Source organism: Acrocarpospora phusangensis (genome assembly GCF_016862995.1).
Lineage (GTDB): Bacteria > Actinomycetota > Actinomycetes > Streptosporangiales > Streptosporangiaceae > Acrocarpospora > Acrocarpospora phusangensis.
In genome coordinates this window covers 1-56,010 of sequence record NZ_BOOA01000038.1, presented here as the reverse complement: position 1 = coordinate 56,010, position 56,010 = coordinate 1, and the positions used below count along the sequence as shown (strand labels likewise).

General features: G+C 71.3%; 50 protein-coding genes and 4 pseudogenes (1 of these 54 only partly in view). 19 read left to right on the top strand and 35 right to left on the bottom strand.

Annotated elements, in window-relative coordinates; genetic code table 11:
* The 3 genes from Aph01nite_RS22790 to Aph01nite_RS22780 form a co-directional block, all read right to left on the bottom strand.
* Window positions 1-857 carry the 5' portion of a sensor histidine kinase gene (locus tag Aph01nite_RS22790; protein WP_204042991.1) on the bottom strand. The gene continues 520 nt to the left of window position 1, outside the view, so the window shows 857 of its 1,377 coding nt (coding positions 1-857); the start codon lies at window positions 855-857; its stop codon lies beyond the left edge, outside the window.
* A gap of 174 nt (window positions 858-1,031) precedes the next feature.
* Window positions 1,032-2,006 (bottom strand): alpha/beta hydrolase, encoded by a 975-nt coding sequence (locus Aph01nite_RS22785; protein WP_204042990.1) that lies wholly within the window; start codon window positions 2,004-2,006, stop codon window positions 1,032-1,034.
* A gap of 32 nt (window positions 2,007-2,038) precedes the next feature.
* Window positions 2,039-2,353, bottom strand: a complete 315-nt coding sequence (locus Aph01nite_RS22780; protein ID WP_204042989.1) for a putative quinol monooxygenase — start codon at window positions 2,351-2,353, stop codon at window positions 2,039-2,041.
* 158 nt (window positions 2,354-2,511) lie between these two features.
* Between Aph01nite_RS22780 and Aph01nite_RS22775 the strand changes: the two genes are divergently transcribed.
* On the top strand, window positions 2,512-3,417 hold the full coding sequence (locus Aph01nite_RS22775) for an AraC family transcriptional regulator (protein WP_204042988.1): 906 nt from the start codon (window positions 2,512-2,514) through the stop codon (window positions 3,415-3,417).
* A 2-nt stretch (window positions 3,418-3,419) separates the two neighbouring features.
* On the opposite strand, the gene Aph01nite_RS22770 is transcribed toward Aph01nite_RS22775, so the two are convergent.
* The gene (locus tag Aph01nite_RS22770) at window positions 3,420-4,490 is read right to left on the bottom strand and encodes a threonine aldolase family protein (protein ID WP_204042987.1); all 1,071 of its coding nucleotides are present in this window, start codon (window positions 4,488-4,490) and stop codon (window positions 3,420-3,422) included.
* 161 nt (window positions 4,491-4,651) lie between these two features.
* Here Aph01nite_RS22770 and Aph01nite_RS22765 point away from each other — a divergent pair, with 161 nt between their 5' ends.
* Window positions 4,652-5,200 carry an LGFP repeat-containing protein gene (locus Aph01nite_RS22765; RefSeq protein WP_204042986.1) on the top strand — a complete coding sequence of 183 codons (549 nt, stop codon included), beginning with the start codon at window positions 4,652-4,654 and terminating at the stop codon, window positions 5,198-5,200.
* A 3-nt stretch (window positions 5,201-5,203) separates the two neighbouring features.
* Here the strand turns inward: Aph01nite_RS22765 and Aph01nite_RS22760 are convergent, their stop codons facing one another.
* The 5 genes from Aph01nite_RS22760 to Aph01nite_RS22740 form a co-directional block, all read right to left on the bottom strand.
* Window positions 5,204-5,416, bottom strand: a complete 213-nt coding sequence (locus tag Aph01nite_RS22760; protein WP_204042985.1) for a ferredoxin — start codon at window positions 5,414-5,416, stop codon at window positions 5,204-5,206.
* Window positions 5,416-6,546: a cytochrome P450 family protein gene (locus tag Aph01nite_RS22755; RefSeq protein ID WP_204042984.1), complete on the bottom strand. Its 1,131-nt coding sequence runs from the start codon at window positions 6,544-6,546 to the stop codon at window positions 5,416-5,418. The genes Aph01nite_RS22760 and Aph01nite_RS22755 overlap by 1 nt, the downstream gene beginning before the upstream one ends.
* A 200-nt stretch (window positions 6,547-6,746) precedes the next feature.
* The gene (locus Aph01nite_RS22750; protein ID WP_204042983.1) at window positions 6,747-7,331 is read right to left on the bottom strand and encodes a dihydrofolate reductase family protein; all 585 of its coding nucleotides are present in this window, start codon (window positions 7,329-7,331) and stop codon (window positions 6,747-6,749) included.
* Window positions 7,332-7,397: 66 nt separating this feature from the next.
* Window positions 7,398-8,237, bottom strand: coding sequence for a helix-turn-helix domain-containing protein (locus tag Aph01nite_RS22745; RefSeq protein ID WP_204042982.1), 840 nt, complete (start codon window positions 8,235-8,237; stop codon window positions 7,398-7,400).
* Between the two features lie 82 nt (window positions 8,238-8,319).
* Window positions 8,320-9,510, bottom strand: coding sequence for a serine/threonine-protein kinase (locus Aph01nite_RS22740; RefSeq protein ID WP_204042981.1), 1,191 nt, complete (start codon window positions 9,508-9,510; stop codon window positions 8,320-8,322).
* 196 nt (window positions 9,511-9,706) lie between these two features.
* Here Aph01nite_RS22740 and Aph01nite_RS22735 point away from each other — a divergent pair, with 196 nt between their 5' ends.
* Window positions 9,707-10,360, top strand: coding sequence for a TetR/AcrR family transcriptional regulator (locus Aph01nite_RS22735; RefSeq protein ID WP_204042980.1), 654 nt, complete (start codon window positions 9,707-9,709; stop codon window positions 10,358-10,360).
* Here Aph01nite_RS22735 and Aph01nite_RS22730 read toward each other — a convergent pair.
* The gene (locus Aph01nite_RS22730; protein ID WP_204042979.1) at window positions 10,355-11,323 is read right to left on the bottom strand and encodes an acetylxylan esterase; all 969 of its coding nucleotides are present in this window, start codon (window positions 11,321-11,323) and stop codon (window positions 10,355-10,357) included. The two genes, Aph01nite_RS22735 and Aph01nite_RS22730, sit on opposite strands and share 6 nt — an antisense overlap.
* Before the next feature lie 27 nt (window positions 11,324-11,350).
* Window positions 11,351-12,640 carry a protoporphyrinogen/coproporphyrinogen oxidase gene (locus tag Aph01nite_RS22725; protein WP_204042978.1) on the bottom strand — a complete coding sequence of 430 codons (1,290 nt, stop codon included), beginning with the start codon at window positions 12,638-12,640 and terminating at the stop codon, window positions 11,351-11,353.
* Between the two features lie 941 nt (window positions 12,641-13,581).
* Here Aph01nite_RS22725 and Aph01nite_RS22720 point away from each other — a divergent pair.
* Together Aph01nite_RS22720 and Aph01nite_RS22715 are read left to right on the top strand one after the other, a co-directional pair.
* Entirely contained in the window at window positions 13,582-15,426 is a 1,845-nt protein-coding gene (locus Aph01nite_RS22720) for a hypothetical protein (protein WP_204042977.1), read from the top strand.
* On the top strand, window positions 15,416-20,401 hold the full coding sequence (locus tag Aph01nite_RS22715; RefSeq protein WP_204042976.1) for a non-ribosomal peptide synthetase: 4,986 nt from the start codon (window positions 15,416-15,418) through the stop codon (window positions 20,399-20,401). Before Aph01nite_RS22720 ends, Aph01nite_RS22715 begins: the two co-directional genes overlap by 11 nt.
* Here Aph01nite_RS22715 and Aph01nite_RS22710 read toward each other — a convergent pair.
* From Aph01nite_RS22710 to Aph01nite_RS22700, 3 genes are read right to left on the bottom strand one after another with little or no spacing between them, the layout of a single operon-like run.
* Window positions 20,361-20,735: a CU044_2847 family protein gene (locus tag Aph01nite_RS22710; protein ID WP_204042975.1), complete on the bottom strand. Its 375-nt coding sequence runs from the start codon at window positions 20,733-20,735 to the stop codon at window positions 20,361-20,363. The genes Aph01nite_RS22715 and Aph01nite_RS22710 overlap by 41 nt on opposite strands.
* A 30-nt stretch (window positions 20,736-20,765) precedes the next feature.
* Window positions 20,766-21,545 carry a hypothetical protein gene (locus Aph01nite_RS22705; RefSeq protein WP_204042974.1) on the bottom strand — a complete coding sequence of 260 codons (780 nt, stop codon included), beginning with the start codon at window positions 21,543-21,545 and terminating at the stop codon, window positions 20,766-20,768.
* A 52-nt stretch (window positions 21,546-21,597) separates the two neighbouring features.
* Window positions 21,598-22,275 (bottom strand): PIG-L family deacetylase, encoded by a 678-nt coding sequence (locus tag Aph01nite_RS22700; RefSeq protein ID WP_204042973.1) that lies wholly within the window; start codon window positions 22,273-22,275, stop codon window positions 21,598-21,600.
* Window positions 22,276-22,363: 88 nt separating this feature from the next.
* Between Aph01nite_RS22700 and Aph01nite_RS22695 the strand changes: the two genes are divergently transcribed.
* Window positions 22,364-23,050: a hypothetical protein gene (locus Aph01nite_RS22695; protein ID WP_204042972.1), complete on the top strand. Its 687-nt coding sequence runs from the start codon at window positions 22,364-22,366 to the stop codon at window positions 23,048-23,050.
* Between the two features lie 15 nt (window positions 23,051-23,065).
* Window positions 23,066-27,130: an nSTAND1 domain-containing NTPase gene (locus tag Aph01nite_RS22690; protein WP_204042971.1), complete on the top strand. Its 4,065-nt coding sequence runs from the start codon at window positions 23,066-23,068 to the stop codon at window positions 27,128-27,130.
* A 3-nt stretch (window positions 27,131-27,133) separates the two neighbouring features.
* Here Aph01nite_RS22690 and Aph01nite_RS22685 read toward each other — a convergent pair whose 3' ends face one another.
* From Aph01nite_RS22685 to Aph01nite_RS42215, 6 genes are all read right to left on the bottom strand, one after another.
* The gene (locus tag Aph01nite_RS22685; protein ID WP_204042970.1) at window positions 27,134-28,078 is read right to left on the bottom strand and encodes a radical SAM protein; all 945 of its coding nucleotides are present in this window, start codon (window positions 28,076-28,078) and stop codon (window positions 27,134-27,136) included.
* Between the two features lie 7 nt (window positions 28,079-28,085).
* The gene (locus Aph01nite_RS22680) at window positions 28,086-30,302 is read right to left on the bottom strand and encodes a Gfo/Idh/MocA family oxidoreductase (protein WP_204042969.1); all 2,217 of its coding nucleotides are present in this window, start codon (window positions 30,300-30,302) and stop codon (window positions 28,086-28,088) included.
* A 186-nt stretch (window positions 30,303-30,488) separates the two neighbouring features.
* On the bottom strand, window positions 30,489-31,367 hold the full coding sequence (locus Aph01nite_RS22675; protein ID WP_239161888.1) for a DMT family transporter: 879 nt from the start codon (window positions 31,365-31,367) through the stop codon (window positions 30,489-30,491).
* Window positions 31,368-31,750: 383 nt separating this feature from the next.
* Window positions 31,751-32,755, bottom strand: a complete 1,005-nt coding sequence (locus Aph01nite_RS22670) for a LacI family DNA-binding transcriptional regulator (RefSeq protein ID WP_204042968.1) — start codon at window positions 32,753-32,755, stop codon at window positions 31,751-31,753.
* Window positions 32,756-32,929: 174 nt separating this feature from the next.
* Window positions 32,930-34,345, bottom strand: a complete 1,416-nt coding sequence (locus Aph01nite_RS22665; RefSeq protein ID WP_204042967.1) for a xylulokinase — start codon at window positions 34,343-34,345, stop codon at window positions 32,930-32,932.
* 86 nt (window positions 34,346-34,431) lie between these two features.
* Complete coding sequence (locus tag Aph01nite_RS42215; RefSeq protein WP_275419272.1) at window positions 34,432-34,554, bottom strand: hypothetical protein; 123 nt, start codon at window positions 34,552-34,554, stop codon at window positions 34,432-34,434.
* Window positions 34,555-34,739: 185 nt separating this feature from the next.
* On the opposite strand from Aph01nite_RS42215, the gene Aph01nite_RS22660 reads away from it, so the two are divergent.
* Entirely contained in the window at window positions 34,740-35,009 is a 270-nt protein-coding gene (locus Aph01nite_RS22660) for a hypothetical protein (protein ID WP_204042966.1), read from the top strand.
* 4 nt (window positions 35,010-35,013) lie between these two features.
* Here Aph01nite_RS22660 and Aph01nite_RS22655 read toward each other — a convergent pair whose 3' ends face one another.
* Complete coding sequence (locus tag Aph01nite_RS22655) at window positions 35,014-35,934, bottom strand: sulfite exporter TauE/SafE family protein (protein WP_204042965.1); 921 nt, start codon at window positions 35,932-35,934, stop codon at window positions 35,014-35,016.
* A gap of 158 nt (window positions 35,935-36,092) precedes the next feature.
* Between Aph01nite_RS22655 and Aph01nite_RS22650 the strand changes: the two genes are divergently transcribed.
* Window positions 36,093-36,497, top strand: coding sequence for a VOC family protein (locus Aph01nite_RS22650; RefSeq protein WP_204042964.1), 405 nt, complete (start codon window positions 36,093-36,095; stop codon window positions 36,495-36,497).
* Here the strand turns inward: Aph01nite_RS22650 and Aph01nite_RS22645 are convergent.
* Both Aph01nite_RS22645 and Aph01nite_RS42670 read right to left on the bottom strand, forming a co-directional pair.
* Window positions 36,490-36,711: a zinc-binding dehydrogenase gene (locus Aph01nite_RS22645; RefSeq protein ID WP_204042963.1), complete on the bottom strand. Its 222-nt coding sequence runs from the start codon at window positions 36,709-36,711 to the stop codon at window positions 36,490-36,492. The genes Aph01nite_RS22650 and Aph01nite_RS22645 overlap by 8 nt on opposite strands.
* Window positions 36,712-36,775: 64 nt before the next feature.
* Window positions 36,776-37,006, bottom strand: a pseudogene (locus Aph01nite_RS42670) (alcohol dehydrogenase catalytic domain-containing protein); the annotation flags it as partial.
* Between the two features lie 304 nt (window positions 37,007-37,310).
* Between Aph01nite_RS42670 and Aph01nite_RS22640 the strand changes: the two are divergent.
* Window positions 37,311-38,069: a class I SAM-dependent methyltransferase gene (locus Aph01nite_RS22640; RefSeq protein ID WP_204042962.1), complete on the top strand. Its 759-nt coding sequence runs from the start codon at window positions 37,311-37,313 to the stop codon at window positions 38,067-38,069.
* Between the two features lie 30 nt (window positions 38,070-38,099).
* Here the strand turns inward: Aph01nite_RS22640 and Aph01nite_RS22635 are convergent, their stop codons facing one another.
* The 4 genes and pseudogenes from Aph01nite_RS22635 to Aph01nite_RS22625 form a co-directional block, all read right to left on the bottom strand.
* Window positions 38,100-38,546 (bottom strand): Clp protease N-terminal domain-containing protein, encoded by a 447-nt coding sequence (locus Aph01nite_RS22635; RefSeq protein ID WP_204042961.1) that lies wholly within the window; start codon window positions 38,544-38,546, stop codon window positions 38,100-38,102.
* A gap of 85 nt (window positions 38,547-38,631) precedes the next feature.
* Window positions 38,632-38,907 (bottom strand): annotated as a pseudogene (locus tag Aph01nite_RS41610) (tyrosine-type recombinase/integrase); the annotation flags it as partial.
* Window positions 38,908-39,179: 272 nt separating this feature from the next.
* Window positions 39,180-39,440 (bottom strand): annotated as a pseudogene (locus Aph01nite_RS41605) (site-specific integrase); the annotation flags it as partial.
* A 272-nt stretch (window positions 39,441-39,712) separates the two neighbouring features.
* Entirely contained in the window at window positions 39,713-40,309 is a 597-nt protein-coding gene (locus Aph01nite_RS22625) for a TetR/AcrR family transcriptional regulator (RefSeq protein WP_239161887.1), read from the bottom strand.
* A 73-nt stretch (window positions 40,310-40,382) separates the two neighbouring features.
* On the opposite strand from Aph01nite_RS22625, the gene Aph01nite_RS22620 reads away from it, so the two are divergent.
* Complete coding sequence (locus Aph01nite_RS22620; protein ID WP_204042960.1) at window positions 40,383-41,216, top strand: NAD(P)H-binding protein; 834 nt, start codon at window positions 40,383-40,385, stop codon at window positions 41,214-41,216.
* A 716-nt stretch (window positions 41,217-41,932) separates the two neighbouring features.
* On the opposite strand, the gene Aph01nite_RS22615 is transcribed toward Aph01nite_RS22620, so the two are convergent.
* From Aph01nite_RS22615 to Aph01nite_RS22605, 3 genes are all read right to left on the bottom strand, one after another.
* On the bottom strand, window positions 41,933-43,129 hold the full coding sequence (locus Aph01nite_RS22615) for a carboxymuconolactone decarboxylase family protein (RefSeq protein ID WP_204042959.1): 1,197 nt from the start codon (window positions 43,127-43,129) through the stop codon (window positions 41,933-41,935).
* A 229-nt stretch (window positions 43,130-43,358) separates the two neighbouring features.
* A complete protein-coding gene (locus tag Aph01nite_RS22610; protein ID WP_204042958.1) occupies window positions 43,359-44,087 on the bottom strand; it encodes an SDR family NAD(P)-dependent oxidoreductase in 729 nt (242 codons plus the stop codon).
* Window positions 44,088-44,277: 190 nt separating this feature from the next.
* Window positions 44,278-44,577, bottom strand: coding sequence for a hypothetical protein (locus Aph01nite_RS22605; protein WP_204042957.1), 300 nt, complete (start codon window positions 44,575-44,577; stop codon window positions 44,278-44,280).
* Between the two features lie 321 nt (window positions 44,578-44,898).
* Between Aph01nite_RS22605 and Aph01nite_RS22600 the strand changes: the two genes are divergently transcribed.
* Window positions 44,899-45,396 (top strand): MarR family winged helix-turn-helix transcriptional regulator, encoded by a 498-nt coding sequence (locus tag Aph01nite_RS22600; RefSeq protein WP_204042956.1) that lies wholly within the window; start codon window positions 44,899-44,901, stop codon window positions 45,394-45,396.
* Window positions 45,397-45,700: 304 nt separating this feature from the next.
* Here Aph01nite_RS22600 and Aph01nite_RS22595 read toward each other — a convergent pair whose 3' ends face one another.
* Together Aph01nite_RS22595 and Aph01nite_RS22590 are read right to left on the bottom strand one after the other, a co-directional pair.
* A complete protein-coding gene (locus tag Aph01nite_RS22595) occupies window positions 45,701-46,711 on the bottom strand; it encodes an alpha/beta fold hydrolase (RefSeq protein ID WP_204042955.1) in 1,011 nt (336 codons plus the stop codon).
* A 98-nt stretch (window positions 46,712-46,809) separates the two neighbouring features.
* Complete coding sequence (locus Aph01nite_RS22590) at window positions 46,810-48,645, bottom strand: helix-turn-helix domain-containing protein (protein ID WP_239161886.1); 1,836 nt, start codon at window positions 48,643-48,645, stop codon at window positions 46,810-46,812.
* A 139-nt stretch (window positions 48,646-48,784) separates the two neighbouring features.
* Between Aph01nite_RS22590 and ribB the strand changes: the two genes are divergently transcribed.
* The 3 genes from ribB (at window position 48,785) to Aph01nite_RS22575 (ending at window position 50,867) form a co-directional block, all read left to right on the top strand.
* A complete protein-coding gene (gene ribB / locus Aph01nite_RS22585) occupies window positions 48,785-49,459 on the top strand; it encodes a 3,4-dihydroxy-2-butanone-4-phosphate synthase (protein WP_204042954.1) in 675 nt (224 codons plus the stop codon).
* A gap of 5 nt (window positions 49,460-49,464) precedes the next feature.
* A complete protein-coding gene (locus Aph01nite_RS22580) occupies window positions 49,465-50,118 on the top strand; it encodes an HAD family hydrolase (protein ID WP_204042953.1) in 654 nt (217 codons plus the stop codon).
* Window positions 50,119-50,183: 65 nt separating this feature from the next.
* Window positions 50,184-50,867 (top strand): response regulator transcription factor, encoded by a 684-nt coding sequence (locus Aph01nite_RS22575; protein ID WP_204042952.1) that lies wholly within the window; start codon window positions 50,184-50,186, stop codon window positions 50,865-50,867.
* Here the strand turns inward: Aph01nite_RS22575 and Aph01nite_RS22570 are convergent, their stop codons facing one another.
* Both Aph01nite_RS22570 and Aph01nite_RS22565 read right to left on the bottom strand, forming a co-directional pair.
* A complete protein-coding gene (locus Aph01nite_RS22570) occupies window positions 50,868-51,290 on the bottom strand; it encodes a hypothetical protein (protein WP_204042951.1) in 423 nt (140 codons plus the stop codon).
* 126 nt (window positions 51,291-51,416) lie between these two features.
* Window positions 51,417-51,785: a VOC family protein gene (locus Aph01nite_RS22565; RefSeq protein WP_204042950.1), complete on the bottom strand. Its 369-nt coding sequence runs from the start codon at window positions 51,783-51,785 to the stop codon at window positions 51,417-51,419.
* A gap of 277 nt (window positions 51,786-52,062) precedes the next feature.
* On the opposite strand from Aph01nite_RS22565, the gene Aph01nite_RS22560 reads away from it, so the two are divergent.
* A complete protein-coding gene (locus tag Aph01nite_RS22560; RefSeq protein WP_204042949.1) occupies window positions 52,063-52,869 on the top strand; it encodes an inositol monophosphatase family protein in 807 nt (268 codons plus the stop codon).
* A gap of 108 nt (window positions 52,870-52,977) precedes the next feature.
* Here the strand turns inward: Aph01nite_RS22560 and Aph01nite_RS22555 are convergent, their stop codons facing one another.
* Window positions 52,978-53,742: a TetR/AcrR family transcriptional regulator gene (locus Aph01nite_RS22555; RefSeq protein ID WP_204042948.1), complete on the bottom strand. Its 765-nt coding sequence runs from the start codon at window positions 53,740-53,742 to the stop codon at window positions 52,978-52,980.
* Between the two features lie 56 nt (window positions 53,743-53,798).
* Here Aph01nite_RS22555 and Aph01nite_RS22550 point away from each other — a divergent pair, with 56 nt between their 5' ends.
* The 3 genes and pseudogenes from Aph01nite_RS22550 to Aph01nite_RS22540 form a co-directional block, all read left to right on the top strand.
* The gene (locus Aph01nite_RS22550; protein WP_204043018.1) at window positions 53,799-54,716 is read left to right on the top strand and encodes an ATP-binding cassette domain-containing protein; all 918 of its coding nucleotides are present in this window, start codon (window positions 53,799-53,801) and stop codon (window positions 54,714-54,716) included.
* Entirely contained in the window at window positions 54,713-55,495 is a 783-nt protein-coding gene (locus Aph01nite_RS22545; RefSeq protein ID WP_204042947.1) for an ABC transporter permease, read from the top strand. Before Aph01nite_RS22550 ends, Aph01nite_RS22545 begins: the two co-directional genes overlap by 4 nt.
* Window positions 55,496-55,542: 47 nt before the next feature.
* A pseudogene (locus tag Aph01nite_RS22540) lies at window positions 55,543-56,010 on the top strand (hypothetical protein); the annotation flags it as partial.

The window sequence follows — 56,010 nt, the reverse complement described above, 5'->3', positions numbered from 1 at the left end:
CGGTCGGTGACCGCCAGCGCCTCGCTGACGGTCTCGCGGGGGTCGACGTCGTCGGGGTAGAGGACGGCCTCCTCCAGGCGGGCGCGCAGCCCGGCGAGCGGGGTCCTGATCTCGTGGGAGGTGGTGGAGGCGAACCGGCGTTGCAGTTCCACCGACTGCTCCAGGCGGGCCAGGGTCCGGTTGACGGTGCAGGCGAGGACCGCGTGCTCGTCGCGTCCCGGCGGCTGCGGCACCCGCAGGCTCAGGTCGCTCACCGTGATCTCCGACATCCGCGTGCTGATCGCCTCCACGCGGCTCATCATCCGGCTCGCGAACCGGAAGTTCCCCCACGCCACGAGGCCGGTGAGCAGCAGGACACCGGCGACGGTGGCGATCGGCAGGGCCGGGGTGGACAGGATGTTCGGCTCGCGCATGGCGGCGTAGACGAAGTGCGTCTCGTTGTGCCAGAACATGCGGTTGGTCTGGGGGAGGAGCCGGCTGGCGGTGAACACGAGGCACCCGTGCTGCGGCGAGCAGACCGTGCCGTTCTCGATCCTGTCGCTGGGCGGGGGCTTCAGCGTGCTCAGCGGCGGCAGGCCCTCCGCCGCCTTGCTGGCGGCGACCACCCGCCCGCGGGAGTCGACCAACTGGAGCAGGTCTACGCTGGTCAAGGGGGTCGCCGTCGGCGTCTTGCCCGGTTCGAAGGAGCCGATCCACTCGGTGGCGGCCCGCTGCGTGTCGTGGAAGGCCTGAGTCCGGGCTCTGTCGAGAACCAGGAAGTCGAGCGTGACGCCGATCACGGTGAGGCAGACCAGCGCCAGCAGCGCGACACCGACCGTGGTGCGCACCCGAATGGAACTCGGCAGGATTGCGGCCAATCTGCCTCCCAAGACTGCCCCCCTCCTTGTAAAAGCCCAGGTCATGGCCTTATCAAGGGTATTCATGAGAAGGGCAGCCACCTACCAAGGCACTCAAAGCCAGACCAAGACATGGCCGACCATTTACCCAAAGCTGACCCTTTTCGGGCTAGTCCCTTGATCGACGCGCGGAATTCACCGTCCGGCCAGGGCTTCTCCCTCCCGTACGTCATGGAGAATCCGGGCGAGCCAGTCGGTGCGCGCCCGGCGAGCCGCGGCGGAGATCCGGGTCTGCGGGTAGAGCGCGTCGAAGCCGTGGAATCCGCCCGCCCAGACGTGCAGGTCCGCCTGCCCGCCGGCCGCCCAGATCCCGGTGGCGTAGTCCACGTCCTCGTCGCGGAAGACCTCGGCCGAGCCGGCGTCGATGTAGGCGGGCGGCAGGCCGGAGAGGTCGCCGGCCCGCGCGGGCGAGACGTAGGCCGGAACCTCCTCGTCGGCGAGGTCGCCGAGTACCGCTCGCCAGCCGAACTCGTTCATCTCGCGGGTCCAGACGCCGGGGGAACCGGAGTACTGCCGGCTCGAGGTGGTGATGTTGCGGTGGTCGAGCATGGGGCAGATCAGCACCTGGGCGGCGATCGCCGGAGTCCCGCGGTCGCGTGCCATGAGGGCGACCCCGGCGGTGAGGCCGCCACCCGCGCTGATGCCCGCGACGATGATCCTCTCGGGGTCGATGCCCAGCTCGGCGGCGTGCTCGGCGACCCAGAGCAGGCCCTGGTAGCAGTCGTCGACCAGCGCCGTGCCGGTGGCCTCGGGCGCCAGCCGGTAGTCCACGGTGACCACGACGGCGTTGAGCTCGGCGAGCCACTCCAGCGGGATGTCGATCTGCGAGAAACGATCTCCCATGATCATCCCGCCGCCGTGCATCCAGTAGACGCACGGCGCTCCCGTCACGCCGCCGGCGGGGCTGATGATCGTGAGCGGGATCCGCGCGCCGTCCGAGGCGGGAGCGGTGACGTCGCGGCGGTCGACCGGGCGGCCGTTGAGGAAGGTCTCGACCGGCGGTGACGGGTACTGGCGCAGCTGCGCGAGCACCTCGGGGCTGAGCGGCGGCATCGGCGGCAGCTCCGCGAGCAGCGCGCCCAGCTCGGGGTCCAGGCCGGGTCGGTTCATGATGGTGTCCTTTCGGTAGTGGATGCGGGGACTCAGAAGGCTTTGCCGTTGACCGGCACGTAGTCGGTGTACGCGGACTCCCCGGCGACCATCGGCGCGATCTTCGCCACGACGGCCTGGGCCTCCGGTCCCGCGAAGATCCGGTGGTGGTCCTCCTCGCTGGTCCAGCCCTCGGTGATGTGGACGACGTCGGGGTTGGACGCCGAACGGGAGACGAGGTAGACGAGGCAGTACTCGCTCGCGCCCGGGTTGCCCTCGTCCAGGCCGGTCAGCAGGAGGTCGACGAGCTCGTCGCCCATGCCGGGCTTGGCGGTCATGGTGGCGTTGAATCCGTAATTGACGATCATGATGGTGCTCCGGTTCTCATCGGCACGGAACCCGGTGGGGTTCGATGACTCAATTTCACCGTCTGGGCCTGGGAGAACGGTAGAAAGATGCTCGCAGGCTCTTGCACGATCCTCTCGTACGCGGGAGAAACCGGCCGGAGATGTGCTGCAATCGGAGCATGTACCTCGACGAGCTCCGCGCCCTGCTGATCCGGCACGCGCGGCCCGACTGGACCACCGCCATCGACGGCGTGCTCATCTCCAAGGTCGAACGCCCGGATCCGCACGGGCCGTCCATGTCCGGCACGGTGCTGGCGGTCATCGCCCAGGGCGCGAAACACCTCGCGCTGGGCGATCGGGTGTACGAGTACCGGGCCGGGCAGTACCTCGTCGCCTCCGTGGACCTGCCGGTCTCCGGCCATTTCATCGAAGCCGCCCCGGAATGTCCGGCTCTCGGGTTCGGGCTCACGCTGGAGCCGTCCGCCGTGGCCGAGGTGCTGCTGGCGGCCGGGCCCGGCGACGTCCCGCGCGACGGGACCGCCGCACCGTCGGGCATCGCCGTCAGCGACGCGCCCGACGCGCTGCTGGACGCCGTGATCCGGCTGCTGCGCCTGCTCGACCAGCCCCGCGACCGGGCGGTGCTCGCACCGCTGATCAAACGGGAGATCCTCTGGCGGCTGATCACCGGCGAGCAGGGCGGGGTCGTACGCCAGCTGGGTCTGGCCGACAGCAGCCTCAGCCACATCGCGCGGGCGGTGCGCTGGATCAGGGAGCACTACGCGCAGGCGTTCCGCGTCGAGGACGTCGCCCAGCTGTCCGGGATGAGCGTGTCCGCCTTCTACCGCAACTTCCAGGCGGTGACGGCGATGAGCCCCATCCAGTTCCAGAAGCAGATCCGGCTGCAGGAGGCCCGGCTGCTGCTGGCCACCAACCCCAACGACGTCACCGGGGTCGGCCACCGCGTCGGCTACGACAGCCCGTCACAGTTCAGCCGGGAGTACCGCCGCCAGTTCGGCGCGCCGCCCAGCCAGGACGCCGCCGACCTGCGCCGCGCCGTACGCGTCCCGGCGGCGGCCCTGCCCTGAGCTCAGGCCGTACGGGCCAGGAGATCGTGGATGAGGGCGACCACCTCGTCCGGGGTGAAGTCCATGGCGTTCTCGCCGACGCCGATCTCGATGGTGCAGCGGCCGGGATCCGGGTTGGAGCGGACCCGGCCGAACAGCTGGTTGCCCTGCTCGGCGAGGATCTCCTCACCGGCTCGCTCCACGGCCCGCCTCCCGGCGGGAAGGTGCACGTGGATCATCGGGGTCTGCGGCGGGTCGGGGTGGGCGCGGGCGGTTCCGTCGGCGTTGATGGCGGCCGCGACGGCGACGGCGTGCGCGCGGTAGGCGGCCATGTCCGAGGCCAGCGTGTCCAGGCGGACCAGCGCGGCCAGGGCCAGCGGCCACGCGTCCCCGATGCCGCCGCCGAGCCGCTGCCGCCACACCCGCGCCGTGTCCACGGTGCCGGCGTCCCCGGCCAGTACGGCACCGCGCACGCCCTGCAGTCCCTTGTAGAGCGAGACGTACACCGTGTCGAACAGGGCGGCGATCTCGTCCAGGGGCCGCCGGTAGTAGGTCTGCGCCTCCCACAGGCGCGCGCCGTCCAGATGCGCCGCGGCGCCGGTGGCCCGTACCCGCTTGACCTGGGCGCCCAGGTCCTCCCATTCCGGCAGCAGGCCGCCGATGTCGCGCTGGGGCAGCTCCCAGACGACCGCCGCGAGCGGTTCCCCGATCGAGGCCAGGTCGTCGGCGGTCATGAGCTCGTGCGCGTCCCCGGCACGCCGTAACCAGAGCCCGTGCACGGCGTTGTAGCCCTGCTCCTCCCACACGTCCAGGTGCGACTGCGGGTGCGCCGCGAAGGCGCGGCGTCCCGACCGGTCGGCGTGTACGCGCAGGGCGACCTGCTGCGCCATCGTCCCGGTCGGGAAGAACAGGGCGCTCTCCTTGCCCAGCAGGGCGGCCAGCCGCCGTTCCAGCACGGCGACAGGACCGTCCGGCCCGCTCGGCGGTGTGTCGTCGTCCACCAGCTCCAGCATGCGCTCCAGCATCACACGCGGCCTGCGCCGATCCGGCGCGTGCAGGAACAACGACCGCCGCGGCGGCGTGATGTCGGGCATGGGGACTCCATCGCTCGTGATGCCTTTGCCTCAAACCATACCCCGGGTGGGTATATGGACCCTCAAGCCGGGGCAGGGCTGGCCCTACTGATTCGCATGGGCAGCCATGATCCCCGGCGGGCCGATTCTTCCTACGGTCGAAGAGACACCGAGGAGGAATCATGGGAACGAAGATCTGGCGCACCGCCACCGCCACCGGGATGACCGCGGCCGCTCTCCTGAGTGTGGCCGTCACCGCGCCGCCCGCCGCCGCCAGGACCTGCGCCATCCAGCCGTACGGGCTGATCGGCGACTACTGGCGGGCACTCGGCGGAGCCGACAGCTGGTTCGGCTGCGCGACCGTCGAGGAGTACACGCCGGCCAACATGACCGGCCGCAAGCAGCGCTTCGAACACGGGCAGATCGCCTGGAGCCCCAAGCAGGGCGAACGCATGATCGTCGCCGCGTTCCAGAAGAACAAGCAGGCCGTCTTCCGCTGGGGGCCGACCGATCCGTTCCACTACGAGTACTTCCAGGTCACCGGTGACCTCTCCAACGGCGGGACCGTCCTGGGCACGCCCATGCCGGGCGGCACCTCAGGACGGTACGCCGTCAACGTCGGCAAGGGCCTGAAGATCACCTTCTGGGTGCACGGCTGCGACGAGGTGTTCCCGGTCCGCAAGGTCTGCCGCCAGGGCTGGACCCTGCCCGTCAGCGTCACGATGACGTGAGGCTCAGCCGGGGTCCGCCCGGCGGAGGATGATCGCTTCGCGGGGACAGCATTCCGCCACCTCCTCGGCCACCGAGATGTCGGCCGGGTCGGTGAGTTCACTCTCGCGCGGCACGGCGTAGCCGTCCGGGCCGAGGGTGAACAGCTCGGGCGCGGTCGCGGAACAGAGCCCCGTGCCGAAGCACAAGGCTCGGTCCACCTCCAGATGCCAGGCCATCAGAGGATGACGGGGAGAGCGCGGTAGTCGTTCAACGCCCAGATCTCGTTCCGGCGTACGTGCTCCCGTGGGATGGCGAGCCGCAGGTCCGGGAAACGTTCGACGAGTGTGCCCAGGGCCATCCCGCTGATCAGCCGGGCGACGGCCGCGCCGAGGCAGTTGTGGATGCCGTGACCCAGGCCGAGGTGGCGCGGTCCGGTCCGGGTGAGGTCGAGGCGATGCGGGTCGTCGAAGACGTCGGGGTCGCGGTTGGCTGACGCGATCATGACCATGACCGGCTCGCCGGCCGGGATCTCCACGTCCCGTACGCGGATGGACTCGGTGGGGAACCGCCACGGCACCGACGCGACCGGGGACTCGTAGCGGAGCAGCTCCTCGATGCCGGAGCCGGCCAGGATGGCGGGGTCGTCGGCGATCATCTTGCGCTGGTCGGGATGGTCCAGCAGGGCGAGTATCGCGTTGGTGATGAACATCTTGGTCGTCCCGACACCCGCGATGACCATGATGATGACGAGGGCGGTCAGCTCATCCTCAGTGATCTTGCTTTCCTCGTCCGCGGCCCGGATGAAGGCGGACGTGAGGTCGTCGCCGGGTTCGGCCCGTTTCATGGCGACGAGTTCGCGCCCGTAGTCGACGAGGCGCTGCCGCGCCCCCGGAATGCGCGGAAAGTCCTCCGGCTCCGTGGAGATGAGCAGCTCCACGTCCCTCGCGAGCTCTGCCCGCCGCTCCATCGTGAAACCGAGCCGTGTCGCGATCACCGCGGGCGGAATCGGCGCGGCGAACTCCGCGACCAGGTCCTTCTCCTGGCCCGGTTCCCAATCCTGAATGGTCTGGTCGATGATGCGGCGGATATCGTCCCGCCAGCGTTCGACATTACGCGGGGTGAACGCGCTCATGGCGCAGCGGCGGACCCTGGTGTGCTGCGGCGGGTCCAAGCCGGGAATGGTCTGCGCGAGGATCGTGCCGCCGCTGACGGACAGTCCGGCCGCCTGGAATTCGGGGCTGCCGCGCCACTCCGCCGTGCTGAACCGGGTGTCGGCGAGGATCGCCATGGCGTCGTCGTACCTGGTCACGACCCACATGGGGACGTCGCCCACCGGGAAGACGTACCGGTGCACGGGTGAGTTCACTCGCAGCCAGTCGAGTGCCGTATACGGATCGCGAAAATAGTCGGGACTGAATAGCTCGAACGGAACGGCCGTATTTGACATACGAGGATTCCTCCCGCTGTTTTACGTCGTCCGCATCGTACCTTCGCGTATCCGCCGTCAAACATGGGCATTTCCCGACTGTCACCGGTCGAAATATCACAGCCCTCGAACGTGAATTGTCAGGAGGCCCGCACCCGGTAGCGCAGGTGAAGCACCCGGTTGCCCTGAATCACCACGTCAGGATCCTCCAACAGGTGCTGCGCGTCGACCGGCCCGAAGAAGCGCTTGCCGGACCCGAACACCACGGGTACGACGTCCATACGCACCTCGTCGACCAGACCCGCGGCAAGCATCTGGCCACCGACGTCGCCGGCGGCGACCTCGACCATGCGGTCACCCGCAAGCTTCTGCGCCTTGGCCATGGCCGCCTCGACGCCGTCGACGAAGTGAAACGGCGCCTCGGGGTCCCAGCCCTCGGGCATCGGCCGGTGCGTCACGACGACCACGTGGTCGATCCCGCTCGGCGGCTTCCCGTCCCAGCCGTCCGTCAGGTCGAAGACACGGCGGCCGGCGATCGTGACCCCGATCTGGTCCCAGTACGGCCGCGTGTAGTCGTAGGTCGTCTGCGACACCTTCAGCACGCCGCTCTCGTCCAACGGGACGTCACCGCTGGTCAACCAGGCGAACAGCGGTCCTGGCTGATCATTCTCGTCCGCCAAGAAGCCGTCCACCGACACCGAGCTGTACATGACCACCTTGCCCACGGGGCTCTCCTCTGCTTTGGGGTGCCCTCAAATTAGCGGGTCGTGAGCTGGGGCTCTTGTAAGAAATCAATCGGCCGGCAGCGGCCAGCCGTCCAGCACGTGGCCGGGATGTTCGCGCAGGAACCGCCGCCGGACTTCGATGTACCGGGTCGGCGTGAGCCCGGTGAACTCCCGGAACTCGTGGCCGAAGTGCGCCTGGTCGAAGTAGCCTGCGCCCCCGGCGAGGTCGCCCCAGTCGATCGGCCCGGCGGGGTTGATCGCGAACACGGTGGCGGTGAAGCGGTAAGTGCGGGCCAGCCGCTTCGGCGTGACGCCGATCAGCTCCCTGAACCGCCGCGCCAGATGGGTGCTGCTGACACCGGCTGCCACGCTCAGGTCGCCGATCGCCACCGCTCCGCCGGCCGCCGCGATGACGCCGCTCGCATGGCGGACCAGCTCCAGGCCGGCGATCTCGCGCAGCCGTCGCATCAGCTCCTCCTCGAGCAGCGTCAGCATCTCGTGCGGTCCGTCCGCCGTGGCCAGCCGGTCTCGCAGCTCAGCGATGGCGGGCCGGCCCCAAACCTGCTCCACCGTCACCGGCCGGTCACACAGCTCGGCCGCGGGCATCGGCAGGAAGGACGCCGGCCCCCACGGTTTGAAGTGCACGCCGACTGACCGGGTCCCTGGTGGATAGCCGAACTCGAAGGCGCGGGTGGGCATGGTGACCACGCAGCCGTCGGCGTACTCGGCCGTCTCGATGTCGGTGCCAGCGCGGATGCGGAACGGCGCCCCGAGGTTGACGATGAGCAACGCCGACGGACTCGGCGGCAGCGTCAGCCGGGCGTACGGCGGCGCACCCTCCAGGTAGTAAAGGTCGTCGATCAGCCCGTCCAGCGGCGGTCGCGGCACTCGGGACACGTACTCCACGCCCACAGTATCGCCGACGTCCCGCCGGCCCGGCAGCACTGACCTGGGCGGACCTAATCGCGTGTACCTGGCTGCACGAGTCTTACCGACACCCCGCCTCCTGGGGAGGAACGACTGCGTGCGCCGGTTGGGCCGCGCAGTCCGAGACCGGAGCCGAGCCGCCCACCTGGCGGTCCTGGGCGTCGGCCGAGCCGCCGAGCATCGAGGAGAAGAGCAGCGTGCCGGCGGTCACGGCGATGGCCGCGCCGACGGCCAGGGCCGCGACTCCCCGTCGCCGCCGGGTCGTCTTCGCGGGCGGGGCGACGGCCGGTGCGAGGACCGGAACGGCCGGGAGCGCCGCGTGACGGCCTTCGACGCGGGGACGCCGGTGACGGCGGGCGGGGTGTTCGGCCCGGTGCCGGGGCCGAGGGTGCCCGGCCGGGACGGCCGGCTGGTCGGGCGCGCCGCCGACGAGGTCGCACAGGACGTCCACGGCCTCCGGCCGGGCGGCGGGATCCTTGACCAGGCAGGCCGCGACCAGCCGCCGCAACCGGTCGGGCAGGCCGGAAAGGTCGGGCTCGGTGTGGAGGATGGCGTTCACCGTCGCCGGGAGGGTGCTCTCGGAGAAGGCCGGTCGGCCGGTCGCCGCGAACACCATCGTGCCCGCCCACGAGAACATGTCCGAGGTCGGCATCAGCGGCTGGTCGGCGAACTGCTCCGGCGACATGTACGCGGGCGTGCCCGCGGGCCCGATGCCGCTGGTGTCGGCGTCCACCGCGAGCGCGATTCCGAAGTCGATCACCACGGGACCCTCCGGACCCATGATCACGTTCCCGGGTTTGAAGTCCCGGTGCACCACCCCGGCGGTGTGGATCGAGGCCAGCGCGGTCAGCGTGGTGACCGCCAGCCGCTCCAGCCCGCCGCCGGTCCGCGGCCCGTCCCGCTTCACCAGCTCCAGCAGCGAAGGCCCGGGAACGTACTCGCTGATGATGTACGGACGCTCCTCGGCGAACCCGGTCTCCAGCACCCGGGCCGTGGAGAACGTGGCCACGCTCGCGGCGATCTCCGCCTCCCGCCGGAACTGCATCCTGACCACGGGATCGGCCGCGAAGCAGGAGTGCAGCATCTTGATCGCCACCTGCGTCCCGTCCGGCGCCTCGCCGAGGTAGACCGAGCCCTGGCTGCCTTCGCCCAGCTGCTTCACCACGCGGTATCCGCTGACCTGCCCCGGGCTGTAGTCGAAGCAATCCGGCTGCTGGACCGGCTCCACCAGCTCCGGCACGTAAAGATCCATCACAGTGACTTACCTTTCATGATCACGCCAAGTTCCCCCGTCTCCGTCGTCAGGGACGGCGTAACGGGCGCGTCTCGCAGACATCATGGTCGGCAGTCACCGGAGATACCCTCTTTGACGTGCGCTTTAGCTAGTATGTTGATGAGTATCAACCTTTATGTTGATGGGTGTCAACTTTTTTGGATAGGCTTTACCCATGAGCACTCCGAAGGCGCGCGCCGGCCGCCCGCCGGCGGAGCTGTGCCCGGCGCCCGCCGACCAGATCCTGGCCGGCGCGCTGCGGATGTTCGCCGACAGCGGCTACGACGGCGCGTCCGTGGCCGCGCTCAACCGGGAGCTGGGCGTCAGCCACAACCTCGTGCACCAGCGCTTCGGCTCCAAGGAGAAACTCTGGTACGCCACGGTCGACTGGGCCTTCGGCCAGGTCGCCGCCCAGCTCCTGCCCGAACTGGACGACGTCACGGGCGGCCCGCTGGAGCAGGTGCGCCGGATCATCCGCCGTTTCATCCTGGTCCACGCCGCCCGCCCGGAGATCCTCCGCCTGGTCACCGTCGAGAGCATCGCCGACAGCCCCCGCCTCGACTACCTGTACGACCGCCACGTCGCACCCCTGCTCGCCACCATGAACGCACCCCTGAACCGCCTGGTGGACGAAGGGCTCATCGCCCCGGTCTCGGTGCGTACGCTGCACTTCCTGGTCGCGCACGGCGGGGCCGCGCCGTTCAGCATGCCCGCGCTGGCCCGCCGCATCGGCACCGGCGACCCCATGGCGCCCGACGCGATCGCCGAACACGCCGACACCGTCGCCGACCTGGTCCTGGCCGGCCTCCAGGCGCTCGCCCGGTCATGACAGTGTCTCGGTCAGCCATCGGTGCTGGTGGGCGAGGTGGTGGGCCTCGCCGCCCTCGTGGCCGTTCCATTCGTAGGCGACGACGTCCTTCGGGCCGCCGTACCGGTTGACGCAGGCGTAGACGCCGGAGGCCGGGCAGGTCTCGTCGCGCAGGGCGACGCCGAAGTGGGCGGGGCAGCGGGCGGCGGCGGCCAGGGTGGCGACGTCGAAGTAGGCGAGCGCCCGGAAGGCCTGGTCGGCGAGGCCGCGGTGGGTGTGGCACCACTTGACCAGCTCCGGGTACGGCCCGGTGGTGGCGACCTGGGCGGAATGGCGGATGTGGCAGAGGAACGGCACGTGCGGCATGGCGGCCGCGACGCCGGTGTGCAGGGACGCGGTGACGAGGGAGAGCGCGCCGCCCTGGCTGGTGCCGGTGGTGACCAGGCGGCCGGGGTCGCTGCCCGGGAGCAGGGCGGCGGCGTCCACGGCGCGGACGGCGTCGGTGAACAGCCGCCGGTAGTAGTAGTGGTCGCGGTCGGGCAGGCCGTCGGTCAGGAAGCCGGGCACGTGCGGGGTGCCGGGGGAGCCGCTGTCGGCGGTGTCGCCGGTCCGCCACGCGGAGCCCTGGCCCCGGGTGTCCATGATCAGATGAGGGTGTCCGGCGGCCGACCAGAACAGCAGCTCGTGGGGGAGGCCGCGGCCGCCGCCGTACCCGATGAACTCGACGATCGTGGCGGCCGCGGGGGTGGGCTCGCGGGGGAGGAGGTACCAGGCTTTGATGGGGTGGCCGCCGAAGCCGGCGAACGTCACGTCGTACACGGTCATCAGGCGTAGCGGGGTGGCGGTGACCTCGGTGGCGGTCACGCCGAGCGGGTGGCGGGCGGCGTCGGCGAGGGTCTGCTTCCAGAAGTCGTCCAGGTCGGCGGGGACGGGCAGGTCGGGGCGGTAGGACTCCAGGTCGGCGGCGGGGATGTCGGAGAACATGGCGCTCCTCGGTCAGGGGGCGGCGGGTTAGGATGCGGCCACCCGGGCGGCGGCCGCGAATCCGTCGAGGATGGCGTCACCCATCGAGCCGTACGTCCAGCTGCCGTACCGGCCGCAGGTGTGCACGCCGTGGGCGGCCAGCCAGGAGACGATCGTGTCCACGGCGGCCTGGCGGGCGTCGTCGAACACCACGTACGCGTGCTCGATGTCGTGCTGCTCCACGAACAGCACGTCGTCGCTCGCGGCGATCGCGCCGATCTCCATCAGGCCCTTCACGACGGCGGCCTCGTCGAGCGGGCCGTCGCGGTCGGCCATCTCGACCCACAGGCCCGCGCAGCCCGGCGGCGCCATCGCCGGCACCGCGTTGGTGTACACGCCCATGCGGTAGAACGGGATGTGCGCCTCCGGCGTGTACACCCAGTGCTCACGCAGCGGGGACGGCCGGCGCAGGCCGATGTTCAGGTAGCGCAGCGGGATCGAGCGCAGGTCGCGGCGGGCGGCGGCGACGTGCGGGGGCAGGCCGACGATGCGGTCGAGCAGGTCGGGCAGCGGCAGCGTGGAGACGAGTTCCCGCCAGCCGTGCCACTCCGGTGAACCGCCGAGCCTGATCCGCCGCCGGGTCAGGTCGATCTCCTCGGCCGCGGTCGACAGGCGCACCGCGAAGCCGTCCCGGCCGGCGCAGGTGGCGAGCATGGCCTGCGGCAGCGTGTCGATGCCGCCCTCGGTGGGATAGGTGAAGCGCGCGTTGTAGCCGACCCGCCGCTGCCGGAAACCCAGCGCGCCCCCGAGCACCTGCGCGGTCGTCGGCATCGGAAAATAGCCGGACAGCCATTCCGCCCTCAGCTCGTCCAGCGAGAAACCCCAGAACTTCGTGTAGTACGGGATGAAGAAGTGGGTGGCCATTCCCCGCCCGAAACGTTCGACCACGAAGTTCTCGAATCCTTCGGCCTCCGGGGTGCCGCGTCTTCTGCGCAGGCGCGCCCACACGAATCCGGCCAGGCAGCGGATCCTGATCAACCAGGGCAGGCCGTGAATGTTCGCCTGGAACGGGTACGGGACCATGCCGCCCCGGGTCCAGACCGCGGCGCGGCGTTCGATCTCGACCAGGTTCTCGCGGCCGAGCAAGCCGGATATCAGGTCGTGGAGGGTGTTCTCGCGGAATGCGAGCCAGTGGCCGGTGACGTCGAAGGTGAATCCGGCCCGGCGATGGCTGCGCGCCTTGCCGCCGACCGTGTCCTCCTTTTCGACCAGCAGCACGGGGTGATCTCCCAGGCGCATCGCGGCGGCCAATCCCGCGAGCCCCGCGCCCAGGATCATGACCGGACTGCCGTGAGCGAATTCCGTGCCAGCTGACAATCCGACCGCCCCGAGATCACACCGAACCCCTTCAGGAATGTACGACGCGATCGACGGTCCGACTAGATCGATGGGGGTGGGTTTCGGTGGCTTTAGGTGTCTATGCGGCTTCTTGTGGCGAACGTACTATGACGGGGAGACGTGGGCGGGGATGGCTGGGCGCGGTCGCGGGGACCAGGCGAGGGTGCAGGATCTCGACGGCGCCGGCAGGGGATTCGCTGGAGATCGTTTATGCCTTGGGTTCAGGTGACGTCCGCGGGCCTGAGCCCTCCGGTCGATTCCGTGGTCTTTCTGGATGGTGGGGACAGTCCGTGGGGGCGGATTTATCCGGCAAGTGATGATGTGCGGGATGTGGCGGCGGCTGAGTGGGTTGCTACCGCGCGGGCCGTGGCCGCACGGGTGGGGGTCGCCGCGTTGCCGCATTCCCTCGACGAGGACGCCACTCAGCTTGCTGAGGTGGAGGTCGAGGGCAGCGGTCTGCTCGCCGCCCTGATCAGAGACATGTGTGCGGCGACACTCCGGGCGGGCCTCGAAGCCGGCCCTCGAGTGGGCGTCACTGTTCCGAAGCCGGCTGCCGGCGAAAGGGGCCCTGCCAGGGGCGATCCCCAGGAAATCGGAGGCCATCTTCCGCGATCGGCGGAGGGCGGACGCGCGCCCGGTGTGATCGTGGAGACCGGAGGGTCGGCGTGGGCACTGACGAAAGCGCTTGGGCGGGTCGCGCGGCTTGGGACGGTGGTGCTGGCCGCCCGGCCCGCTATGTCCGGACTTATGGCCAGAACTTACGGGGACGTACATCGGCGAGGGCTGACGATCGCGGGCGTGCCCTGGGTCTCTGCCGCGGTGGACGGGGACGAGGAGTGGGTCGCCTGGGCGGGTGTTCGGTTGTGCCGGTGGGGTGAGCGGTGACGCCGACGGTCGCGTTCTTCTTCAAGGCGCGCCACGGGTTCGGGCATGTGCGCAGGACCCTGCTGATCGCGGACGCGCTCCACGCGCTCGAACCGTCGGCCGAGATCTTCCTGATCGGGCAGGTACGGTCGCTGCTTCCCTTTCGGGGCTGCCCATACCCGGTGATCAACTTTCCGCATCTGCATCGGCTGCCCAATGACGCCATGGAAGCTTCGCTGCGGAAACTCCTGAACCACGTGATCGCCGAGATAGGCCCGTCGCTCATCGTGGAGGACACGTTTCCTGATGCCAATCACCTGTTCCTGCCCGCCGTCCGCGAGGTGCCCAAGGCGCTCGTCCTCAGAAAGCTGAGCGGTGTCTTCTTCGAGCGAATGCGGCAACGCGGAGACCTCCGCCATTACGACCGCATCCTGGTCGCCCAGGACCGCGCCTCATTCGCCACGAGCGGCCATTCCCCCGACAGCCTCCTCCTCGCCGAACACTCCTCCCGCTTTCGTTTCTTCGGCCCGGTGTTCAATCGTCCGAACCCGTCGGAGACAGCCGCGGTCGCCCGCCGATACGGCCCGGGGCCGCTGGTCGTGGTGGCGGCGGGAGCCGGCGGCGACAGCGGGGACCACGGATATCCGGAACGGCTCTTCATGACCATGTCAGCGATCGCACGCCGCTCGGCCGCCCGCTTCGTCTTCGTCACCGGCCCCTATTACGGGGGCGCCGAGCCGCCCGCGCTCGAAAACGTCACCACGGTTTCCTACGAACCGTCCTTAGCCGCGCTCCTGCACGTGGCCAAGGTCGCCGTCATCAGACCGGGATTCAATTCGCTCCACGAAGCCGTCTCCGGACCGGCACGCGTGATCCTCGTCCCCGGCCACAACACCGCCGAAGACCAGTGGGGAGACGCCCACCGGCTCTCCGCCCAGGACGGCATCGACGTGAGCCCCCTCGACGACGCGGACCGCCTCGAAAAGCTCGTCCTGACCGGTCTCCAGGCAACTCCCCGAGTGCCCCCGCCCACGCTCCAACCGGCCCAGCGAAACCTGGCCGCAGCCCTGCTGGACGAGATCCGCCTGCACATCGACCCCTGGGCCAAGCCGGTGCACGGCGTCTTCCTCCTCGCCGGCGGACTGGGCACACCCGAACGCCAGGCCGTCGCGGCCGAGGCCCTGCCCGGCATGCCTCAGGTGGGCGACGACGTGAGCGCCTACGACCAGACCATCTCCGCCGAGGCCCTGCCGGGCACGCCTCGGGTTGCCGGCGACGCGACTGCGTGGGACCAAGCCGCCGTGGCGGACACGCCTCGGGTCGTCGGCCACGCGAGAGCCAACGACCAGGTCGTCGCAGGCGTGCGTGCCACGGCCCCACGCCAGGCAGATCCCGTCCACCCTGGGCATGGCAGCGACCCTGGGAGCAAGGCACTCTTTCTCGACGTCGCGCCATCCGTCGACACGACTCCCGCGTCGCTTCACGCGCGGGGCGTCCGGGTGTTGTTCCTGCCGGAACGTGATGACTACGACGACCAAGCCGGGCCGCAACTCCGCGACTGGCTGCTCGCGAACCCCCTGAGCGGCCAGGGCGTGCTTCCCGTCCGGCTGCACCACTTCCACGCGGACGACACTCGTCCCGGCGAGTTCCGCTACCGGCTCGGCCGGCTCCGGGAGCGTACGGCGGTTCCGGCGATGTACCTCGATCTGTCCGGAGTGTCCTCGGCCGGGCGTCTCGCGGCGTACCTCCAGGAAATCGCGGCCTGGCTGGCGGTGGCCGGGCTGACGCCGCTCTCCCTGGACGAGTACGTCGGCAGGCTGGCGATGGCACGACTCGGAGGAGGAGCCGACGATGACCGATGAGACGCCCGACGGGAAGCCGGTCCGTATCGCGAGCGTGAATGTGCGCTCGGCGGATCAGCCCATCTCCGCGCATGCCGCCCGGATCGTCGGAGGATTGCGCGACGGCGCGTACGACATCGTGGACGTGACCGTGGAAGGCGGGGATCGGTTCGAGGTCACCGGGTTTCGGCGGGAGGAGGGTGAATGCCTGCATGCGGTGATCGGTCGGCAGGCTGGGGCGTACCCGGATGCGGTCGCGGTGCTGGCGGGGGAGCGGCGGGTCACCTATCGGGAGCTGGACGAGCGGGCGGAGGCGTTGGCGGGTCGTCTGCGGGAGCTCGGGGTCGGGCGGGAGTCCCGGGTGGCCGTGTGCCTTCCTCGGTCGCCGGAGCTGGTGATCGCGGCACTGGCGGTGTTGAAGGCGGGCGGGGTGTATGTGCCGCTGGATCCCGCGCTTCCCGCGAAGCGGCGTGAGTTCATCCTGGCGGATACCCAAGCATCTGTGATCATCACGGAAGTCGGCGCGACATCAGGAGTTCGAGGACAGCAGGCGGTCTCTTCGGCCGAGGATTTGGCCTACATCATGTACACGTCGGGATCGACGGGGACGCCCAAAGGAGTCATGGTCTCCCATCGGGCGGCATTGAACTACCTGCAGAACATGGGCACTCGCTGGGGTCTGGGTCCTGGGGATGTCGCGCTTCAGCTGGCGCATCCCTCCTTCAGTGCCTCGATCCGCGACCTGTTCGGACCCCTGCTTCACGGTGCCACGGTTGAGCTGCTGACCGATGAGCAGTTGCGGTCCCCCGACCACCTCGTCGAACGCCTGACCGGTGGCGTCACCTGTGTGCTTTCGTGTTTTCCGAGCCTGCTCCGTACCGTGCTGGAGGTCTGGCCGGACGCGCGGACGGCAACCCTGCGCTTCGTGATGATCATCAGTGAGCCCGCGCCGCCGGGGCTGCTCGCCCAGGCGAAACGCGTGTGGGGGCCGGACGTGCGGCTGATCCACCAGTACGGGCTCACCGAATGTGCGATGACCTCACTCTGGTGGACTCCCGACACCACGGACTTACCGGACGGCAGGCTCCCGATCGGCCATCCCATCCCGAACACGACCGCGCACATTCTCACCGACGACCTGCAGCCGGTCCCACCCGGAACGGTCGGCACCCTGTACATCGGCGGCACCGGCCTGAGCCGCGGCTACCTCAATCGCCCCGGCCTCACCGCGGAGATGTTCGTCCCCGATCCCTTCTCCGGGCCCGGGGGACGCCTCTTCCGCACCGGCGACCTGGCCAGGCAGCGTCCCGACGGCGCGATCGAACTGATCGGACGCCAGGATCACCAGGTGAAGGTGCGTGGCTTCCGGGTCGAACTGGGCGAGATCGAACTCGCCCTGGGCACGCATGAAGGGGTCTCCGAAGCGGCTGTGGCGCTCGCATCGCAGAACTCAGGTCCGCAGTTGGTCGCGTACGTCGTCCCGAGGGAGGACCACGTCGCCGGGCAGACGCGCGGGAGTCGCCCAGGAGATCGCGCGCGGGAAAACCCGGGCGCTGAGGAGGGCAACGCGCGGCTCACGGCGGCTGCGTTGCGCGGGTTTCTCGGGGAGCGGCTGCCCGAGCACATGGTCCCGAGCCGATATGTCCTGCTTGACGCCCTGCCCCGCACCACCCGAGGCAAAATCGACCGCTCCGCCCTACCCGAACTCGACCGTCAACGCCCCGAACTCGACGAGGCGTACACCGCGCCACGCGACGCGACCGAACGCGCCCTGGCCGACATCTGGTGCGAAGTCCTTGGAATCGACCGGATCGGCGTACACGACAACGTCTTCGACCTGGGCTGTGACAGCCTCATCCTCATTCGGGCCCTCGCCCGCATGAAGGCCCGCCTCAACGCCGACATCCCCGTACGCCAAGGCTTCGACATTCCCACCATCGCCGCCCTGGCCACCACCCTGCCCACCGCCAGACGCACGCCACCCCCCGACGACGCACCCCCGCACCGGATCTCACCCGCCCAACGCCGCCTCTGGTACGTCGACCGCCTGGCCGGAGGAACCCCTCTCTACACGGTCGCCACCTCCTGGCACCTCTCCGGCCCGATCGACGTCCCGGCCCTCCAGCGGGCGATCGACTACCTCGTGGCCCGCCACGACTCCCTGCGCACCGTCTTCACCGACGAGCAGGGCACGCCCACCGCCGTCGTACGCGACGACGTGAGAGTCACGATCCAAACCGACGACCCGACCCGCCACCCGTTCGACCTGCGAACCGGCCCCTTGTTCCGCGTGGCCCTGCTTGAGACCCACGTGCTGGTCCTGACGGCCCACCACATCATCATCGACGCCCACGCCCTGGAACTCCTGCTGGGCGAACTCACCCTCACCTACTCCCGGACCCTCGCAGGCGAGGAACCCGCACTGCCTTCGCTCCCCACCTGGCGGCCACCGCCGCCGGGAGAATCGGGACTCGATTTCTGGCGGGAGACACTGGCCGGTGCGCCCGCCCTGGCCGGATTGCCGACGATCGGACCGCGCCCCGTGGTGCCGGGCGTCGAAGGCGCTGTGCTCCGCTGGCGCATCCCGGCCGAGGTCGCGGAAGGTCTGGAACGGATCGCCCGGCAGGAGGGGGCGACGTTCTTCATGGCGGCGCTCGCCGCGTGGGCGGCTCTGCTGTCGCGCTGGAGCGGACAGGACGACCTGGTGATCACCGTCCCGGTGGCCGGGCGGGACCGGGTGGAGGACGAGACGTATGTCGGCTGCCTGATGAACCTGCTGCCCATCCGGGTGGACCTGACCGGGGAGCCGTCGTATCGGACCCTGCTGGGACGGGTCCGGGCGGCCGTGGTCGCCGCGCTGGCCCACCGTGAGGTGCCGTTCGACGTGCTCGTCGGGGAGGCGGCGTCCCGCCACGGCGGAACCCGTCCGCTGGCTCAGGTGCTCTTCGACGTGGAACCGGAACCCACCCCGCTCGCCCTCGCAGGATTGCGTACGACCAGGCAGGACGTGGACACGGGCACGGCCAAGGCGGACCTTTCCCTGACGCTGCGCCGGGGCGGGCAAGGGCTGGACGGCTTCCTCGAATACGACACCGCGCTGTTCGACGAGGCCACGATGCGGCTGATGGCCGGGCAGGTGACGGCGATGCTGGCCGCCGCTGACCGGCCCGATGCCCGGTTCGGTGTGATTCCGCTGGTGGGCGAGGACGTGGCGGGGGAGTGGGACGGGCCGGCGACGCCGTACCCGGATGAGTGTCTGCACGAGATGGTCGCGCGGCAGGCGCGGCTGACGCCGGACGCGACGGCGGTGGCCGGGGCCGGGGGCCGGTTGAGCTATCGGGAGTTGGAGGATCGGGCGGGGGAGTTGGCGGGGAGGCTGCGGCGGGCCGGGGTGGACCGCGGCGTCCTGGTCGGGGTGTGTGTGCCCAGGTCGGTGGAGCTGGTGGTGGCCGTGCTCGCGGTGCTTAAGGCGGGCGGGGCGTACGTGCCGCTGGATCCCGCGCATCCGGCGGACCGGCTGGCCCTGCTGATCGCCAGGACGGGCACGCGGGTCTGCGTCGCCGCCAAGGGTCTGGAACTGCCCGTGCCGATTGTCGCCCCAACTGAGATCGGCGCATCGAAGCGAGGGCTCCCAGACGGGGCCGTAGACGTCGGCCTGGACGACCTAGCCGCCGTCTACTTCACCTCAGGCTCCTCCGGCGAACCCAAATGCGTGCAGATCACCCACCGCAACTGGGTCAGCCGGGTCACCTGCATGCGCCGCGACCACCGCCTCGACCCCGGCGAACATGTCCTGCACAAGACCGCCCTCTCCTTCGACGACGCCGTCGTGGAGATCTTCTGGCCGCTCTCCTCCGGCGGGTGCGTGGCCGTCGTCGGCGCGGGCGACGAGCGCAGCCCGGCCGCCATCGCCGAAGCCGTCCGCGAGCACCAGGCCCGTTACCTCTTCCTGGTGCCCAGCATGCTGACCCTGATCATCGCGTACGCCCGCCGCCACCCGGACGCCCTCACCCCGCTCCGAGCGATCTTCACCTCCGGCGAGACCCTCACCCCCGACCTGACCAGGCAGTACTTCGAAGCGATCCGAGGCCCGCGCCTCTACAACCACTGGGGAGTCACCGAAGCCGGCATCGACTCGACCGTCTACGCGTGCTCCCCCGGCGACGGCGCCCGCCGCATGGTCCCCATCGGCCGCCCGATCGGCAACGTCCGCGTGTACGTGCTGGACGCCGCCCAGCGCCCGGTCCCCACCGGCGTCATCGGCGAACTCTGCGTCGGCGGGGTCGGCGTCGGCCGCGGCTACCTCGGCAAGCCCGGCCTCACGGCCGAACGGTTCCCCGCCGACCCGTACGCGGCCACGCCGGGCGCCCGCATGTACCGGACCGGCGACCTGGTCCGCCGCCTGCCCACCGGCGACCTGGAGTTCCTCGGCCGCCGCGACCACCAGGTCAAGGTACGCGGCAACCGCGTCGAACTCGGCGAGGTGGAGAGCGCCCTGGAAAGCCACGCCGGCGTGTCCCGCGCGGTCGCCGCCGTCCGGGGGGACGAACTCGTCGCCTACCTCCAGCCCGCCGACGGCGGCCTCCGCCTCGCCGGGCTCCGCGCCCACCTGCGCGCCCGCGTCCCCGGCTACATGGTCCCCGACGCGTACGTGGTGCTGGACGCCCTGCCCACCCTCCCCAGCGGGAAGGTGGACCGCGGCGCCCTGCCGGACCGGGACGGCTCCCGCCCCGACCTGGACGCCGCTTTCGTCCCCCCGCGTACCCCCGCCGAGCAGGCCCTGGCCGATCTGTGGCGGGACACGCTCGGGATCGAACGCGTCGGCGTACACGACGACTTCTTCGACCTGGGCGGCCATTCGCTGCGCGCGGCGAGCCTGGCCGCCCGGATCGAGGCCGACTTCGGGGTGACGCTGCCGCTGCGCGACTTCCTGGCCGCGCCAACCATCGACGCGCTCAGCCGGCTTCTGGGTTCGGCTGCTCCTCCTCGGCGGTGATCTGGACCCGCGTGTCGTTGGTCCACCGCAGCACCACCTTCAGGTTGGCCTCCGCGCTGGTGCTGGCGATGACGACGCCCGCCGCGGTGGCGAGCTTCACGCCGAACTCGACGGTCACCTCGCTGGGCGGCTGCACCATGCCGCTCATCCGCCCGACGATCGCCCCGGCGGCCGACTGCAGCCGGGTCACCGCCATCTCGAAGCTCTCGGTGGCGGCCGAGGCCACGTCGTGCAGCCGGCCCGCGGCCACGACGCCGCCGACGCGCGGCTGGTCGGCCGCCTCCACGATGAGCACGGTCCCGTCGGGCAGCGGCACCTCGACGAAGTCACCCATCAGGCTGTATCCCCCTCGCTCCACAAGCATTCACGACGCGGTCATCCGGAGCGTCCACCGGACCTCCCCGTCCGGCGGCACCACCCCGGCCCGCCCCGGCTCGGCCCTGATCAGCCCGGCCCGCGCCCCGATCATCGGCTCCACCCCGATCGACCGGTACGGCCCCGCCTCCGGCCACCCGCCGAGATTACGCCACAGCGCGATCGCGGTGGGCTGTCCTTCGACCTCCAGCCGCATGGTCAGCGTGCTGTCGCCGTCCCGTACGGTGGCCTCGTTCAGGCCGGCCATCATGCAGAAGGTGACCGACCCGTCGTCGGGCCCGAGCGCGCTCACGTCGACGCCGTCGGCGTCCGGCCAGCCGGCGGTGAAGTCGGCGTCGTCGGTGCTGACGTCCATCGGATGGCCTTCCGGCAGCAGCAGCCTGGCCTGGCCCGACAGGTCGAGCAGGGCGTGCGCGGCCCAGATGAACCGGCGTCCGGGTTCGGCCCGCAGCTCGTAGGAGGCGGTGATGCCGGTGTCGTCGACGACGATCGCGCGGCGCAGCCGGTAGTCGGCTCCCTCGACGGCCAGCCCGTCGCCGTCGGGTTCCCAGCGCCGTGACCAGACGTCGCCGTGGTCGGGTTCGCCGGAGACGGTCGGGAAGCACTCCTCCAGGCCGCCCGCGTCGACGAAGGCGTCCCCGGGCCGTACCCGGTCGCGTTCGGGGGCGTCGCGGCGCCACAGCCATTCCTTGCCGTCGGGGCCGCGCAAAGACGTCCACCGGCCGCCGTGCTCGGCGTCCACCCGCAGGTCGATCCCGCCTGTGCTCATCGTTTCTCCTCGCCCGTGGGGGTACGGCCGGGGATCCGGCCGTGGGAGGACGTCAACGCACGTCCCAGGTCATCTCGTAGGCCCAGCTCGGGCCGTCGGGGAAGTTGTCGGCGGACCCGGCGGCCAGGGCCGCGAACTGGGTGCGATAGTCGCGGATGGCCTCGCGTTTCCGCGCCGCGTGCTCCTGGTCGAGCCGGTGGACCCGCGCGTCCACGAGGGCGAGGCCGTCGAGCTGGGCGTGCAGCCAGCTCTCGATGTCCAGTTCGCCGCCCGCCCATGGCGGCCAGCCGAACCGGGCCGCGTACGGCAGGTCGGCGTAGAGCACCCGGCGCGTGCCGGCGGACGCGACGAGAGCGGCGTCGCGGGCGGCCACGTGGTCGGGGTGGCCGCCGATCCCCGCCGGGATCCAGACCACGTCCGCCAAGACGACGGCCGCCGCGATGCTTTCGCGCAGGGCCTCCCCGTCCGCGGGACGGCCGCGCCGGTGGGAGGAGCCGAGGAAGCCGAGGGGCACGGGCGCGCATCCGGCCCGGCCGAGCGCCGCCGCGTCCTCGATCTCGCGCTCCGCCGCCCGGGCCGCCGGGTCGGCGGCTCCGGTGAGGCGATCCCAGGAGGAGAGGGGCGAACCGGGGTCCGGCGTTCCCGTGAAGACGGTCACCACGTCGCACACGTCCGCACGGGTGAGAACGTGCCAGGCGGACAGCACGGCGTCGTCGGGATGCGGTGACACGACCACTCCCCGGGTCCTGCCGCTCGCCATGTTCCCGCCCGTTGTGCCCCGTTGTGCCACCGCCGCGGTGGGCCTATCTTCGATTCCGATGAGTGTCTTCGATGCGGACTCGCCACCTATCCTTCAGGTAAACGACTTCGCCGGTCAATACACCTGGTACGACGACGGCTGGCTGGGCCGGCTGGAACTCGCCGAGGACACCGGAGAAGCGCAATTGCGTGGTTCGTACTTCAGTTACCGTTTCCAAACCGAACATGTGGTGACGGCGGATTTCGGCGGTGAATGGCCGCACGAGATTCGGGTACGCATTCACGATTTCAACGGCCTGGACGCGCAGGAGTTCACCGGTTACCTTTCTCCGGCCCGGCGAAACGCCATCGCCGGAGTCACGTACTGGCGGCAGGAGCGGTACGCGTTCTTCGCCAAGAAGTCCGCGCCCCGGCTGCTGCCCGCCTTCCGCCGCGGCGAGGCCGAGCCGGGCGACTTCGCGGGCACGTTCGCGGCCCGCTGCGACGGCGGCCCCGCCACCGTGGTCCTGGAGCACCTCGACGGCCGCCGCCTGAGCGGCACGTGGGCGCAGCCCGGCGGGGGATCGCACGACGTGACCGGGGAGGTCGACGCCGACGACCCGCTGCTGGTCCGGCTGGCCATCGACGCGCCCGGCGGCCCCGCCACGTTCACCGGGTCGCTCTTCTCCCGCCCCAAGAACGCGGTGGCGGGCTGGATCGACACTCCGCGCACCCGGATCGGGTGCTCCCTCGTCCGCCACAGCTAAGCCGGTGAACAGATCATGAGGGTGGATTTCACCAGGTCCGTCGTGCGCGTCCTGGACGCGCGCGGCCTCACCGCCGGCACCGGGTTCGTCATCTCCACCGGCGAACTCGTGCTGACCTGCGCGCACGTCGTCGTCGGGGCCCGGTCGGGGCCCGGCCAGGAGGTCGACATCGGCGTCGGCTCCGAGGTCGTGCGCGGCACCGTCCTGGCCGAACACTGGCGCGACCCGCGCGAGGCCGACATCGCGGTCATCCTCCTGGACGCGCCCCTGGACGTCCCGCCGCTCGTCGTCTCCTCGGCCGCCGGGACCGAGGGCGCCGACTTCGCCACCTTCGGCTTCCCCGACGCCTCGCCCGACCACGGCCTGCGCGCCACCGGCGTGGTCATCGGCCCGGTCCCCGAACCGCTCGGGGGCTCCCCGGTCATCCAGCTCGGCCGCAGCAACGACGTCACCACGGGCTTCAGCGGCGGCCCCGTGATCGACCTGGCCACCGGCCACGTCATCGGCATGATCCGCGAAATCCTCAGCGAGGACCGGTACGGCAGGCAGGTCGGCGTCGCCCTGGCCACCCCCGGCGAGGGCCTGCGGGACGCCTGGCCGGCCCTGCAGCTCTCCGACGTCTGCCCGTACCGGCCGCTGGCCACCTTCGAGGAGACCGACGCCCGCTTCTTCTTCGGCCGGGAGGCGTTCGTCCGCAAGATGGTCGGGCGGCTGCGCAGGCAGCCCCGGTTCCTCGCGGTCATCGGGCCCTCGGGCAGCGGCAAGTCCTCGGCCGTACGGGCGGGCCTGATTCCCGAGATCCGCGCCGGACGGGTGCCCCGCCTCTCCGGGTACGACTGCGTGGTCGGCCGCCCCGCCGATCTGGCCGCGCTGGAGGCCGCCCTGCCGGGCTTCGCCACCGACCTGGTCGCCGCGATCGAGGCCCGCCCGGGCGGTGTCGTGCTCGTGCTCGACCAGTTCGAGGAGCTGTTCGCCACCGTCCCCGAGGCCGACCGCCGCCGGGTCGTCGCCCAGCTGGACCGGCTGCTCGGCCACGACGGGGAGAGCACGCTCATCCTGGTGATGCGCGACGACTTCTACAGCCGCATGGCCGGCGACGCCCCCGAGCTGATGGACTGGGTCGAACGCGGCCTGGTCAACGTGCCGTCCTTCCTCAGCAGGGACGAGCTGATCTCCATCGTGGAGCAGCCGGCCGAGGCCGTACGGCTCAGGTTCGAGCCCGGGCTGGCGGAGACCATCGTGGACGACGCCATCCGGGCGGCCGTGGCGGGCCGGCCCCGGGAGGACGATCCCGACGATCCGGAGGAGCCGCGCGCCAGCGGCACCGTGCTGCCGCTGCTGGAGTTCGCCCTCGGCGACCTGTGGAAGCTGCGCCGGGACGGCATCCTGCTGTGGGACGTGTACCGCGACATCGGCGGCGTCACCGGCGGCCTGACGAACTGGGCGGACCAGGCGTACCGGGCGCTGCCGGCCGCGCTGCGGGACACCGCGCGGCAGGTCTTCACCGACCTGGTGCACCTGGGCGACGAGCTGCAGGGCATCCCGGACAGCCGGTGGAAACGGCGCGTCGCCGAACTGATCCGCAGCCCGGAACGCGCCGGGGCCGTGCAGAGCGTGGTGGCCGCATTCGCCGACCGGCGGCTGCTCGTCACCGCCGCCGACGAGCCCGGCCACGAGGAGACGGTCGAGCTCATCCACGACGTGCTGCTGCGGGAGTGGGCCGAACTGCAGGGCTGGCTCAAGAGCGGCCGCGAGTTCCTGTCCTGGCGGCAGGAACTGGACCGCCAGGTACGGGCCTGGCGGGCCGACCCCGGCGGGGACCGGCTGCTGCGCGGCGCGCTGCTGACGGCGGCGCTGCGCAACCTGGACCGCAGCAGGGACGAGCTGAGCGCCGAGGAGCGCGACTTCATCGAGGCCAGCCGCGCCGCCTGGGAGGCCGAGGAGAGCGAGCGCCGCCGGCTGCGCGAGACGGCGGTCCAGCACGAACGCTCACAGCTGGAACGCGCGCTGCGCGAACGCGCCGCCCGGGCCGCCGGGCTGATCGGCGTCGAACCCGTCCGGGCGCTGGCGGTGGCCGCGGCCACCGTGTCGGCCGGCCTGGCGGACCTGCCCGGCGAACCCCCGCTGGGAGCCGTCGCGGCGGCGCTCAGGACCACGGTCCTGCGCGCCCGCGAGCGCCGCGCCCTGGACATCGGGACCGCCGTCCGCGCGGTCGCGGTCACCCCCGACGGCCGCGTCCTGGCCGCCGGCGGCGACGACGGCCTGGTACGCCTCTGGAGCCGCGACGGCCACCCGTACGGGGAGCCGCTGGCCGGGCACCACGACGCCGTCAACGCCGTGTGCTTCTCACCCGACGGACGCCTGCTCGCCAGCGCGGGCGAAGATCGCACGGTGCTGCTGTGGCGGCTGGACGGCCGCCCGTACGGGGATCCGCTGACCGGCTACCCGGACAGCGTGCACCGGCTGTCCTTCGCGCCCGACGGGCAGTCTCTCATCGCCGCCGGGGACGCGGGCGTGATGGTGTTCCGGCTGGACGGCGGCCGGGGCCTGGGGTTCGGCGAGCCCGCGTCCGCGCTGGCCGTCAGCCCGGACGGCAGGCTGCTGGTGACCGGCACCGCCGACGGCCGCATGCTCCGCTGGCGCCACCCGGACGTGCTGGAGGCCGGCGGCGACGTCTCCGCCGACGTGCGCGCCCACGACGACTTCGTCAGCGCCCTCGCCTTCCACCCGGACGGATCCCTGCTGGCCAGCGCCGGCGGAGACGGCGCCATCCGGATCTGGACCGTCCGCGGCGACGCGCTGATCCCGCGCGGCGCGCCACTCGCCGGTCACGACGGCTTCGTCACCTGCCTGGCGTACGGCCTGGACGGCGACTTCCTGATCAGCGGCGGCGAGGACGGCACCATCCGGATCTGGGACGCCCACGCCCGGCGGCAGGCCGGCGACCCCTGGATCGGCCACGCCGGCCCGGTGACGACCGTCGCGGGAGTACCGGACGGCACGCTGATCGTCAGCGGCGGCCTGGACCGCACCCTGCGCACCTGGGACTGGCACGAACCCCGTCCCGCGCCCGCCCGGCGCCGGGCCTCCGACGACGAGGCGGCCGGGGAGGTCGAGCCGGCCCGCCGCTGGGACGCGGGCGGCCACCAGGCGCGGCCCGCCTGGAAGGTGCACCGCGAGTTCATCCACAAGATGGCCGTCGGCGCGGACGGCCTGATCGCCACCGGCAGCGACGACCGCACCATCCGCCTGTCCGGCCTGGACGGCCTCCTGGCCGCCGGCCCGATGGGCGGGCACGGGGGCAGCGTGCGCGGCGTGGCGCTCAGCCCGGACGGCCGGCTCGCCGCCAGCGCCAGCAGCGACCGCCTGGTCCGTCGCTGGCACCGTACGGGCGCGCCGGCCGGTCCCGCCTTCGACGGGCACGACGCCCCCGTCAACGCGCTGGCCTTCCACCCCGACGGGTCGCTGCTGGCCAGCGCCTCCGACGACGGCACGGTCCGCTTCTCCGACCTGGACGGCCGGCAGGCGGGCTCCCCGTTCGGCGCGCACGGCGCGCCCGTGACCCGGGTGGCCTTCCACCCGGACGGCCTGCGCGTGATCAGCGGCGGCCGGGACGGGACCGTACGCGTCTGGGTTCCGGACAGCCGGGACGCGGTGGTGTGCGCCGGCCACGAGGGCGAGGTCGAGTCGGTGGCGGTCTCACCCGACGGCTCACTGGTGGCCAGCTGCGCGGGGGACCGTACGGTGCGGCTGTGGGACCTGGACGGCCGGGCGGTCGGCGGCCCGTTCGTCGGCCACGACGGCGAGGTCCGCGACGTGGCGTTCAGCCCCGACGGCCTGATCGTGGTCAGCGCCGCCCAGGACGGCACGGTCCGGCTCTGGGCGCTGGACGGCACCCCGCTGGGCCCGCCGCTGCGCGGCCACGCCGGCTGGGTGACCTCCGTCGCCGTCACCCCCGACGGCCGGTACGCGATCAGCGCCGGCATGGACGCCACGCTGCGCCTGTGGTCGCTGGGCGGCTGGCGGGACTGGCTGGAGACGGCCCAGGACCGCCTGCGGGAGCACCCCGACGCCGGGTGACGCCTACGGGATGCGGTACTTCGCGCAGAAGTACGGGCATTCCCGTTCGACGCACTCGGAGGGGCCCTCGCGGCGGGCGAACCAGCCTTCCGCGAGGTTGCCGATCAGGTCGCCGGGGCCGCAGCGGTAGACGGCGCCGTCGGGCATGATGCGGACGAAACGGTGGCCGGCCTCGCACAGGTCGCCGCGGAAGTCGGGGATCTGGCGGAGGAACAGCGGGCCGTCCATGAACGGGTTGATCGACGGCGGCTCGCCCCTGGCGGCGAAGGACTCGGCATAGAACTCGGCGGCGCGGCGGGTGTAGTCGTAGAAGAGTTCCCGTTCCTCGTCGGTGTACGCGCGGGGGAAATGGCGGCCGGCGTGGAAGCCGCGGAGCGCCTTCGGAATCAGTACGACGCCGCGATCCGCATACTCCGCCCACATGTCATGAAATTTCGGGAAAAGGAGGGGGTCCATGACGCAGGAGGCGAAAACGGGGAATCCGGCGTCCCGGAGCAGTGTGACGTTGGCTATGAAACGCTCTTTTCCCTCCTTGAGCTCGCGCTGATCCTCATGAACCCCACAATGCACGAAATCCACGTGTTTCGGATTTATTGTCGTGGCGAACGCGCGGATACGTACCGAATCGGCGTTGGTGTTGATGCTGATGTGGTGCCGTTGAGTGAGAAGTTCACACAATTTCAGGAAATGTGGGTACATGAAGGGTTCGCCGCCGGTCAGGTGCAGCAGCCAGGTGAGCCCGGTCTCGTCGAAGAACGAGGCCAGCCGCGCCGCGTCCGCCGGGGTCGAGATCTTCGCGCCCAGGTCGGCGGCGTCCCAGAAGCAGTAGGCGCACCGGTAGTTGCAGGTGCTCATCAGCACCCAGTCGGCCTCGATGTCGTACGGCCGCCGGTAGCGGACCTCCGGCCAGGGGATGAAGGTGACCCGCTCCGCGGGCGTGCGTGCCATGATCTGATCACACGCCCGCTTCGCCGTCCCCGCAAGACATCGGCGAAACCGGCATACCTGACGCCGCCGAGGCGTACGCGGCCGTGATCGTCGCCTGGACGGCAAGCCCGTCCGCGATCGTGACGTCGGGCGGTTCGCCGTGCCGTACGGCCGACACGAAACGGGAGAAAGCCCGCGCCTTGAGGTCGGCCGCCGAGCCCGCGCCGGGCGTCCAGGTCCGCAGGTCCTCGGGGACGGGCAGGCGGGAGCGCAGCCGCGATTCGGGCAGGATCTCCACGTGTCCGGCGTCGCCCCAGAGCCGGATGGCCTGCCCGGGGCCGTCCACGACGGTGGCCGAGCCGGTGAAGGTGGCGACCACATCGCCGAACCGGATGATCACGCTGGCCAGGTCCTCGATGTCGGCGGCGGCCGGGGAGGGGGTGGTCTGCGCGTACACCAGGTCGGCTTCGCGGCCGAGCAGGTAGCGGATCAGGTCGAGGTGGTGGATCAGGTTCATGACCAGGAACCCGCCGCCCGCGCGGCGTTTGGACAGCCGCCAGGTCGAGGGCGCCCGGTGGCTGAACCCGCCGATGAAATACGACGCGGGCTTGTCGATCAAATAGGTGCAGACCGCGCCGGCGGGCGAGCCCAGCAGGCCCGCCTCGATCGCGGCCCGGGCGCGCAGGACCCGGTCGTCCAGCCGCTGCGGGAACAGCATCCCCACCGTCGTGGCCGCGGCCTCGCCCGCCGCGGCCACCCGGCGCGCCGACGCCAGGTCGGCGGCGACCGGCTTCTCCAGCAGCACGTGCTTGCCGGCGTCGAGCGCGGCGACCACGATTTCCTCGTGCGTGTCGTGCGGAGTGGCGACGACCACCGCCTCCACGTCGTCCCTGGCGAGTAGCTCGGCCAGCGATCCCGCCACGTCGCCGCCGTGCTCGCGGGCGACCTCCTCGGCCAGCCGGGACGCCGGGTCGAAACACGCGCCCAACTCGGAGTCCGCGGCGGCCAGCAGCGCGCTCCCGTTCACCATGCCGATGTCGCCACACCCGATCAGCCCGAACCGCATCGGCCTCACCTCGGCCGCGGGACTCCACACCACGGCACCGGCGGCCGGGGCCTCCCGCCAGGAGAAGACCGCCGCCACGAACGACCGGTCGAAAGCCAGCCGCCGGTACGCCATCGGCGCGTCCTCCGCCCGGTACGGCGTCAGCACGTCCGCGAACGACATCCGCCCGGCGGCGAGGTGCGCGAAGAACTCCTCGGTGAAGGCGCGCGGGTCGGCCAGCGTGGAGATGTGGGAGCCCACCACGGAGAGCCCCCGCTCGTAGATCGCGCCGACGGGCACCGGCGCCCGGGCCGCACGCGGCGACCCCAGCACCACCACCCGCCCCCCGTCCGCCGCGACCGCCACCGCCACCGCCAGCCCTTCGGAAGCCCCGGTCACGTCCAACACCAGCGAATAGGCGTGCCCGCGGAGCGTCGCAGGTCTCTCAGCCGACGTCACGTCCCGTTCCAGTGGAGAGGCGTGCCCGCGGGCGGTTGCCGGCCTCTGAATCGACGTCACGTCCCGTTCCAGTGGAGAGGCGTGCCCGCGGGCGGTTGCCGGGCTCTGAGCCGACGTCACGTCAGGTTCCAGGGGACCGCGGATCGTTGTCGGTCTCTCAGCCGATGTCACGTCCAACTGCGGGGGAGAGGCAGGCCCCGACATCAGCCGGGTATGTCTCTCGGCCGCCGCCGTCCACGCCTTCGCATCCGACGACGCGACCGCCAGGCAGTCCGTGGACCCGCAAGCGGCCACCAGCCTCCGCGCCATGATCCCCAGCAGCCCCCCGCCGACCACGGCCACCGGCTCGCCCGGCCGATACCCGCCCATCTCCAGCCCGTGCATGGCGGTCAGCGCCAGCTGCCACAACGCCGCGTCCCCCGCCGCCACACCCTCCGGAATCGGGTACGCCGACGCCTCCGGCACCACCACCGTGCTCTGATGCGGCGCACCCTTCAACGCCACCCGGGTCCCGGTGCCGCGAACCCTGCCCGCCGCCAGATATCCCGGCGTGTACGGGAAGTCGATGATTGCGTTCGGCAAGCCCAGGAACCAGGCGCGCTCGGTCCCCGGGCTCGTCACGCTGACCTCGACATCCACGACGACCTCGCCCGCGCCCGGTTCCCGCACCTCGACCCCGGTGGAGATCGTCACCACGCCCGGCCTCGGCCAGTGCACGGCCCGAGCCGTCATGTCCGGCATGCCCGCCTCCCTCGTTCGCGTCGATGTCGCCACGGCCTGGCCTCGGCCAACGCACGCCCGAGCCGTCATGCCCGCCCCGCGTGTCGATCTCACCACGCCCGAAGGGCCATGGCCACGCGGCTTTCAGTCACTCATGGCGCGAGGGCGGCGCCTGCCGGCAGAAGTTCGAAATCTCACGAATCCGCTCTACTCGCCCCGGATCAGCACCACCGCCCCCAGCAGCAGTACGCCTCCGGCCACGGCCGGCACGGTCAGCCGCTCCCCGAGGAACGCCACGGCGACGGCCGCCGCCACCAGCGCCTCCACGAGCGCGACCACCGAAGCCGTCGCCGCTGGCACCACCCGCAGCCCCGCGAAGAACAGCCCGTACGCGAGCGCACTGGGAAACACCCCCAGATACGCCAGCAACCCCACGACGGTCACCGTGACCCCGCCGTCGGGGAACAGCCCCGAGAGCGCCGCGAACGGCAGCAGGCACAGCGCGCCCGCGGCGAATCCCACCAGCGTCCCGGCCATCGAGTCTTCGCCACTCCGGCCGAGCAGGATGGTGCCCGCGTACCCGACAGCGGACAGCAGAGCCAGCCCAACGCCCAGGACCGGCACTTCAGCGGCCGTCCCGCCGCCGGTGACCAGCAGCGTCAGCCCCGCCAGGGCCGACGCGACGAGGACGGCGCCCCGGCCGCCGAGGCGTTCGCCCAGCCACAGGCGGGCTCCGGCGGCGACCAGGATCGGCCCGGACCCGAGCGTCACCACGGTCGCGACCGCGACCCCGGCCACGTCGATGGCGGCGAGGTAGGCCGTCTGGTAGACCGCCATGCCGGCTCCGGCCGCGAGCATCCGTACCGGCCCGGCGCGGAAGCGGTCCAGCAGCGGGAAACGGAGCAGCGGCCAGGCCAGCCCGAGCACGGCGGCGCCGCCGAGGAAACGCCAGAACGAGACGGCGAGCGCGCCGAGCCCGCTCGGGTAGAGTAGCGCGGCGACCGCGCCACCGGTGCCCCACATGGTCGCCGCCACCGCGATAAACAGCATGCCCCTGCCCACGGGCAGGGAACGCACGCTAGACATGATCATCCCCAGGTGTTCGTTGTCTTGACGGGAAAGGTCATCCGCGGACAACGACAGAACACACCGGGACCGATCACCCGGTGTGACAGGAAACGCGCCGTCCGCTTAGCGGACGGGCGGCGGGGAGAGAATCAGTCGCACGTCAGCGATCTTACGCGCCGAATGAGGCACGAGCGGCCAGTGGGCATGGCCAGGCGCCGTGTTCGTCGATGTGCGGCATTCCGCGACGCCAACGGAGAAGACCCGGGACCGGTTAGCCTCGCGGGTTCCTCCTCGTCCTCGCTGATCGCTGAGATCGTGCGCGGGGCCCCCCGATGCTCACCGAAGCGCTCAAGGCCGACCTGGCCGCCGCCAGAGCTACCGGCCGTGCGGACGGCACCGGCTCAGGCGGCCAGGCTGGAGCCGCGGACGACGAGTTCGGTGGCGAGTTCGATGTGGCGCGACTCGATCGTCTCACCGGCGGCCAGGCGCAACGCCGTGCGGAGCGCCACGACGCCCATCTCGCGCAGCGGCTGGCGCACGGTCGTCAGCGGGGGAGAGGTCATGGCGGCGATCTCGGTGTCGTCGAAGCCGACCACGCTGAGGTCTTCGGGAACGCGCAGGCCGCGCTCCCTGGCGACCCACATGAGCGCCAGTGCGATCTCCTCGCTGGCCGCGAAGACCGCCGTCGGCAGGGGCTCCACGTCCAGCAGGCCGGCGCTCGCCCGCAACCCGTCGGGATAGCAGAAGCCCGCGGTACGGACGTATCCCGGCAGCACGGGCACGCCCGCGGCCTCCATGGCGGCGCGGTAGCCGTGCATGCGCGCCTGGTTGGAGGCGGCGTCGGCGGGGCCGCCCAAACATGCGATGCGGCGGTGGCCGAGGGCCAGCAAGTGCTGGGTGGCGGACATGCCGCCGGCGAAGTTGGTGGCGCCGATGCTGGTCACGGGCGTGGGCGGCGGGTTGAGCGGGTTGATGACGACCACCGGCAGGCCCGCCCGGGTGAGGGCGGCGACCTGGCGCGGGCTCGGCTCGTCGGTCAGCAGGATCATGGCCCGCCTGCCCGCGGCGGCCAGCCCGCGTGCCCAGGCGTCACCGGCGGGCGGTGCGCCCTTGACGTTGGTCACGACGACGGGTACGCCCGACTCGCCCCCGGCCTCCAGCGTGCCTTTGATGATCTCGGTGGAGTACGCGCACAGCTCGCCGCTCACCTGCAGTTCCACCATGGCCGGCGGCCGGCGTGACGGGCGGGTGACGTATCCCTGCTCCACCAGCAGCGACTGCACCAGCTCACGGGTGATCGGCGCGACGTCGCTGCGGCCGTTGAGCACCTTGGACACGGTGGCCACGGACACCCCGGCCGAGGCCGCCACGGTGGCCAGCGTGGCCCGCTTGCGACTGTTCTGCATCGATCCCTCCCAACGGCCTCCACCTTAACGGCGCCATCCCGTAGGCGTCAGGCGCGTATTGGCCAGGCACAGGTCGGTGGAGTCCCGAGTAGTGAGAGGATGCGTGGCGCGATGCGGGCGGCACCGACGGCCGCAGATCAGGCCGAGACAGCCCGCTGAACCGCTTCGCCGTCGTCAGGCAGGGCGGTCGAGGACGTTCTCGCGGGCCACGGCGTACCGTTCGCGGATCGCCGGCACGGCGTCCGCCTCGTGCGTCTCGACCTGGCCGACCGTCCACGAGGGCGGCTGCCGCCCGCCGGACAGCACCCAGGCCGCCTGGCGGGCGGCGCCGTCGGCGACGTACTCCCCCAGGGGTGGGACGAGCACGGGGCGGCCGAAGACGGTGGGCGCGATCCGGCGCACGGCCTCCGAGCGGGCGCCGCCGCCGACCAGGATGACCCGGTTGACCGTCGTGCCCTGCGCGATCATCGCGTCCAGCCCGTCGGCGAGTGCGCACAGCATGCCCTCCACCGCCGCGCGGGCCAGGTGCGCGGGGGTCGAGGTCCGCAGGGTCAGGCCGTGTACGGCTCCGGTGGCGTGCGGGCGGTTCGGGGTGCGCTCGCCCTCCAGGTAGGGCACCAGGACCAGCCCGTCGGCGCCCGGCGGGGCGGACAGCGCCAGCGCCGACAGCTCCGCGTGGTCCACCCGCAGCACGGCCGCGGCCGCGTCCAGCACCCGGGCGGCGTTGAGCGTGCACACCACCGGCAGGAACCGGCCGGTCATGTCGGCGAACCCGGCCACGATTCCGCTCGGGTCCGCGGTCGGCACGTCGGAGACGGTGGACACGATGCCCGAGGTGCCGATCGACACGATCACGTCGCCAGGCTCGGCGCCGACACCCAGCGCCGCCGCGGCGCAGTCGCCGGCGCCGGGGCCCAGCGGCGCGCCGGTGCGCAGGCGCCCGGCCTGACCGGTCGGCCCGAGCACCCGCGGCAGCAGCACATCGTCGCGGCCGAACGCCAGCCGGATCAGATCCAGGCGGTACTCACCGGTGGCGGCCGACCAGTATCCGGTCCCGCTGGCCTCGCTGCGGTCGGTGCGCAGCGCGTCGAGCCCCGGCGCGCCGGACAGCCGCCAGGTCAGCCAGTCGTGCGGCAGGCACACCGCGGCCGTACGGGCGGCGTTGCCCGGCTCCGCCGAGGCCAGCCACCGCAGCTTGGTGACGGTGAAGCTGGCCACCGGCACCAGGCCGACCGCCTCCGCCCATGCCCGCCGTCCCTCCTCGCCGCCGCCGAGATCCGAGATCAGGTCGGCGGCGGCGCCGGCCGAGCGGGTGTCGTTCCACAGCACGGCGTCCCGGATCACCGCGCCGCCGGCGTCCAGGCACACCATGCCCTGCATCTGCCCGGCGATCGAGGCGGCCGCCACGTCGTCCAGTCCGCCGGCCTGGGCGACCGCGCCGGACAGCGCGGCCTCCCACGCGGCCGGCGGCACGGCGGTGCCGACCGGGTGTGTGGCGCGGCCTTCGCGCACCAGTTCCCCGGTCTCGGCGTCGCGGATGACGACTTTGCACGACTGGGTCGACGAGTCGACCCCGGCGACGAGGGGCAACGGTCCTCCGCGGCTTGTCGGGTGCGGGTCAGCTGGGCGACGGCGAGGCCGACCGTGTCTGGGGTCGAAGCTCTAGAACGCATGCGCTACTCGTTGAACAGCCAAATTGTTCCGGCCGCGCCGGGTGCGTTGTCAAGACCATGACGCAGGCCGCCGCGGAAGCTGATCATCCGCCAAAAATGTCGCGGCGGCATGTCGAGAACCCGCACGCGGCTCCGTCCCCGGTAGTGAACGCGGCCATCTCACGCGCCAGGCCGCACGGCTCAACGCCCAACTGCGCGGTTGAACGGCGGGCACGGCATTCGCCACCGCTTGTCCCGCCTATGTCATTTCCGATTAGCGAGGATGCCCGGCGCATGACGTCGGCCGGCGGGCGCTGGTAGCGTCTTCGCCTATGCCGACACCTCTCACCCCGGACGAGAAAATCCAGTTCAAGCGTGGAATGACCGACTTCATTGCTCAGAAGCTCGCCGCAGGGGAGAGTTTCCGTGTCAGCACCACCGCCGAGCTCGAACCCCTCTACCACGAGGTGACGAGCATGGTCTCGGCCCGTCTCGGCCGTCCCGTGACAGGCTTCACCAACGGGCGGGACTTCTTCATCTCCCTGCCGCAGGCCGACGAGCTGACCGGCGGGCCCGCGCAGGTGACGGCCCGCCAGGACTGACCGTTCAGGCGCGCGCGGTCTCCTCTTCGGGGGCCGCGCCGAGCAGTTCGGCCTCGACGGCCTTCTCCTGCCGGTACGCGCGCACCGAGTAGACGATCGCCGCCACCCACAGCGCCGCGATCGTCACGTACGCGAAGGTCTGGACGCCACCGGGCGCGGCCACCCAGTCGCTGCGCAGCAGGGTGCGCACGTTGGTGAGCACGATGACGCCGCCCACGGCCGAGCCCAGGACGCGCGGCGGCACGTGCCGGACCAGCCAGGCGGCGATGGGGGCCGCGATCACGCCGCCGAGCAGTAACACGCCGACCCAGGCGTAGTCGATGTTCTGGGTGCCGATGCCGACCAGGAATCCGGCGCTGGCCGCGACGGCGACCAGGAACTCGCTGGCGTCGATGGAGCCGATCACCTTGCGGGGCTCGATGCGGCCGCTGGCCAGGATGGCGGGGGTGCCGACCGGGCCCCAGCCGCCTCCGCCGGTCGCGTCGATGAAGCCGCCGACCAGGCCGAGCGGGGTCAGGAACCGCCTGCGCAGGGGCTTGCCGAGGTTGCCGCGGGGCAGGCCGTACACGGTGAAGCGGATCAGGACGTAGAGGCCCAGGGTCAGCAGGATCATGGACATGATCGGGGCGGCGGACTCGGTGGTGAGGCTGGACAGGAAGGTGGCTCCGGCGAAGGCGCCGATCGCGCCGGGGACGCCGATCCTGGCGACGACCTTCCAGTCGATGTTGCCGAAGCGCCAGTGCGCGAGCCCGGAGGCGAGCGTGGTGCCGATCTCCGCGAGGTGGACCGTGGCCGAGGCGGCGGCCGCGTTGGTGCCGACCGCGAGCAGGAGTGTGGTCGAGGTGACTCCGTAGGCCATGCCGAGGCTGCCGTCCACGAGTTGCGCGGCGAAGCCGACCAACCCGAGCAGGATGAGTGCGCGCACCCCGGACCCCCTTTTGCCACATTCCCTACTATTTCGATCGTAATTATTATTAATGCCCTCCATATTGCCGTCAAGTCCTGTCTCAAACCCGCGTGTTGGGCGTCGTGCTCCCGAGTGGCCACGTAGCGTGCAAATGAGAATACGGAGAGGAGTAGAACATGTTGCGGGGGCTCGCCACGATCACCTTCTACGCCGACGATCTGGCCGCCGCGGTGGACTGGTACGTCGAGCTGCTGGGCACCGAGCCGAGCTACCGGCGTCCGGGCCCCGACGGGCGGCCCGCCTACGTGCAGTTCCGGATCGGCGACCACCAGCAGGAGCTGGGCATCCTCGACCGGCACTTCTCGCCGCACATCCAGCTGAACGGCCCCGGCGGCGCGGTCGCGTTCTGGCACGTCGACAACCTGGACGCCGCGATCGAGCGGCTGCTGGCCATGGGCGCCAAGGAGTACGAACCGAAGACCGAACGCGGCGAGGGCTACGTCACCGCCTCCGCCGTCGATCCCTTCGGGAACATCGTGGGGGTCATGCACAACCCGCACTACCTGGCCATGCTCAGGTGAGCACCACGACCATCTTGCCTCCCGCCTGATTCGCCTCCATGACGCGGTGCGCCTCGCGGATCTCCCCGAAACCGAACACCCGGGACGGCGTCGCGTCGAGCCTGCCCGCCGCCACGTCCTCGGCGATCGCCTGCAGCGGGACGTCGGACAGCGGGAAGCCGGGCGTGCCGAACACGAAGCTGCCGAAGAAGGTCAGGTAGACGCCGCTGGCCATCTGCAGCAGCGGGTTGAAGTCGCGGATCGGGGTCCAGCCCGTCCATCAGCGCCGCGACCTTGGCCCCGACCGGGAACTCCCCGCCGGGGCATGCCTTCACCAGCCCGACGCACTCGATGCCGCTGACCCTCGCCGCCTCGGCCCACTCGCCCCGGCGCATGTGCATCTCGGCGTGGTTGACACCGAAAGCCTTGATCTCGATGACGACATGCCCGGCAAGCGGTTCAGGGTCGGGCAATTCGGTGTAGATCAGGCATTCGGGCCCGCCGAACTTCTCGATGACGATGGCACGCATCACAATCCCCCGATCTGTCGCGTACCCCTGCCGGATGGCTCCACACCCGCCCGGATATCCCGTTGAGAAGGCGGCGGGGCGGATCGTAGGCTGGTCCGGTTGCTCCCGCCGGGACCTGCCCCGGCCGATCACGAGAAGGCGATGCCATGGTCACCCCCCGGACGATCCGGGGCGGATGACGGCCGTTCCCGCGGCCGGTGCGGCGCGTGTGAACGCGCCCGCGGTTCGTCGTGCCCCGGATCTCGCAGAGGTTCTCTTCTTCGCGCGGCGCCGGTCGCCGCGCCCCTGATCTGGAGCATTTGGAATGTCGCACGACTCTCTGTCCGCGTGGTACGCGGATTTCTTCACCGAACTGCCCAACGCGTTCTGGCGGGCGGCCGTACCTGAGGAGACGACCGCCGCCGAGGTCGGCTTCGTCGCCCGGGTGGCCGGGCTCCGTCCCGGTTCCCGGGTGCTGGACGTGCCCTGCGGCAGCGGCCGGCACTCCCTCGAACTGGCCAGGCGGGGCCACCGGGTCACCGGCCTGGACGTCTCGGCCGAGGCCGTCGCCCACGCCCGGGCCGCCGCCGCGGAGCAGCGGCTCGACCTGGACCTGCGCCGGGGCGACATGCGGGAGCTTCCCGCCGGCGTCCGGGCCGACGCGGCGATCTGCATGGGCAACGCCTTCGGCTACCTGGAACACCTCGGCACCCGGAAGTTCCTCGCGGACCTGGCCGGGCTGGTCGTCCCCGGCGGCGCCCTCGTCCTGGACTACGCGTTCGTGGCCGAGTCGCTGCTGCCCGGCCTGGCCCTGGAGGAGCCGCCGATGACGATCGGCGGGATCGAGGCCGTCTCGGTCAACGAGTACGACGCGGTCAACGGCCGCTGGCTCACCTCGTTCACCTTCCGCCGGGGCGACCAGGAGCACCGGGGAACCTCCGTGCAGCACGTCTACACGGCGGCGGAGGTCGTCCGCCTGGTCACCGAGGCCGGGTTCACCACCCCCGAACTGTACGGCGACGCCGACGGCACCCCGTTCCGGCTCGGCAGCCCACGCCTCCTCCTGGTGGCGCGCCGGCCGTAGCCAGGGCCGCCTGGGCGCGGACTCTCGCGCTCAGGCGGCCGCGAGCCCGATCCGGGCCCGTACGCCGGTCCGGTCCACGCCCAGGTGGTCGAGGAGTTCCGCCACCGGATCGGGCCGGCCCTGGCCGAGCAGGGCGAGCAGGAGCCGGCCGGAGGCGTGGGCGTCCCTGTTCTTGCGGCTGGTGGTCCTGATCGACTCGTTGACGGCGGCTCTGGCGCTGGTCGTGAGCCTGGTGGCGGAGATCGCGGGGTGCCGGCCGCGCCTGGCCTGGGGGGCCTCGACCGTCAGGCCGATCGCGCGCAGTGCCGCGGCGTCCAGTGCGGCCAGGCCGTCCAGGGCGGTGGCCAGGTCCACGCCGAGCGCGCGGGCGGCCGGCGACGCGGGGTCGGTGAGCAGGCCGAGCAGGAGGTGCTCGGTGCCGATGCGGCGGCCGCCACGCCGGCGGGCCTGTTCGACGGCCAGGGTCCTGCTCGGCAAGCGCGGCGGCGACGGCGGCGATGCTGGGTTGGACGTAGATGCCCAACGTACGAAGGATGCGATGGCCGGACAGGGCCATGAGTATGGAGGCCGACCAGCCGGCTTCGCCCAGGTGCGTCAGCCGGGAGTGGCGCAGCTGGTGGAGGGTGAAGCCGTCACTAGCGGGATCGATGCTCTTGGTGGCCTGCTTGAACAAGTACTCCGCCCGTTCGTAGGACAGCCGTGCCCGGCCGGTGACCGGGCACAGGTCAGCCGCGGCAGGCGTACGGGCCGGGCCGGGCCGCCGGTCGGTGAGGAAGGCCGGGCCGCGGGTACGGCCGGCGAGCAAGCGGGCAGCAACCGGGCGGTGCCGGACTGCCACAGGATCCAGTCGGTGTCACCGCCCTTGCGGCGTATGCGGCCGCGCTTGGCCTCCAGCACGAGGTCACTGACGTCGAGGCCGAGGACTTCGACGGAGCGGGCCGCGCTTTCATACAGCAGCCGGAAGAGGGTCTTGTCGCGCAGCGGTAGGTCGCGGCGCTGCCACAGGGCCTCGATCAGGTGCCGGTCGATGGCCTTCGTGGCGTCGACGTTCTCCCGGCGCCGCTCGATCAGCGCGGCGAGGTCGGTCATGCTCCACCGGGTGGCGGCCCAGGTGGTGAAGGAGCGCACGGCGGAGCGGTGGCGGTTCCAGGTGCGGGCGGCCGCGTTCCCCCATGCTACGGCGAAGACCGCCGCCGTCTGCTCGGCCGTCAGGTCGGTCAGCAGAGCGCCGTCGCTGAGCTCGGCGCGCAGGCGTGTCAGCGTCTGGCGGTAGGAGCGCAGGGTGTCGGCGTCGAGGTCGCGGCGGTTCAGGAACACGGTGGCAGCGTCGGCCAGTGTCGGGCCGCCGGTGAGCGGCAGGACCGTGGCCATCGTCACGGGGATCCGAAGTCTTCGGCGTTGCTGAGGACGGACTCAGCGTCCATGAGGGCGTTCATCGCCGCAGCGGTCAATGGCGCGAACCGGCCTTTTCGTTGCCCAGTTGACGGAAAGGTTGCCGACGCCGGGGACCGGGCAAGAGCTGAGGAAGCTTCGCAACCAAGAGCAGCCCCAGCCTGCACTCAAGATCCTTCGCAGCGCCAACGGTTGTCCGCCGGTCCCTCACCCCCGGTGTCGTCAGACTCAAGAGGTACAGCGCTGCGACCTTATGCGGCTTCCATGGAGTCAAGCCAGGCGAGCAGGCGGGCGCCCTCTCGGTCCATGACACTCGGGTCCCGCAGAGCGTTGGTCAGCAGGGACATGCCCTGGTAGGCGCCCACCAGCGTCAGAGCCAGGCTGTCGGGTTCCGGCTGGCCAAGCTCGTGGAACTGGCGTTCCACCCAGGCGAGCAGCAGCCGGATGACCCTGCCCGCCTCGACATCCAGGCCATCCTTGTCGCGTTTGTCCAGCTCGACGGCGAGCGTGCCGGTCGGGCAGCCGTAGCGGGCGGCGAGGTCGCGTTGGTCCATCCAGGTCTGGATCAGGCCCTTGAGGCGCTCGCGGGGGTCGGAGAGCTGGTCCAGGCGACCGGTAAGCAATTCCAGTTGCCGTGCGTGCTCGCACAGCGCGGCAACGACGAGCTCGTCCTTGGTCTTGAAGTAGTAGTACACGTTGCCCACCGGGACGTCGGCCACGCGCGCGATGTCGGCGATGGTGGTGCGCTCGGCGCCCTGCCGGTGGACGACTTCGGCCGCGGCCCTCATGAGTCGCTGCCGCTTGGCGCTCGCTGCCCGGACCCGGGCAGGCTTCTCGAAGTCAGTCACCTAACTAACAATATACCCCGCTCCATGCTATCGTCCTATTTTAGTCAGCCAACTAACTAATTAGGGACCTCTCATGATAGTCATCACGGGCGCCACTGGAAACGTCGGTCGCACCCTGGTCCGCATCCTCGCTGAGCAGGGGCGCGAGGTGACCGCGGTCTCCCGCCGCGTCGCCCAGACCGATGTGCCGCCCGGCGTTCGCGTGGTCGCCACCGATCTTTCACAACCGTCCACCGGGGTGCACTCCGAGGTGGACGCGGTCTTCCTGCTGGTCGGCGGCGACCTGATGATGACCGGCGACCCTGCTCGAGTCATCGCCCCGTTCGCAGACGCGGGCAAGATCGTCCTACTCTCTTCCCAGGGGGTGACCACCCGCCCGGGCTCCTTGTCCCACGGCCAGGCCTTCGCCGCCTTCGAGCGGGCTGTCATGGCTTCCGCCACCGAGTGGGCCATCCTACGTCCCGGCGGTTTCGCCTCCAACGCCTACGCCTGGGCACCATCCATCAAGGCGAATCGCACGGCCGCAGCGCCCTTCGCCGAAATCGGACTCCCGGTCATCGATCCCGACGACATCGCTGCCGTGGCCGCCGTCGCTCTGACTCAACAAGGTCACGCAAAGGCGATCTACGAACTGACCGGCCCCGCGCTGATCACACCACGCCAGCGTGCCACCGTCCTCGGTGATGCCCTCGGGGACCCTGTCACCTTCATCGACCAGACTCGGGAAGAGGCCCGCGCCCAGATGCTCACCTTCATGCCTGCCCCGGTGGCCGACACCACCCTGGACATTCTCGGCACCCCAACCCTCCGCGAGCAGACCGTCAGCCCCGATGTCGAGAAGATCCTCGGTCGCGCCCCCGGCAGCTTCGCCGACTGGGCAAAGCGCAACATCGCCGCCTTCCGCTGACGCTGGACTCTTCGCCCGGTTTGCCGGACCCTTCGCGGCGGATGAAGGGTCCGGCTTTTCCGGCGCCTGGCCCGAGAAGGGCCCTGGTTTTCCGACCCTTCCCCGAGCTCTGGCCGGGGGCGGTAGGGGTTGGTGGCGGGATCTCGCACACCTCGCGGGGGCCGTGGTGTCCACCGGCGACGTGGCGCAGCGCGCCCTTTGCGATGAGGGAGCCGATCACCTCCAAGCGTTGGGAACGGCTGGTGCTCCGGGTACGGCGCACGAAGTCGGGGTTGGACTCGATGCCGCGCCTGGCCTGGCAGGTGGCGTCGCCGGGCGTGCTCGGCGAGGATCATCAGCACCCTGTGCTCGCGGTGGGCAGGGTGTCCGGGCGTGGTCCATTACCTCGGCAAGCAGCCGGATGCCGGCTCAACGCTCGCTCTGCAGGGGCGGCATGCCGAGCATAGCCCCGTTACCTTTTTGATCATCCCCGCAGCGCCTGCAGAGCCGGATGCTGCAGGGGCTGCTGTGGGCTGGCGCGGGTCTGCTCACGCGTTCGTCGCACAGGTCCCTCAGCTGATCTGGTGGCACCCCGGAGCTCGCGCCGCCTGTCGGTGCGTCGAACCGTGCGTAGGAGCCGACGCGTTCGGTGATGCGGTCCAGCGTCGCCTGCAGCACCGCGATGTCGAACGGGACACTCATCCCACCTTCACCTGCATGACGTCCCCCTTGCGGTGTCAGTCCTGGTGGGTCGCGGCGTCACGGCGGTCGAACACCTTCTCCGCCACTGCCAGGGCGTCCATGGCCTTGGCGAAACCGCCGATGGCGGACATGAGCGTGATGGCCTCGATGATCTGCCTGCGGGTGACGCCGGTGTTCAGCGCCGCTTCCATGTGGAAGGCCAGTTGATCGCTCCCGCCGCCCTGTGCCGCGATCGCCGAGATGACAGCCAGGTGCTTGGCCTTGTCGTCCAGAGCTTCACGGCCGAACAGTTCGCCGTAGAGGTAGCCGACGGACAGCCGGTGCAGACCCGGGGCATACTGCTCGGCCAGGTCCCAGCCCTCGCCCACGGGCAGCCGCTCCGGGTTGAGGGCCTCCAGGGTCGCCGTGCCCTTCCCGAACTGGGCGCCAGGTTCTCCTCGGAAGGCGTCGACGGTGAAGGACTCGTAGTCCTTGGCGGTTCCGCGCTCGTCGCGTTGGTCGAAGACGTGCTTGCCATGGCGCAGCGCGGTCATGGCGTTGGTGATGCCGATGTTCAGCGCGAGATGGCTGAAGATCTCCGCCACTTCCTGCCGGGTCCAGCCGTTGTTGAGGGCGCCGTTGATGTGCCAGATGAGTTGCAGCGAGGTGGCGCTCACTGCCGCGACGTTGCTGATGATGAACAACTCGCGGTACTTGATTGATGTGCCGGGATGAAGGAATAGGTCGTTGTAGAACACCGAGACCGCATGCCGCCAGAAATGCGGTGCCAGGCTGCCGACGGCTGTGTAAGTCTCATCCGTCGGGCCGGCGGGATAGACCTGCGCAATGGTGGCCTGCGCGCGCTCCCAGCGCTCCTGGACGTTGCCGCCTGGAGAGTCCTCCTCCGTCCAGACGCGTTCGGCGTCCCTGCCCAGATTCTTCTCGTCCCGCTCGGCGAAGACTTTCGCGGCGACGGCGATCGCGTTGACGGCCGTCGGCGTTCCGGAGGCCTGCGAAATGGTCGCCAAGCCTTCGACGATCGTCTGACGGGTGGCTCCGGCGGTGAGTGCGGCATGCATGTGCGCGGGCAGTTGGGAGGCGCCCTTGTCGCCGATCGCCGCCAGCGCCGCCACCGTCGCCAGTTCCCGGTCCATCGCCGCCAGCGCCGGGGTGGCCGTGTAGGTGTCGATGAGCGAGTCGTAGTGCTGTCGTAGCTCGTCAGCGGCGACTCGGGCGATGTTCTTCTCAGGCATGGCGATTACCTCGTGGGTTCGTGTCTCGTAGGCGCTGGAAATGGCGCCGTATGGTGCGGTGAGAGAGCACCGTTGGCTGAAGTGGCCCCAGAACCCGGCTTTCGGAACGTTCCATTCCCCGGCTGAGCATTTGCCCAGCTGAAGCCCAGAAGTTGAACCGTGTGCGGGCCGCAGGTTGGTACACCGGGGGCCGGTTGGAGTGTGTACGTGCTGTTGTCGGCCTGCGGTCTCAGCCCATGCTGAGGCGCCCGCCCCCTACTTCCAGGACCACTCCGGTGATGTAGCTGGCGCGAGATGAGGCGAGGAAGACCACCGCTTCGGCGACCTCCTCGGGTTCGGCGATGCGGCCCATGGCCGTGGTGTCCGCGATCTTTCTGAGGGTGGTGGCGTCCATGGCGTCGGTTCCCGGCGTACGGGTGGGGCCCGGCGCAACGGCGTTGACGCGCACGCCCGCCCTGGCGAACTCCTCGGCCCACACCGCGGTCAGCTGCTCCAGCGCGGCTTTGGAGGCGGAGTACATGCCGGTGCCCTTGGTCACCACGGCAGCGGCCAGCGTGCTGACGTTGACGATGGAGCCGCCGCCGCGCTCGACCATGCCGGGCGTCAGCGCGCGCACCAGTACGTAGGGGGCCTTGGTGTTGAGATCCATGTGCAGGTCGAACAACTCGGGCGTCATATCCGAGGTGGGCAGGAACTTGTAGGTCCCAGCGTTGTTGATCAGCACGTCGACGTTGCCCGCCTCCTGAGCCAAGCGTTCGACGTCGTGCGCATCGGTGAGATCGGCCTCGACGAAGCGGGCCGTTCCGCCGTTGGCCTGGATCTCCGCGACAACCTCGGCGCCACGGGCGGCATCCCGGCCGTGCACGATCACCTCGGCGCCTTCCTGTGCCAGTTGGATGGCCACCGCCCGGCCGATACCGGCGGTGGCGCCAGTGACAAGAGCGATCTGTCCTGCCATTTGCATGTCCTTCTCCCCATCAAGAGTAGTTAGGTGACTACCGTTCGGATTGGGTGTCGATGACGCTCCGTACCGACCGGCTTGAGATGGGGCCGCTGGGTCGCCCGCCGATGATTGTGTGCAGGAGCCCCACCCGGCCGCTGCGCACAACATACTTCATTGATACAGGGCAAGCAAATGATGAAGGATCCTACAATGATGCTGAGGGGTAGGAGATGACGGAACGATCGGGTTCCAGGCCGCAGTCGCCCCACCAGGATCGCGCCGGAGTGTAGGGCAAGTGGGTCGGCAGCAGCACCGGCAGCGGCAGCAAGCTGATCCCCATGAACCGCGAGTGGCGCAGCAGGGCCAGGTCGAGCACGAGGACCGGAGTGGCAAAGGTGCAGACGACGGACGCGAGCGCGAAGAGGGCGATGCCCGCCTGGAAGACGCGGCGGCGGCCGATTCGGTCGGCCACGGTGCCGATGGCGAGCATCAGTGATGCGAACACGGATGTTGTAGCCGACGACCACCCACTGCAGGGCCTGTGCGCTGGGACGCAGATCCTCGGCGGCATCGGGCGAGGCGGCGCTGGCGTCCGCGAGGGCCACGGGAACGAGGAAGACGGCAAGAGAGATCAGGCGCGGCGTCAACCACGCAGGACACTGATTCGATGAAGAGGGTGTATTCGAAGCGCATCAGGGGCACGTCCGTCGCAGCCCGGGTGGGCGCGAGTCGAGTTATGGCGACCTTCACTTTTGAAGGGTCCTTTGTTGACGCAGCGGTATAATTTGAAGCAGGGAACCGAGGCGAGGTTAGGTGAGTTCGGCTAATGACCAGCAGCGCCGGCAGTCGGAAGGGCGAAGCGCGGCCAGGCGAAACGAGTGCGGCGACAGAGTCGTCCAGCACGCTCGGCTTTCACCTCAAGCGCGCCGAACAGGTACTGATCGCCCGTAAGGCCAGCGCCGTGCGGGCCCTGGACCTGACCGAGCCGCAGTGCAAGGTGCTCGGGTTCCTCGCCGACGGCGCAGCCAAGTCCTGCACTCAGCTCTCCCGCGAGGCGCTCGTCACCTCTCAGACCATGACCGGCATCGTGAAAAACCTCGAAGCCAAGGGGCTGGTCCAGCGCCACGCCTCCCCCGATCACGGCCGTGTCATGCTGGTCTCCCTCACCGAGGCCGGCGCCGACCGCGCCGCCGCTGCCAGCGACCTGGCCCACTCCGTCGAGGCCAGCCTCCGCGAAGCGATGACCACCGAGGACTACGACCACCTGCTCGCCCTCCTCCGCCGAGTCACCGCGGTCGCCCCCGAACTCGCCCTCGGACCCTGAGCCGGGTGCCGACATGGCCGCGGCCAGGGCTGCCGGGGCTGTTCAACTGGTCGTCATCCAGCACCGGGTAGCCCTGGCCGCGTAGCTGCTCCAAGGCGTCGTCGATGAGGGCAAGGACATGGCGGCTCTTGAAGATTCGGCCGTAGGTGTTGATGGCCTCGCCGAGGGCGGTGGGCTGACCGTCGCGCTCAGCATCCGCACCACGTCGTACGGGCTGACCTCGCTGGTGTAGATCGAGGCGACCAGCAGTGCTGACGGACCTTGTTCAGATCCAGCCTGGTTCAGCCCCGCGCCCGCGTGACGGTCACCTCCGGGACAGGTGGGCGTCCAGGGTGGTGACGAAGTCGGCGGGCTTCTCCAGGTGGGGGCTGTGGCCGCAGTCCTCGAAGACGACCTCGCGGAAGTTGCCGTACGCGCTGAGCACCGCCCGGGTCTGGGCGATCATCGGCTGGGCGGGCGTGCCGGGGGAGCCGGGGATGACGCCGAGCGCGCCCAGGTGGGCCAGGTCGAACAGCGAGGTGTCGGAGACGATGACGTCGTCGGCGCCGCGGATCCACAGGATGGGCGGCTTCGGCTCGATCGAGGCCAGGTCGTCGATGCGGAAGCGGGTGGGGGCGAGCGAGTTGAGCACGCCGCGCGTGCCGGGGGCCAGGCCGGGCCACGCCTCGGAGGAGGCGGCGTCGCCCGGGTAGTGGTCCTCGCCGACCCGGGTGGTCAGCATCGACTCGACGTAGAAGTCCTCGTCCTCGATGACCGCGCCCGGCTTCACGTACGCGGTGCGGAACACGTTGCGCGGCGTCAGCGGCGACGCGTCGGACCGGTCGCCCTCGGCGAGCAGCTTGACGAAGTCGGGGTTGGCGCCGCCCGCGCCCGCCCCGGTCCCGTCGGCGTGGGTCAGCCGCCCGTCGGAGCCCTCCGTGCCGCCGAACCCGTACGGCGAGACCGGGTTGACCAGCGTCACGCTCGCCACCACCTCCGGCCGGTCCCGCAGGGCCTGCAGCACCACGCCGCCGCCCATGCTCCAGCCGACCAGGTGCACCCGCTCCAGCTCCAGCGCCTCGATCAGCGCCAGCACGTCATCGGAGTAGTCCCGCAGCCCGCGCGTGGCGTCCACCGGCTCGGGATCGGTCTCCCCGAAACCACGCAGATCCACCGCCAGCGGCCGGTAGGCGCTGGACAGGGCCCGCAGCGCGTCCCGCCAGAAGGCGGCCGAGGACACGTTGCCGTGCACGAACAGCACGGCTTCGCCCTCCGCTCCCGGCACGGAGAGGACGTTCTGGGTCAGGCGGGACGTGGCGATCCGCTCGTTCTTCATGCCACCGGCTCCTTTGTCGCGTGGTTGGCTCACCGTACGCACGGACGGCCGCCGCGCCTATGGGGCGCCCGCACATACCTGCCTTACCGGCCATGGGTTCACAGCCCATCCCGCAGGCGGTGCAGGCGCAGCGCCAGCTGGATCTCCAGCGCGCGTTCCGGCTCCTGCCAGTCGCCGCCGAGCAGCTGGCCGATCCGGTCCAGCCGCTGGGTGACGGTGTTGACGTGGATGTGCAGCGCGTCGGCCGTACGGGACAGGGAGCCGCCGGAGCCGAAGTAGGCGGTCATCGTCTCGCGCAGGTGGGTGCCGCGCCGGGCGTCGTAGTCGACGACCGGGCCGATCGCGTCGGCCAGGAAGGCCGGCACGTCGCGCCCCTCGCCGATGAGCAGGCCGACGAAGCCCAGTTCGGCCGCGCTGGCGCCGTCGCCGCCGCGGCCGAGCGCGCGCAGCGCCTCCGCGCACCGCTGGGACTCCCGGTAGGCCCCCGGCAGCGGCCCGACCGCCGCCCCCGCGGTGGCCGGCCGGCCGAGCGCGGCGGTCAGCTCGGACGCCACCCGCCGCGCCAGGACGCCGGGTTTGTCGCCGGGCAGGAGCAGGATGACCTCCTGCCCGCGCGCGGCGGCCAGCCCGTGCTCGACGGCCGCCTGCGCCGACGCCCAGAACGCGGCGCGCTCCCGCTGCCCGTCGTGCCGGGCGACCACCAGCACGTGCGGTTCGTCCAGGTGCACGCCGAGGCGGCGGGCCCGGTCGTGCAGCCCGTCCAGCTCCGGCCGGAAGACCAGGTCGTCCAGGAGTTCGCCGCGCACCCGGCCCTCGGCGTCGGCGACGCTGCGCCGGAACAGCAGCAGCAGCGCGGTCACCAGCGCGGCCCGTTCCAGGATGCGCTGGTCGGTGTCGGCGATCGGGGCGGCGGCGCGCAGCACGAGCGTGCACAGGGGGGCCGCGCCCACGTCGACCGAGGCCACGAACACCTCGCCGCGCCGTACCGTGCGGCCCAGGGCGCGGGAGGAGCGGGCCGCCTCCGACACGCCCTCGTCCAGTTCGGACGCGTCGCCCACCAGGGGGCGTCCTTCGTCGTCGAGCACGGTCAGGCGGCCGCCCAGCACCTCGGTCACCACGGCCGCCACGTCCTCGACGCCGCCGCCGCGCAGCACCAGGCCGGTCATGCGGTCGTGCGCGGCCGCGGCCCGCTCGATCGCGTCGCTGTGCGCCCGGATCAGCCGGTTGGCCTCGCTCAGCTCGGCCAGCGCCGCCCGCGTCTCCTCCAGCAGCCGGGCCGTGTCGATGGCCACCGCCGCGTGCGCGGCCAGCGACGACAGCAGCGTCACCTCTTCGTGCGCGAACGGCCGCGCGCTCCGGTTGGCCGCGAACAGCACCCCGATGACCTGCGCGCCCAGTCGCATCGGCACCCCGAGGATGGCGACCAGGCCCTCCTCGCGGACCGCGCCGTCGATCGTCATCGTGTGCCGGAACCGCTCGTCCGCCAGATAGTCCCCCGTGTTGTACGGCACCGCCGACTGCGCCACCAGCCCGCCGAGCCCGGCCCCCATCGCCAGCCGCAGCCCGCGGAACCGCGCCGAGATGGACCCGTCGGTGACCCGCATGAACGTGTCCCCGCGTTCGGCGTCGTTCAGCGTCATGTACGCGACGTCGGTGCCCAGCAGCTGCCGCGCCCGGCGCACGATCGCGGCCAGCACCGCGTCCAGGCCCCGCAGCGCGGCCAGGTCGCCGGCCGTGTCGAACAGCGCCGACAGCTCCGCCTCGCGTTTGGCCCGCCGCCGCAGCATGCCCCTGACCCGCAGCGCCGCGACCTTGTCCCGCTCCAGCCGCTCCAGCGTCGCCGCGTCGGCGCCGTCGGCCCGCGCCCGCAGCACGGGGCCCTCGAACTCGACCGCGGACGCCTCTCGGACGAGCAGTTCCAGAAACACGTCCACACGCGGCAAGCTATCCGCCTCGCCTCACCCCGGCAAACGGCACGTCATGGGCGTGCCTCGCCGTGTGTCGGAGCCACCCCGACCCGACGCCTTAGCGTAGTTATATAACTACTTTTCGTTAGAATTCGGGGGTTCATTCATGCTCGATACCGTGACCGCCGCGATCAAGGAGATCGCCGCGGGCCGTCCCGTCCTCGTCATCGACAACGAGGACCGGGAGAACGAAGGCGACCTCGTCGCGGCCGGATCGCTCATGACGCCGGTGCTGATGGCGTTCCTGATCCGGCACAGCGGGGGAGTGGTGTGCGCGGCCATGGAGGGCCCCGACCTGGACCGGCTGCACCTGCCGCCCATGGTCTCCCTCAACGTCTCCCCCAACGAGGACCCCAACGCCCCCGCGTTCACCGTCTCCGTGGACGCCGCCGACGGCACCAGCGGCATCTCCGCCGCCAGCCGCGCCAACACCCTGCGCCTGCTCGCCGACCCCGCCACCGGCCACCGCCAGCTGCAACGCCCCGGCCACGTCTTCCCGCTCCGCGAGAGCGAAGGCGGCCTGGCCGCCCGCCAGGGCCACACCGAGGCCGGCCTCGAACTCGTACGCCTCGCCGGCCTGCCCCCCGTGGCCGCGCTCACCGAGGTGCTCAACCCGGACGGCACCCTGGCCCGCCTGCCCCAGCTGCGCGTCTTCGCCGACGAGCACGACCTGCTGCTGATCTCCGTCGAGCAGCTGATGGAGCACCGCGGCATCCGTGCCGGCGGTGTGGCCGGCGGTGTGGCCGGCGGTGTGGCCGGCGATGTGCCGGCCGGGGTGTGACCCCGATGCGAGCCGTCGTCTTCGACCTCGACGACACCCTCGTCGCCAGCGGCCATATCTGGGACCGCATCTGGCGTGACTACCACGCCCGCCACCACGGCCGCGGCGCCGACATCGGCGCCCTGCTCGGCGGCTCCGACTGGCCCGTCCGCCTGGCCGACGCCTGCGGCACCGACCCCGGCCAGGTCCACGCCGAATGCACCGAAGCCGCGCTCGCCGCCCTCCACGACGGCCGGATCGCCCTGCTGGACGGCGCCTTCCCGCTGCTGGCCGCCGCCGCCCTGTGGGTGCCCGTCGCGGTCGCCTCGGCCGCCCCGCACCGGTACGTGCACGCCGCCGTCACCGCCCTCGGCCTGACCGGCCACGTCACGGCCGTCATCGCCGACGAGGACGTGGTCGCCGGCAAGCCCGAGCCCGACGCGTACGTACTGGCCGCCGAGCTCCTCGGCCACGACCCGGCCGACTGCCTGGCCGTGGAGGACTCCGCCCCCGGCATCCTCGCCGCCCGCGCCGCCGGCATGACCGTCCTGGCCATCCCCAACCAGAACCGCCGGCCCGGCGACGACGTCCTCGCCCTCGCCGCCCACCGGGCCGCCACCGCGGCCGACGCCCTGCCCATCCTCACCGGGATCATCGCCCACGGCGAGGTCAGCGTGTGACATCCCCGCCCTGATTCGGGGCGGATCCGTGGTACCGGCGCATGCGGGTGGCTACCGTTGCCCGCATGAGCGGACCGGTGGGCGTTCTGATCGCGGACGACGATCCGCGGTCGCGGGCGGGACTGCGCACGGCGCTCTCCGCCGCCGTGGACCTGCGCGTGGTGGGGGAGGCGGGGGAGGGCGACCAGGTCGTCCCGCTGGTGGAACGCCACGATCCCGACGTGGTGCTGATGGACATCCGGATGCCCGCCTGGGACGGGCTCGCCGCCACCCGGACGCTGCGGGCCCGGCCGGACCCGCCCGAGGTGATCGTGCTGACCGGCCGGGACACCGGCGACACCGGCGACACCGACGCCGACGTGCTCGGCGCGCTGCGGGCGGGCGCGGCCGGCTTCCTCCGCAAGGACGCCCCGCCGGAGGAACTGGTGACCGCGGTCCGCCGGGTGGCGCGGGGGCAGCCGGTGCTGTCGGCCGCGGTGACCCGGCGGCTGGTCGCCCGCGTCTCGGCCGCCGACCGGGACCGCCGCCGCGCGGTGGCACGGGCCCGGCTGGCGTCGCTGAACGCGCGGGAGCACGCGGTGGCGGTGGCCGTGGGGCAGGGGCGTACCGACCGGGAGATCGCGGCGTTGCTGTACCTGAGCGGGCCGGCCGTCCAGGCGCACCTGTCGGGCATCCTGGCCAGGCTCGGCCTCAACAACCGGGTGCAGATCGCGCTGCTCGCGCACGACGCGGGGCTTCTCGAGGACTGATCACACGCGGGTCATGATGGAGTCGTAGCCGCCTCCGCCCGGGTACACCCAGGCGCCCGCCATCGTGTCGCCGTCGAACTCGCCGCGGAAGTACGCGGGCGAACCGGGCTCGCCGGCCCAGATGGTGAGGGTGTCGCCGTCGAGTTCGTACACGTAGTCGAAGGTGCAGCCGTCACCGCCGTAGTAGCGGGACTTGATGTCGCGGCTGGGCTCCTCGGCGCCCAGCGTACGCTCCCGGCCGATGATCTCCAGGCCGACGACGGGCTCCCCGAACTGCTCCAGGTTCACGTCCTGGGCGAGGAAGAACCCGCCCTCCAGCCATCGGTAGGTGACCGTGCCGATCGCGCCGCCGGTCACCGTCCAGGTGCCGACCAGCCGGTCCAGGGCGCGCAGGGCGACGTCGGGGGTCTCTGAATGCGTCATGGGGTCGTCCTTCTGCTTCTCGCGGTGTGTCCTTCACCCCTGAGGCGCGAGACGCGGCCTGGCCGTCGCGAGACCGGACCTAGCCGAAGACGCGGCGGCGCCTCTCAGGAGGCGCCGCCGCCGGTTCTAGTCCTCCTGCAGTACGGAGAGGATGTTGCCCGCCGGGTCCTTGAACCAGGCGATGAGCGGACCCCCCAGCCGGAAGACGCCCTTCTCGTCCACCCCTTCGTAGTGCTCGAAGGTGATGCCGCGCGCCGCCAGCTCCGCCATGGCGGACTCGATCTCCGGGACCGGGAAGTTCAGGATGGTGAACGTCGCGGGCGTGTGCTGATCGCCCTTCGGGTAGACGAGCGTGTCGCGGTCCCCCGCCAGGTGCAGGAAGAGCAGCCCGTTGCGCTCGCTCACGTTGAGCCCGAGCGTCTCCCCGTAGAACTTCCTGGCCTCCGCGATGTCGTCCACGGAGAAACCGCTGAAGGCCCTGGTGTTCTCGAACATGATGTTCCCTCCTGCTGCCGGTCTGTTCTCAAAGGAGACGTGGAAACCAACGAGCCGGTTTCGACATGGTGGATGAGGAAATTCCGCTACCCAGGAAGCATCCGATGAAATATCTGAGCCTGATCCACACTAACCCGGCCACGCGCAGGGTCTGGGGGCCAATCGCAGGCTCAGCACGAATCCGGATACCGGGCCCGGTCAGTGTTCCTCGTCCCGGACGCCGCCACCTGGAGTCCCGCGCCGCGCGCCTCACTCCGTGACGATCTATCCTGCGCGAATGACCTTTCATGAGGGCACGGACGCGGAGTTGGCCGTCGCGGCGGCGCAGGCGGGCGCCGCCGTGGTGCGCGGCAGGTACGGAACCCCGCTGACGCGGGTGCAGAAGTCCGCCGGCGACTTCGCCACAGCCGCCGATCTCGAGGCGGAGAAGACGATCGTGGACATTCTCCGCCACGCCCGGCCCCACGACGCCGTGACCGGCGAGGAAAGCGGCCACCTCGGCAGCGACGGCGCGGAACGCCGCTGGCTGGTCGACCCCCTGTGCGGCACGTTGAACTACGCGGTCGGGAACATGCTGGTCGCGGTGAACGTCGCCCTGCGCACGGGATCGAAGACCATCGCGGCGGCGTCCGCCGACCCGTTCAGCGACGAGGTGTTCTGGACCGGCGGCGACCGCGCCTACCTCCGCAGCGATGGCGTGGACACCCCGCTGACCCCTTCACCGGAGTCACGCCTGGTGGACGTCAACCTCGACCCGCCGTTCCCCAACGCCCCCGGCTTCCGGGCCGTCGACCTCCTGGCCGCCCCGGCCTTCACCGAACATTTCCGTCCCCGCGTCGTGTCCACCACCCTGGCGGTGGCCTGGGTCGCCGCCGGGCGCAGAGCCGCGTACGTCACCGACGGCCACCTCGCCGACAGCGTGCACTTCGCCGCCGGCCTCGCCCTGTGCCAGGCCGCCGGATGCGTCGTGACCGGCATCCACGGCCAGCCCCTGCACACCGGCACGGGCGGCCTCATCGCCGCGGCCGACCCCGAGACGCACGCCGCCCTCCTGGCGGCGATCCGCGATCAGTCCGCGCCCTGAACGAGCGCGAAGGGGCGTTCGAGCCGACAGCGGCACCGGCGGTTCCGCCGGGATCACGGCACGCTGCTGGAGCGGCGGGCGAACGCGGGACAGCGCGGCTGACGCGGTTCAGGCGCGGCCGGTGATCAGCAGGCTGATGCCGTCCAGGACGCGGGCCAGGCCGAACTCGAAGGCGTGGCCCGGGTTGTAGGCGCCGCCGTGCTCCTCCCCGGCCGCGGTGCCGACCCGGGTGGCGATCGGGAACCGGCTCGGGTCGACCATCGTGTTCAGCAGCGGCCCGTACGCCTGCCACCACTGCTCGTCGGTCATGCCGGTCTCCTCCTGGGCGCGGGAGGCCTCCACCGCGCCGCGGGCCGCGCCGTGCACGTAGCCGGACACCAGCGTGACCACCGAGTCCATCTCCAGGTCCGACAGGCCGATGCCGTCCACGGCGGCCAGTTCGGCCTCGTACTTGGCGATCGCGTTCGGGCCCAGCGGGGGTCTGCTGGTGGCGACCTGCAGGATCCACGGGTGCCGGTGGTAGAGCGCCCACTGCTCGCGCGCGATCGACTCCAGCCGCTCCCGCCAGCCGCCGCGCGGTGTCTCCCGGTAGAGCGCGCCGTAGACGGTGTCGAGCATGACGTCGATCAGTTCGGCCTTGCCCGGCACGTACGTGTACAGCGACATTGTGCCGACGCCGAGCCGTTCGGCCACCCGCCGCATCGACAGGGCGGCCAGGCCGTCGGCGTCGCCCACCACGATGGCCGCCTGGACGATCACGTCCACGCTCAGCTCGGGCTTGCCCTTCCGGGACGCCGGGCCCCTGCCGGGCGCGCGCCAGAGCAGCGCCAGGCTGCGGGCCGGATCTCCCTGGCCGCTGTATTGCGTCGTCATGGTCGCGCCAGCCTACCCGTACAACTAACCGTATGATGTACGGTACGGTGTACGACATGATAGACGTGACCGGTCTGGGCAAACGTTTCGGCGACACCCCAGCCCTGCACTCCCTCGACCTCCACATCCCCGAAGGCCAGGTGCACGGCCTGCTCGGCCCCAACGGAGCCGGCAAGACCACCCTCATCCGCATCCTGACCACCCTGCTGCGCCCCACCGCCGGCCACGCCACCGTCGCCGGCTTCGACGTCGTACGGCAGGCCGCCGACGTACGCCGCCGCATCGGCCTGGTCGGCCAGCACGCCGCCGTCGACGAACTCCTCACCGGGCACCAGAACCTCGACATGTTCGCCCGCCTGTCCCACCTGCCCCGCCGTACCGCCGCCGCCCGCGCGGGGGAGCTGCTGGAGCGCTTCGGCCTGGCCGACACCGGCCGCAAACCGGTCAAGGACTACTCCGGCGGCATGCGCCGACGCCTGGACCTGGCCGCCGGGCTGATCCTCTCCCCGCCGGTGCTGTTCCTGGACGAGCCCACGACCGGTCTGGACCCGCGCAGCCGCGACCAGGTCTGGTCGGCCATCCGCGACCTGGCCGGGCAGGGCTCCACCATCCTGCTCACCACCCAGTACCTGGAGGAGGCCGACCGCCTCGCCACCCAGATCTCGATCATCGACGGCGGGCGGCTGGTGGCGGCCGGGACCCCCGCCGAGCTGAAGGCCACCATCGGCGGCGACCGCGTCGAGGTCGTCGCCGCCTCGGCCGCCGACCTGCCCGCGGTGGCGGGGCTGCTCGGGCCGTACGCGCACATCGAGGAGGAGACGCGGCGGGTCAGCGCGCCCGCGCCCGACCGGGTCGCCGCGCTGACCGGGGCCGTGCGCGGCCTGGCCGAGGCCGGCATCGCCGCCGAGGACATCGGCGTGCGCCGGCCCACCCTGGACGAAGTGTTCCTGCGACTCACGGAGGCCGGAAAATGAGATGGGCCCTGGCCGACGGCTGGACGATCACCCGCCGCGACCTCAGGCACTGGGCCAACCAGCCCGGCCAGATCATCGTGGGACTGCTGTTCCCCGTCCTGATCGTGCTCATGTTCGGCTACCTGTTCGGCGGCGGCATGACCGTCCCGGGCGGCGGCGACTACCGCGAGTTCCTGATGCCGGGCATGTTCGCGCTGACCATGGTCTTCGGCCTGGAGACCACCTTCGCGGCGGTCAGCACCGACGCCGCCCGCGGCGTGACCGACCGGTTCCGCTCGCTGCCCATGGCCTCCTCGGCCGTGGTGACCGGCCGGGCCGCCGCCGACCTGCTCAACTCGGTCCTGGGGCTCGCGGTGCTGATCGGGTGCGGCCTGGCGGTCGGCTGGCGGGCCCAGGACGGGCCCGGACGGGCGGCGCTGGCGATCGGGCTGCTCCTGCTGCTGCGCTTCGCCCTGCTGTGGCTGGGCATCTGGCTCGGCCTGGTCGCCGGCAGCCCGGACCTGCTGGTGGCGGTCCAGATCCTGGTGTGGCCGATCGGGTTCCTGTCCAGCGCGCTGGTCTCGCCCGCGACCATGCCGGGCTGGCTGGGCGCGATCGCGGAGTGGAACCCGCTGTCGGCCACGGCCACCGCGGCCAGGGAGCTGTTCGGCAACCCAGGCTGGGGCGGCGACTCGTGGGCGGCCCAGCACGCCATCGCCATGGCCGTCGCGTGGCCGGTGCTGATCGTCGCGGTGTTCTTTCCGCTCTCGATCCGGGCTTTCCGGCGGCTGGGGAGCTGACCCGCCGATAACGTGTCGGGCACACGGCGCGAAAGGGGAGTCCCAGCGTGGCACGAGACCCCGATCGGGTCGCCCTGATCCGGGGCTTGGCCGTATTCGAACCCGGCGATCCGCCCCGGGCGGGCCGGATCGCCTTCCACCCGCCGCCGGGCGCGGACGGGGCTGTGGTGCGGATGCCGGTCGCTGAGGCGATGCCGCTGCTCAGCCTGGCCCGCCGTGAGCCGGACGCGCATCCGTCGGCCGCGTTCTGGGGGGCGGCCGTCGTGGTGGCGCTCCAGCTGGTGGCCCGTGGGCGAATCCTGCCCGCCGGGGACGACTCATGGCGGGCGGGACCGCTGTCCGGCCCCGACCAGGAACGCCTCGCCGAACTGGTGGCCACGTTCGCCGCCCCGGACCTGGCAGAACCGTACGCGTCAGGCCCGCTCGAGGAAGGCTCGGACGCGACCGATCCCGGCGCCACCGGAGCCGGGATCCTGAGCACGGATGCCCCGGACGCGGGCAACTCGCAAGCGGCT

Coding starts and splice junctions, on each gene's coding strand:
- Aph01nite_RS22785 (WP_204042990.1), bottom strand. CDS start 2,006: ATGAACCGACCCGGCCTGGACCCCGAGCTGGGCGCGCTGCTCGCGGAG.
- Aph01nite_RS22780 (WP_204042989.1), bottom strand. CDS start 2,353: ATGATCGTCAATTACGGATTCAACGCCACCATGACCGCCAAGCCCGGC.
- Aph01nite_RS22775 (WP_204042988.1), top strand. CDS start 2,512: ATGTACCTCGACGAGCTCCGCGCCCTGCTGATCCGGCACGCGCGGCCC.
- Aph01nite_RS22770 (WP_204042987.1), bottom strand. CDS start 4,490: ATGCCCGACATCACGCCGCCGCGGCGGTCGTTGTTCCTGCACGCGCCG.
- Aph01nite_RS22765 (WP_204042986.1), top strand. CDS start 4,652: ATGGGAACGAAGATCTGGCGCACCGCCACCGCCACCGGGATGACCGCG.
- Aph01nite_RS22760 (WP_204042985.1), bottom strand. CDS start 5,416: ATGGCCTGGCATCTGGAGGTGGACCGAGCCTTGTGCTTCGGCACGGGG.
- Aph01nite_RS22740 (WP_204042981.1), bottom strand. CDS start 9,510: ATGGATCTTTACGTGCCGGAGCTGGTGGAGCCGGTCCAGCAGCCGGAT.
- Aph01nite_RS22735 (WP_204042980.1), top strand. CDS start 9,707: ATGAGCACTCCGAAGGCGCGCGCCGGCCGCCCGCCGGCGGAGCTGTGC.
- Aph01nite_RS22730 (WP_204042979.1), bottom strand. CDS start 11,323: ATGTTCTCCGACATCCCCGCCGCCGACCTGGAGTCCTACCGCCCCGAC.
- Aph01nite_RS22725 (WP_204042978.1), bottom strand. CDS start 12,640: ATGATCCTGGGCGCGGGGCTCGCGGGATTGGCCGCCGCGATGCGCCTG.
- Aph01nite_RS22715 (WP_204042976.1), top strand. CDS start 15,416: ATGACCGATGAGACGCCCGACGGGAAGCCGGTCCGTATCGCGAGCGTG.
- Aph01nite_RS22710 (WP_204042975.1), bottom strand. CDS start 20,735: ATGGGTGACTTCGTCGAGGTGCCGCTGCCCGACGGGACCGTGCTCATC.
- Aph01nite_RS22705 (WP_204042974.1), bottom strand. CDS start 21,545: ATGAGCACAGGCGGGATCGACCTGCGGGTGGACGCCGAGCACGGCGGC.
- Aph01nite_RS22695 (WP_204042972.1), top strand. CDS start 22,364: ATGAGTGTCTTCGATGCGGACTCGCCACCTATCCTTCAGGTAAACGAC.
- Aph01nite_RS22690 (WP_204042971.1), top strand. CDS start 23,066: ATGAGGGTGGATTTCACCAGGTCCGTCGTGCGCGTCCTGGACGCGCGC.
- Aph01nite_RS22685 (WP_204042970.1), bottom strand. CDS start 28,078: ATGGCACGCACGCCCGCGGAGCGGGTCACCTTCATCCCCTGGCCGGAG.
- Aph01nite_RS22680 (WP_204042969.1), bottom strand. CDS start 30,302: ATGCCGGACATGACGGCTCGGGCCGTGCACTGGCCGAGGCCGGGCGTG.
- Aph01nite_RS22675 (WP_239161888.1), bottom strand. CDS start 31,367: ATGTCTAGCGTGCGTTCCCTGCCCGTGGGCAGGGGCATGCTGTTTATC.
- Aph01nite_RS22670 (WP_204042968.1), bottom strand. CDS start 32,755: ATGCAGAACAGTCGCAAGCGGGCCACGCTGGCCACCGTGGCGGCCTCG.
- Aph01nite_RS22660 (WP_204042966.1), top strand. CDS start 34,740: ATGCCGACACCTCTCACCCCGGACGAGAAAATCCAGTTCAAGCGTGGA.
- Aph01nite_RS22650 (WP_204042964.1), top strand. CDS start 36,093: ATGTTGCGGGGGCTCGCCACGATCACCTTCTACGCCGACGATCTGGCC.
- Aph01nite_RS22645 (WP_204042963.1), bottom strand. CDS start 36,711: ATGGCCAGCGGCGTCTACCTGACCTTCTTCGGCAGCTTCGTGTTCGGC.
- Aph01nite_RS22640 (WP_204042962.1), top strand. CDS start 37,311: ATGTCGCACGACTCTCTGTCCGCGTGGTACGCGGATTTCTTCACCGAA.
- Aph01nite_RS22620 (WP_204042960.1), top strand. CDS start 40,383: ATGATAGTCATCACGGGCGCCACTGGAAACGTCGGTCGCACCCTGGTC.
- Aph01nite_RS22615 (WP_204042959.1), bottom strand. CDS start 43,129: ATGCCTGAGAAGAACATCGCCCGAGTCGCCGCTGACGAGCTACGACAG.
- Aph01nite_RS22610 (WP_204042958.1), bottom strand. CDS start 44,087: ATGGCAGGACAGATCGCTCTTGTCACTGGCGCCACCGCCGGTATCGGC.
- Aph01nite_RS22600 (WP_204042956.1), top strand. CDS start 44,899: ATGACCAGCAGCGCCGGCAGTCGGAAGGGCGAAGCGCGGCCAGGCGAA.
- Aph01nite_RS22595 (WP_204042955.1), bottom strand. CDS start 46,711: ATGAAGAACGAGCGGATCGCCACGTCCCGCCTGACCCAGAACGTCCTC.
- ribB (WP_204042954.1), top strand. CDS start 48,785: ATGCTCGATACCGTGACCGCCGCGATCAAGGAGATCGCCGCGGGCCGT.
- Aph01nite_RS22580 (WP_204042953.1), top strand. CDS start 49,465: ATGCGAGCCGTCGTCTTCGACCTCGACGACACCCTCGTCGCCAGCGGC.
- Aph01nite_RS22575 (WP_204042952.1), top strand. CDS start 50,184: ATGAGCGGACCGGTGGGCGTTCTGATCGCGGACGACGATCCGCGGTCG.
- Aph01nite_RS22570 (WP_204042951.1), bottom strand. CDS start 51,290: ATGACGCATTCAGAGACCCCCGACGTCGCCCTGCGCGCCCTGGACCGG.
- Aph01nite_RS22565 (WP_204042950.1), bottom strand. CDS start 51,785: ATGTTCGAGAACACCAGGGCCTTCAGCGGTTTCTCCGTGGACGACATC.
- Aph01nite_RS22560 (WP_204042949.1), top strand. CDS start 52,063: ATGACCTTTCATGAGGGCACGGACGCGGAGTTGGCCGTCGCGGCGGCG.
- Aph01nite_RS22555 (WP_204042948.1), bottom strand. CDS start 53,742: ATGACGACGCAATACAGCGGCCAGGGAGATCCGGCCCGCAGCCTGGCG.
- Aph01nite_RS22550 (WP_204043018.1), top strand. CDS start 53,799: ATGATAGACGTGACCGGTCTGGGCAAACGTTTCGGCGACACCCCAGCC.
- Aph01nite_RS22545 (WP_204042947.1), top strand. CDS start 54,713: ATGAGATGGGCCCTGGCCGACGGCTGGACGATCACCCGCCGCGACCTC.